At 41.0% G+C, this 57,671-nt stretch carries 47 protein-coding genes, 1 tRNA gene and 5 pseudogenes (2 of these 53 only partly in view); 23 read left to right on the forward strand and 30 right to left on the reverse strand.

Features of this window, described 5'->3' with window-relative positions:
- The 7 genes from accB to fis form a co-directional block, all read left to right on the forward strand.
- Positions 1-8 carry the final stretch of an acetyl-CoA carboxylase biotin carboxyl carrier protein gene (accB, locus tag AAC852_RS15075; RefSeq protein ID WP_340621709.1) on the forward strand. The gene continues 454 nt to the left of window position 1, outside the view, so only the last 8 of its 462 coding nucleotides appear in the window; the start codon falls outside the window, past its left edge; it ends in the stop codon at positions 6-8.
- 11 nt (positions 9-19) lie between these two features.
- The gene (accC, locus tag AAC852_RS15080; RefSeq protein WP_340621710.1) at positions 20-1,369 is read left to right on the forward strand and encodes an acetyl-CoA carboxylase biotin carboxylase subunit; all 1,350 of its coding nucleotides are present in this window, start codon (positions 20-22) and stop codon (positions 1,367-1,369) included.
- A gap of 193 nt (positions 1,370-1,562) precedes the next feature.
- The gene (locus AAC852_RS15085) at positions 1,563-1,817 is read left to right on the forward strand and encodes a YhdT family protein (protein ID WP_340621711.1); all 255 of its coding nucleotides are present in this window, start codon (positions 1,563-1,565) and stop codon (positions 1,815-1,817) included.
- Positions 1,807-3,252, forward strand: a complete 1,446-nt coding sequence (gene panF, locus AAC852_RS15090; protein ID WP_340621712.1) for a sodium/pantothenate symporter — start codon at positions 1,807-1,809, stop codon at positions 3,250-3,252. Before AAC852_RS15085 ends, panF begins: the two co-directional genes overlap by 11 nt.
- 47 nt (positions 3,253-3,299) lie before the next feature.
- Positions 3,300-4,181: a 50S ribosomal protein L11 methyltransferase gene (gene prmA, locus AAC852_RS15095; RefSeq protein WP_340621713.1), complete on the forward strand. Its 882-nt coding sequence runs from the start codon at positions 3,300-3,302 to the stop codon at positions 4,179-4,181.
- Between the two features lie 284 nt (positions 4,182-4,465).
- Complete coding sequence (dusB, locus tag AAC852_RS15100; protein ID WP_340621714.1) at positions 4,466-5,449, forward strand: tRNA dihydrouridine synthase DusB; 984 nt, start codon at positions 4,466-4,468, stop codon at positions 5,447-5,449.
- 7 nt (positions 5,450-5,456) lie between these two features.
- Entirely contained in the window at positions 5,457-5,753 is a 297-nt protein-coding gene (gene fis / locus AAC852_RS15105; RefSeq protein ID WP_010847912.1) for a DNA-binding transcriptional regulator Fis, read from the forward strand.
- A gap of 314 nt (positions 5,754-6,067) precedes the next feature.
- On the opposite strand, the gene AAC852_RS15110 is transcribed toward fis, so the two are convergent.
- A complete protein-coding gene (locus tag AAC852_RS15110; RefSeq protein WP_340621715.1) occupies positions 6,068-6,328 on the reverse strand; it encodes a helix-turn-helix domain-containing protein in 261 nt (86 codons plus the stop codon).
- A 537-nt stretch (positions 6,329-6,865) separates the two neighbouring features.
- Here AAC852_RS15110 and AAC852_RS15115 point away from each other — a divergent pair.
- A complete protein-coding gene (locus AAC852_RS15115; RefSeq protein WP_340621716.1) occupies positions 6,866-8,404 on the forward strand; it encodes an RNA-directed DNA polymerase in 1,539 nt (512 codons plus the stop codon).
- A 292-nt stretch (positions 8,405-8,696) separates the two neighbouring features.
- Here AAC852_RS15115 and AAC852_RS15120 read toward each other — a convergent pair.
- The 3 genes and pseudogenes from AAC852_RS15120 to AAC852_RS15130 form a co-directional block, all read right to left on the reverse strand.
- Positions 8,697-9,079 (reverse strand): annotated as a pseudogene (locus AAC852_RS15120) (terminase TerL endonuclease subunit); the annotation flags it as partial.
- Positions 9,080-9,093: 14 nt separating this feature from the next.
- Positions 9,094-9,690: pseudogene (locus tag AAC852_RS15125) on the reverse strand (tyrosine-type recombinase/integrase); the annotation flags it as partial.
- 162 nt (positions 9,691-9,852) lie between these two features.
- Positions 9,853-9,937, reverse strand: a tRNA-Leu gene (locus tag AAC852_RS15130).
- Between the two features lie 387 nt (positions 9,938-10,324).
- On the opposite strand from AAC852_RS15130, the gene ampH reads away from it, so the two are divergent.
- A complete protein-coding gene (gene ampH / locus AAC852_RS15135) occupies positions 10,325-11,488 on the forward strand; it encodes a D-alanyl-D-alanine-carboxypeptidase/endopeptidase AmpH (RefSeq protein ID WP_340621717.1) in 1,164 nt (387 codons plus the stop codon).
- On the opposite strand, the pseudogene lptG reads toward ampH, so the two are convergent.
- Together lptG and lptF are read right to left on the reverse strand one after the other, a co-directional pair.
- Positions 11,407-12,135 (reverse strand): annotated as a pseudogene (gene lptG, locus AAC852_RS15140) (LPS export ABC transporter permease LptG); the annotation flags it as partial. The gene ampH and the pseudogene lptG sit on opposite strands and share 82 nt — an antisense overlap.
- Positions 12,135-13,235, reverse strand: a complete 1,101-nt coding sequence (lptF, locus tag AAC852_RS15145) for an LPS export ABC transporter permease LptF (protein WP_340621718.1) — start codon at positions 13,233-13,235, stop codon at positions 12,135-12,137. The pseudogene lptG and the gene lptF, both read right to left, overlap by 1 nt.
- A 280-nt stretch (positions 13,236-13,515) precedes the next feature.
- Between lptF and pepA the strand changes: the two genes are divergently transcribed.
- The 4 genes from pepA to AAC852_RS15165 all read left to right on the forward strand — a co-directional run bounded on the left by pepA (position 13,516) and on the right by AAC852_RS15165 (position 19,220).
- Entirely contained in the window at positions 13,516-15,024 is a 1,509-nt protein-coding gene (gene pepA, locus AAC852_RS15150) for a leucyl aminopeptidase (RefSeq protein ID WP_340621719.1), read from the forward strand.
- Positions 15,025-15,189: 165 nt separating this feature from the next.
- On the forward strand, positions 15,190-15,684 hold the full coding sequence (locus tag AAC852_RS15155) for a DNA polymerase III subunit chi (protein WP_340621720.1): 495 nt from the start codon (positions 15,190-15,192) through the stop codon (positions 15,682-15,684).
- 13 nt (positions 15,685-15,697) lie between these two features.
- Positions 15,698-18,595 carry a valine--tRNA ligase gene (locus AAC852_RS15160; RefSeq protein ID WP_340621721.1) on the forward strand — a complete coding sequence of 966 codons (2,898 nt, stop codon included), beginning with the start codon at positions 15,698-15,700 and terminating at the stop codon, positions 18,593-18,595.
- Between the two features lie 382 nt (positions 18,596-18,977).
- Complete coding sequence (locus AAC852_RS15165) at positions 18,978-19,220, forward strand: hypothetical protein (RefSeq protein WP_340621722.1); 243 nt, start codon at positions 18,978-18,980, stop codon at positions 19,218-19,220.
- 153 nt (positions 19,221-19,373) lie between these two features.
- Here AAC852_RS15165 and AAC852_RS15170 read toward each other — a convergent pair.
- Positions 19,374-20,139 (reverse strand): annotated as a pseudogene (locus AAC852_RS15170) (winged helix-turn-helix domain-containing protein).
- Between the two features lie 567 nt (positions 20,140-20,706).
- Between AAC852_RS15170 and AAC852_RS15175 the strand changes: the two are divergent.
- Positions 20,707-21,480 (forward strand): amino acid ABC transporter substrate-binding protein, encoded by a 774-nt coding sequence (locus tag AAC852_RS15175; RefSeq protein WP_340621723.1) that lies wholly within the window; start codon positions 20,707-20,709, stop codon positions 21,478-21,480.
- A 155-nt stretch (positions 21,481-21,635) separates the two neighbouring features.
- Here the strand turns inward: AAC852_RS15175 and AAC852_RS15180 are convergent, their stop codons facing one another.
- The 3 genes from AAC852_RS15180 to AAC852_RS20055 all read right to left on the reverse strand — a co-directional run bounded on the left by AAC852_RS15180 (position 21,636) and on the right by AAC852_RS20055 (position 23,487).
- On the reverse strand, positions 21,636-22,397 hold the full coding sequence (locus AAC852_RS15180; RefSeq protein ID WP_340621724.1) for a scabin-related ADP-ribosyltransferase: 762 nt from the start codon (positions 22,395-22,397) through the stop codon (positions 21,636-21,638).
- A gap of 61 nt (positions 22,398-22,458) precedes the next feature.
- Positions 22,459-22,770, reverse strand: coding sequence for a hypothetical protein (locus tag AAC852_RS15185; RefSeq protein ID WP_340621725.1), 312 nt, complete (start codon positions 22,768-22,770; stop codon positions 22,459-22,461).
- 558 nt (positions 22,771-23,328) lie between these two features.
- Positions 23,329-23,487 (reverse strand): transposase family protein, encoded by a 159-nt coding sequence (locus tag AAC852_RS20055; RefSeq protein WP_422824306.1) that lies wholly within the window; start codon positions 23,485-23,487, stop codon positions 23,329-23,331.
- A gap of 393 nt (positions 23,488-23,880) precedes the next feature.
- On the opposite strand from AAC852_RS20055, the gene AAC852_RS15195 reads away from it, so the two are divergent.
- From AAC852_RS15195 to AAC852_RS15210, 4 genes are all read left to right on the forward strand, one after another.
- Positions 23,881-24,588, forward strand: a complete 708-nt coding sequence (locus AAC852_RS15195) for an amino acid ABC transporter permease (RefSeq protein ID WP_340621727.1) — start codon at positions 23,881-23,883, stop codon at positions 24,586-24,588.
- Entirely contained in the window at positions 24,572-25,336 is a 765-nt protein-coding gene (locus AAC852_RS15200; protein WP_340621728.1) for an amino acid ABC transporter ATP-binding protein, read from the forward strand. Before AAC852_RS15195 ends, AAC852_RS15200 begins: the two co-directional genes overlap by 17 nt.
- A gap of 78 nt (positions 25,337-25,414) precedes the next feature.
- Positions 25,415-26,188, forward strand: coding sequence for an amino acid ABC transporter substrate-binding protein (locus AAC852_RS15205; RefSeq protein WP_340621729.1), 774 nt, complete (start codon positions 25,415-25,417; stop codon positions 26,186-26,188).
- Between the two features lie 242 nt (positions 26,189-26,430).
- On the forward strand, positions 26,431-26,934 hold the full coding sequence (locus AAC852_RS15210) for a GNAT family N-acetyltransferase (RefSeq protein WP_340621730.1): 504 nt from the start codon (positions 26,431-26,433) through the stop codon (positions 26,932-26,934).
- 85 nt (positions 26,935-27,019) lie between these two features.
- Here AAC852_RS15210 and rraB read toward each other — a convergent pair whose 3' ends face one another.
- Positions 27,020-27,442, reverse strand: coding sequence for a ribonuclease E inhibitor RraB (rraB, locus tag AAC852_RS15215; RefSeq protein ID WP_340621731.1), 423 nt, complete (start codon positions 27,440-27,442; stop codon positions 27,020-27,022).
- Between the two features lie 231 nt (positions 27,443-27,673).
- On the opposite strand from rraB, the gene argF reads away from it, so the two are divergent.
- The gene (gene argF / locus AAC852_RS15220) at positions 27,674-28,687 is read left to right on the forward strand and encodes an ornithine carbamoyltransferase (RefSeq protein ID WP_340621732.1); all 1,014 of its coding nucleotides are present in this window, start codon (positions 27,674-27,676) and stop codon (positions 28,685-28,687) included.
- Between the two features lie 349 nt (positions 28,688-29,036).
- The gene (locus AAC852_RS15225) at positions 29,037-30,164 is read left to right on the forward strand and encodes an alpha/beta fold hydrolase (RefSeq protein ID WP_340621733.1); all 1,128 of its coding nucleotides are present in this window, start codon (positions 29,037-29,039) and stop codon (positions 30,162-30,164) included.
- Between the two features lie 90 nt (positions 30,165-30,254).
- Here the strand turns inward: AAC852_RS15225 and AAC852_RS15230 are convergent, their stop codons facing one another.
- The 3 genes and pseudogenes from AAC852_RS15230 to AAC852_RS15240 form a co-directional block, all read right to left on the reverse strand.
- A complete protein-coding gene (locus AAC852_RS15230) occupies positions 30,255-30,608 on the reverse strand; it encodes a hypothetical protein (protein ID WP_340621734.1) in 354 nt (117 codons plus the stop codon).
- 503 nt (positions 30,609-31,111) lie between these two features.
- Entirely contained in the window at positions 31,112-31,897 is a 786-nt protein-coding gene (locus AAC852_RS15235) for a nucleotidyltransferase domain-containing protein (protein WP_422824307.1), read from the reverse strand.
- Positions 31,898-31,965: 68 nt separating this feature from the next.
- Positions 31,966-32,241: pseudogene (locus AAC852_RS15240) on the reverse strand (RtcB family protein); the annotation flags it as partial.
- Between the two features lie 517 nt (positions 32,242-32,758).
- On the opposite strand from AAC852_RS15240, the gene AAC852_RS15245 reads away from it, so the two are divergent.
- Complete coding sequence (locus tag AAC852_RS15245; protein ID WP_340621735.1) at positions 32,759-32,911, forward strand: MBL fold metallo-hydrolase; 153 nt, start codon at positions 32,759-32,761, stop codon at positions 32,909-32,911.
- Positions 32,912-33,228: 317 nt separating this feature from the next.
- Here the strand turns inward: AAC852_RS15245 and AAC852_RS15250 are convergent, their stop codons facing one another.
- Both AAC852_RS15250 and AAC852_RS15255 read right to left on the reverse strand, forming a co-directional pair.
- Positions 33,229-34,221: an IS630 family transposase gene (locus AAC852_RS15250; RefSeq protein ID WP_340621845.1), complete on the reverse strand. Its 993-nt coding sequence runs from the start codon at positions 34,219-34,221 to the stop codon at positions 33,229-33,231.
- Positions 34,222-34,263: 42 nt separating this feature from the next.
- Positions 34,264-34,860 carry a hypothetical protein gene (locus tag AAC852_RS15255; protein ID WP_340621736.1) on the reverse strand — a complete coding sequence of 199 codons (597 nt, stop codon included), beginning with the start codon at positions 34,858-34,860 and terminating at the stop codon, positions 34,264-34,266.
- Between the two features lie 294 nt (positions 34,861-35,154).
- On the opposite strand from AAC852_RS15255, the gene AAC852_RS15260 reads away from it, so the two are divergent.
- Together AAC852_RS15260 and pyrB are read left to right on the forward strand one after the other, a co-directional pair.
- Positions 35,155-35,409, forward strand: coding sequence for a hypothetical protein (locus tag AAC852_RS15260; RefSeq protein ID WP_340621737.1), 255 nt, complete (start codon positions 35,155-35,157; stop codon positions 35,407-35,409).
- Between the two features lie 58 nt (positions 35,410-35,467).
- On the forward strand, positions 35,468-36,406 hold the full coding sequence (gene pyrB / locus AAC852_RS15265; protein ID WP_340621738.1) for an aspartate carbamoyltransferase: 939 nt from the start codon (positions 35,468-35,470) through the stop codon (positions 36,404-36,406).
- Positions 36,407-37,006: 600 nt separating this feature from the next.
- Here pyrB and AAC852_RS15270 read toward each other — a convergent pair.
- From AAC852_RS15270 to AAC852_RS15335, 14 genes are all read right to left on the reverse strand, one after another.
- The gene (locus AAC852_RS15270) at positions 37,007-39,574 is read right to left on the reverse strand and encodes a cytotoxic necrotizing factor Rho-activating domain-containing protein (protein ID WP_340621739.1); all 2,568 of its coding nucleotides are present in this window, start codon (positions 39,572-39,574) and stop codon (positions 37,007-37,009) included.
- Complete coding sequence (locus AAC852_RS15275; protein ID WP_340621740.1) at positions 39,538-41,823, reverse strand: ligand-binding sensor domain-containing protein; 2,286 nt, start codon at positions 41,821-41,823, stop codon at positions 39,538-39,540. Before AAC852_RS15275 ends, AAC852_RS15270 begins: the two co-directional genes overlap by 37 nt.
- 237 nt (positions 41,824-42,060) lie before the next feature.
- Positions 42,061-42,957: a YwqJ-related putative deaminase gene (locus AAC852_RS15280; RefSeq protein WP_340621741.1), complete on the reverse strand. Its 897-nt coding sequence runs from the start codon at positions 42,955-42,957 to the stop codon at positions 42,061-42,063.
- Between the two features lie 140 nt (positions 42,958-43,097).
- A complete protein-coding gene (locus AAC852_RS15285) occupies positions 43,098-43,406 on the reverse strand; it encodes a LysR family transcriptional regulator (RefSeq protein ID WP_047684528.1) in 309 nt (102 codons plus the stop codon).
- A 361-nt stretch (positions 43,407-43,767) separates the two neighbouring features.
- A complete protein-coding gene (locus tag AAC852_RS15290; RefSeq protein WP_047684525.1) occupies positions 43,768-44,622 on the reverse strand; it encodes a hypothetical protein in 855 nt (284 codons plus the stop codon).
- A 98-nt stretch (positions 44,623-44,720) separates the two neighbouring features.
- Positions 44,721-45,308, reverse strand: a complete 588-nt coding sequence (locus AAC852_RS15295; protein WP_231571536.1) for a Pvc16 family protein — start codon at positions 45,306-45,308, stop codon at positions 44,721-44,723.
- 75 nt (positions 45,309-45,383) lie between these two features.
- Positions 45,384-47,480 carry an ATP-binding protein gene (locus AAC852_RS15300; RefSeq protein WP_340621742.1) on the reverse strand — a complete coding sequence of 699 codons (2,097 nt, stop codon included), beginning with the start codon at positions 47,478-47,480 and terminating at the stop codon, positions 45,384-45,386.
- A gap of 15 nt (positions 47,481-47,495) precedes the next feature.
- The gene (locus tag AAC852_RS15305; RefSeq protein ID WP_340621743.1) at positions 47,496-49,115 is read right to left on the reverse strand and encodes a contractile injection system tape measure protein; all 1,620 of its coding nucleotides are present in this window, start codon (positions 49,113-49,115) and stop codon (positions 47,496-47,498) included.
- 70 nt (positions 49,116-49,185) lie between these two features.
- Positions 49,186-50,475, reverse strand: a complete 1,290-nt coding sequence (locus AAC852_RS15310; protein WP_340621744.1) for a tail fiber protein — start codon at positions 50,473-50,475, stop codon at positions 49,186-49,188.
- 45 nt (positions 50,476-50,520) lie between these two features.
- The gene (locus AAC852_RS15315; protein WP_340621745.1) at positions 50,521-53,403 is read right to left on the reverse strand and encodes a hypothetical protein; all 2,883 of its coding nucleotides are present in this window, start codon (positions 53,401-53,403) and stop codon (positions 50,521-50,523) included.
- A gap of 2 nt (positions 53,404-53,405) precedes the next feature.
- Positions 53,406-55,583, reverse strand: a complete 2,178-nt coding sequence (locus tag AAC852_RS15320; RefSeq protein ID WP_340621746.1) for a hypothetical protein — start codon at positions 55,581-55,583, stop codon at positions 53,406-53,408.
- 84 nt (positions 55,584-55,667) lie between these two features.
- Positions 55,668-56,093 carry a hypothetical protein gene (locus AAC852_RS15325; RefSeq protein ID WP_047684506.1) on the reverse strand — a complete coding sequence of 142 codons (426 nt, stop codon included), beginning with the start codon at positions 56,091-56,093 and terminating at the stop codon, positions 55,668-55,670.
- Positions 56,090-56,512, reverse strand: coding sequence for a GPW/gp25 family protein (locus tag AAC852_RS15330; RefSeq protein ID WP_340621747.1), 423 nt, complete (start codon positions 56,510-56,512; stop codon positions 56,090-56,092). The genes AAC852_RS15325 and AAC852_RS15330 overlap by 4 nt, the downstream gene beginning before the upstream one ends.
- A 13-nt stretch (positions 56,513-56,525) precedes the next feature.
- Positions 56,526-57,671 carry the 3' portion of a phage baseplate assembly protein V gene (locus AAC852_RS15335; RefSeq protein WP_340621748.1) on the reverse strand. Its footprint extends 468 nt past the window's final position, so only the last 1,146 of its 1,614 coding nucleotides appear in the window; the start codon falls outside the window, past its right edge; its stop codon occupies positions 56,526-56,528.

Below are 57,671 nucleotides of genomic sequence, written 5' to 3' on the forward strand. Positions count from 1 at the left end.
TCGAATAACGAGGCGCTCCATGCTTGAGAAAATTGTCATAGCTAACCGCGGTGAAATAGCACTGCGTATTCTGAGAGCCTGTAAGGAACTTGGCATCAAAACTGTTGCTGTACATTCCACGGCAGACCGTGACCTAAAGCACGTCCTGCTGGCAGATGAAACTGTCTGTATCGGCCCGGCGGCATCGGTAAAAAGTTACCTGAATATTCCGGCTATCATTTCTGCGGCTGAAATTACCTGTGCACAAGCCATCCATCCGGGTTATGGGTTCCTGTCTGAAAACGCAGACTTTGCTGAGCAGGTAGAGCGTTCCGGCTTTACTTTTATCGGCCCGAAAGCAGAAACGATCCGCCTGATGGGAGATAAAGTTTCTGCTATCAGTGCCATGAAAAAAGCAGGTGTTCCATGCGTTCCTGGCTCTGACGGCCCATTAGGAGATGATACAGAGAAGAACAAATCGATCGCACAACGTATCGGCTATCCGGTAATCATTAAAGCATCCGGAGGCGGTGGCGGTCGTGGTATGCGTGTTGTTCGTAGTGATAAAGATCTGGAACAATCCATTGCTATGACCCGTGCAGAAGCCAAAGCCGCTTTCAACAACGACATGGTTTACATGGAAAAATTCCTTGAGAACCCACGTCACGTTGAAATTCAGGTACTGGCCGATGGTCAAGGTAATGCTCTCTACCTCGCTGAGCGTGACTGCTCTATGCAGCGCCGACATCAGAAAGTTGTGGAAGAAGCGCCAGCACCAGGTATTTCGGCAGAACTGCGTCGCAGCATTGGTGAGCGCTGCGCCAACGCCTGTCTCGAAATCGGCTATCGCGGAGCAGGTACATTTGAATTCCTGTATGAAAACGGTGAATTCTACTTTATTGAGATGAATACCCGTATTCAAGTTGAGCACCCGGTTACAGAGATGATTACCGGTGTTGACCTGATTAAAGAACAGCTACGCATAGCCTCTGGTCTGCCTCTTTCCATCAAACAGGAAGATATTGTGATCGAAGGTCATGCGATCGAATGTCGTATCAATGCTGAAGATCCAAAAACTTTCCTGCCAAGTCCGGGCAAGATCACCCATTTCCACTCTCCGGGTGGTTTCGGAGTACGTTGGGAATCCCATATCTATGCGGGATATACCGTACCGCCTTATTATGATTCTATGATCGGCAAACTAATCACTTACGGAGAAACCCGTGAAGTGGCGATTGCACGTATGAAGAACGCATTGGCAGAGTTAATTATTGATGGCATCAAAACCAATATCGATCTGCAACTGTCCATCATGAATGACGAAAACTTCCAGAAAGGCGGAACCAATATCCACTATCTGGAGAAAAAACTCGGCTTACAAGATAAGTAAAGTTTCTTTCTGACATTCATTATTGTCCTGCAAATCCCATCTGTTAACAGATGGGATTTTTTTATTCTCAGGTAGCTCCACACGCTTTTGATATTGTGACGGCACATTTTCTTCTGAATAAATCTGTATGTTACCGTACAATTCCTTCCCTTGTTTTATATCAACTGTTTTATGTAAATTCCCCGGAGAACAGATGGACAGACGATTTGTTCAATCCCATAAAGAAGCTCGCTGGGCAGTATTTCTGACGTTAGCTTATCTTGTGGGTTGGTTGCTGAGTGCCTATTTACCCGGTAATACAACTGGATTTACCGGATTGCCACTCTGGTTCGAACTGGCCTGCTTAATGCTACCGATACTCTTTATTATCCTCTGCTGGATGATGGTGAAATTTGTCTTCAAGGACGTCCCATTAGAGGACAATTTGGTGGATGATAATGCAAAATGAAGTAATTCTGCCTCTGGCGGGATATCTGGCGCTGGTTTTTCTGCTATCTCTCTATGCTTACCGCCGCCGCCAAACAGGTGCATTCCTGAACGAGTATTTTCTCGGCAATCGCTCAATGGGGGGATTCGTACTGGCCATGACCATTACCGCGACTTATATTAGTGCCAGTTCATTCATTGGTGGCCCTGGAGCTGCTTACAAATACGGTATTGGCTGGGTTCTTTTGTCCCTGATCCAATTACCGGCAATATGGCTTTCCCTCGGCGTATTGGGGAAAAAATTTGCCATTCTCGCCCGCCGTTATAACGCCGTTACTCTAAACGACATGTTGTACGCCCGCTATCACAGCCGTTTTTTAGTCTGGTTTGCCAGCGTGAGCCTGTTAGTTGCTTTTGTCGGTGCAATGACTGTACAGTTCATCGGAGGTGCCCGTTTGCTGGAAACCGCGGCCGGTATTCCCTACGGCACGGGGTTGCTGATTTTTGGTGTCTCTATCGCACTCTATACCGCATTTGGCGGATTCAGAGCCAGCGTCCTCAATGATGCATTACAGGGGCTGGTTATGTTGCTAGGAACCGTGCTATTGCTGGCTGGTACTATTTATAAAGCCGGAGGACTGTCAGAAGCTGTTTCAACACTGCGCACCATTGACCCCAATCTGGTTTCACCTCATGGTGCTGGTAATATCCTTACAATGCCATTTATGGCTTCCTTCTGGGTACTGGTTTGCTTTGGTGTCATCGGGCTACCACATACCGCCGTGCGCTGTATCTCTTATCGTGACAGTAAAGCCGTCCACCGCGGTATTATCATCGGCACAATCGTTATGGCTATCCTGATGTTTGGTATGCACCTTGCAGGCGCATTAGGCCGCGCGATCATTCCTGATCTGACGATCCCTGATCAAGTGATCCCTACTTTGATGATCAATGTCCTGCCCCCTATTGCTGCCGGAATTTTTCTGGCCGCACCAATGGCAGCCATTATGTCAACGATTAATGCCCAACTACTGCAATCTTCGGCAACAATCGTCAAAGACCTCTATTTAAATTTGTTCCCGCAACAGATCAAACAGGAAAAAAAATTGGCACGCATTTCCAGTTTTTCTACCTTGTTTCTGGGAATATTGCTGCTACTGGCAGCTTGGCAACCACCTGAGATGATTATTTGGCTGAACCTGCTGGCATTCGGTGGATTACAGGCCGTTTTCCTTTGGCCACTGGTATTAGGCCTGTATTGGAAAAAAGCTAATGCACATGGTGCAATAACGTCCATGCTGACCGGGGCAGTAAGCTACACACTATTGGCGACTTTCAACATTCACCTCTTCGGATTCCATCCGATAGTGCCATCATTACTGCTGAGTTTACTGGCATTCGGGATCGGAAACGTTTTTGGGAATAAACAACCACAACAAACCGCCGTATCTCAGTGACGGCGATATAATTTTTTCATACTTATTCAGTTTAAAAGAGAATTTTTATGCCTTGGATACAACTAAGATTAAACACTACAGGACAGCAAGCTGAAGCACTTGGTGATGAACTAATAGAAAGTGGCGCAGTATCCGTCACTTTTCAAGACAGCCACGATACACCGATTTTTGAGCCTCTGCCGGGGGAAACCCGTTTATGGGGAGATACCGATGTTATCGGCCTGTATGACGCTGAAACCGATATGAAAGCGGTTGTCAGCCAGCTAGAACAGATCCCTCAGCTTGGGAAAGGATTTATCCATAAGATTGAACAACTGGAAGATAAAGACTGGGAACGTGAATGGATGGACAACTTTCACCCAATGCATTTTGGTCATCGCCTGTGGATCTGCCCAAGCTGGCGGGAAGTTCCGGATCCCGATGCCGTTAATGTCATGCTCGATCCAGGCTTAGCATTTGGAACAGGAACACACCCAACCACATCTCTTTGCCTACAATGGTTGGATGGTCTTGCTCTGGAAGGTAAAACAGTGATCGATTTTGGGTGCGGTTCAGGCATTTTGGCCATCGCAGCCCTGAAACTTGGTGCTAAACATGCTATCGGCATTGATATTGACCCTCAAGCAATTCAGGCAAGCCGGGATAACGCAGAACGCAACGGTGTTTCCGAGCAACTGACACTCTATTTATCTAAAGATCAACCAGACAACTTAGAATGTGACATTGTCATTGCCAATATACTGGCTGGCCCGCTGCGCGAGTTGGCACCGATCATTGGCTCACTATCAAAATCAGGTGGATTATTAGGCTTGTCCGGGGTATTGGCAAGTCAGGCAGAAAGTGTTGCTGAAGCCTATGGTAATGAATTTATTATCGATCCGATTGCAGAACAAGAAGAGTGGTGTCGCATTACTGGGATTAAAAAATAATCAAAAAATCCCTATTGAAAAACGAGATTATCCACTAAAATAAATTTTTAGTGGGTCAATTGGTGCTAATACGTTCTATTTATCATGAGAAATGCAGGGAACAATAAATTTCATTAAAAACACATAACTATATGTTATATAAGGATAATAAACCAAGTTTGAAAAAATCAACTGGAAAAATTCTGCTATAAATGTCGTTTCGCTCAAAGTTTGGCCTTTCATATCTCGTGAAAAATGCGTAATATACGCGCCCTTAGTCACAGTTGGCCACTCTTTCTTCGCCTATGCGTATCGGACAATACCAGTTGAAAAACTGCCTTATTGCAGCCCCTATGGCTGGCATAACGGATCGCCCATTTCGATCACTATGCTACACCATGGGTGCGGGTATGACAGTTTCAGAAATGCTTTCTTCCAACTCTCAGGTTTGGAAGACGGATAAATCCCGGCTACGTATGGTACATAGCGACGAACCCGGAGTGCGTTCTGTACAAATTGTCGGTAGTGATCCCGATGACATGGCAGCAGCGGCGAAAATCAACGTCGCCAATGGTGCTCAGATCATCGATATCAACATGGGGTGCCCAGCCAAAAAGGTAAATCGTAAATTGGCAGGCTCTGCATTACTGCGTTATCCAGAACTGGTCCAAAAAATCCTTTCTGAGGTAGTCAATGCGGTTGATGTACCTGTTACATTGAAGATCCGTACAGGTTGGTCACCGGAAGAACGAAACTGTGTAGAAATTGCCCAATTGGCTGAACGTTGTGGTATTCAAGCGCTTACAATTCATGGCAGGACTCGCGCCTGTCTATTTAATGGCGAAGCTGAGTACGACAACATTCGGACAGTTAAGCAGACTGTTGCCATTCCAATTATTGCTAATGGCGACATTACTGACCCGCTAAAAGCCAGAGCAGTGCTTGAATACACCGGGGCTGATGCCCTGATGATAGGCCGTGCTGCTCAGGGAAGACCCTGGATCTTTCGGGAAATCCAGCATTATCTGGAAACAGGAGAATTGCTGCCACCGATGCCTCTTGGCGAGGTGCAGCGTTTGATGAGCGAGCATGTACGAGAGTTGCACGACTTTTACGGTCAAGGCAAAGGAGTTCGTATTGCACGTAAACATGTATCTTGGTATCTCAAGGAACATGCTCCTGATGACCAGTTTCGGCGCTCATTCAACACCATTGAGGATGCCAGCGAACAGCTGGAGGTGTTGGAAGCATACTTCGAAAATTTTTGCGTAAATAAAGAAAAGAGCTGACAGAACTATGTTCGAACAACGCGTAAATTCTGATGTACTAACCGTTGCTACTGTTAATTCACAAGATCAGGTAACTCAAAAACCTTTGCGTGATTCAGTTAAACAAGCACTGAAGAACTATTTTGCTCAACTAAACGGTCAAGACGTTAATGACCTGTATGAGCTGGTACTGGCTGAAGTAGAGCAACCACTGTTGGACATGGTGATGCAATACACCCGTGGTAACCAAACCCGTGCAGCGCTGATGATGGGAATCAACCGCGGTACTCTGCGTAAAAAACTGAAAAAATACGGCATGAACTAATCCTAGTCTAGTAACATGTTGTTAAATCGGCACTTTTTACTATGTGGAAAGTGCCTTTTTACTTAGAATTACCCCACCGATTACCCCACCGAAAAATCCTCAGCACAAAAACTCACAGAACAACATGAGTACCAAAGAAAAATAAGAATTAGATGTGTTATAGAGGTCAGTACACCAAACGTTCCAACCTTGTGAAAAGTTACGATGTATTTCGTCTGGAAGCATTGAGATGAAAGTTACAGATGTTTCTACCAGTGAGAAGATACCCCGTTACGGCTATCTTCCCGATGATTTTCAAATGGAACTAATTATTTTTATGATTTATCCCGAACCTTGCGTTCAATCAACTCACCATAAGAATCAAAATAGCGGCTGGGCCAGATTTCAGAGGGATGTATTTCGAGATAGTTAGCAATAATCCATTCGCCTTTCGGCCACGGTCTGCTGAGCGTATTTGCCAGTGTAGATGAGCTGAGACCAGATGCACGAGAAACAGCCGCTAAGGTTGTACCACGCTTACGCAGTGCAGCAATAATATCGGCTTGATGCCAATCATTTCTGATGTTGTTATTCATTCCTGCTACCCCTTCCATTAATTAATATTGATGGTGGCGATTCAGACAGGGTTTGCAGACCGGATGTATCCAACCGGTGAGGCCGAAACCTCCCCTGCCTGAACCACCATTGAAAAGGCGATAGCAGACACACTGGTAGAAATTTCCTACCAGTGGGATACATTCAAGGCTGCAAAACCTTGACCACTGGATTTTGCCAATGGCGGGGCTACTTTAACTGATTGGTTTATCTGGTTCAATAAGCGAATCAGTATAAACGCTTAACTTTTTGTGTTATGTGCTGCCCAGATGAGATCTGATACCCTTGCTACTCTGAGTTCACGCAAATATGACAGTCGGCTCAGTGCGTGAAACGGGCATGGCAAGCACCACTGCGTTTTAATTTACAGATGACAGGTCTCGCACTCATCACCTTGTTGCCAGAATGATTGGTTTCTAGATATTTGAGCTTTAACTCGTTTTGGTAATACAAAATAAAATATAGAGACAAAGTGAGTATTAAATAGTGTTAACAAATTGATATTTGAGACTGTATTTATGACATCAATTACTCGATTAATTACTGGAATGACGGCAGCGTGTGCCAGAAATTTTTTCTTAAAGCACAATAGCTATTGCAGTTCTACGCTTCCAATTTACTTTGATTTTGCGCCTCTTCTTGAAGCTGTAAGTGATGCTCTTAATCAAAAGAAAAACGGTATCAACGATATCGGTTATAAGAAAGCATGTAATTTTGAAGGCGCAAACTATATATTGCAGACAAACAAAGATGGTCATTACTCATGGCGACCACTTGAATTGATTCACCCAGCTATTTACGTTCACCTCGTCCATAAGATAACTGAAGAAGATGAATGGAAGCTCCTGATGGACAGGTTTGATGAGTTCCAAGATAATGAGAAAATAGTCTGTGTGAGTCTACCCAGAGTGTCAAACGATGATGATACTTCTGACACCGCTGAGACAGTGACGGGGTGGTGGCGTGATGTAGAACAAGAATCTATCAATAAATCACTTGAGTTTAAGTATCTGTTCACTACGGATATAGCGAATTTTTACCCGTCGATTTATACCCATTCTATTCCTTGGGCAATTCACACAAAAGAAAAAGCTAAGGATATAAGAGACATTAATGCCAACCTTGGAAATCGAATAGACTATGCTTTACGTCAGATGAGTTGGGGGCAAACAAACGGTATACCTCAAGGCTCTGCACTTATGGACTTTATTGCAGAGATAGTCCTTGGTTATGCCGATGAGTTGCTAGGGCAGAAGCTGGAAAAAGAGTCTATTAATAACTACCATATCATTCGATACCGTGATGACTATCGAGTCTTTACCAATAGCAAGGAAGACGCAGAGGCATTAGCAAGGCATCTTACAGTTATTCTTCAGAGTCTAGGTTTACATCTCAATGCGTCTAAGACCTCGCTTTCTGAAGACATAATCTTCAACTCGATGAAACCTGACAAGCAAGAAGCCTTGATGTTATTCGGCAAAACTGTTACTGCTACTACTATTCAAAAAACGCTCTTGAAACTCGCTATTTTTTCCAGAAAACACAAGAATTCAGGCCAACTTGAAAGATACCTGTCGAAGATAAATAAGCGTCTAGAGCGAATGACTAAACTGAGAGAGGAAGTTCGACCAATCGTTAGCATCATTGCCGATATGATGATTAATAATCCAAGAACATTTGCTTCTTGTGCATTAGTCTTGAGCAATGTCCTTAAGTTCGTCAAAGACAAAGACGAGAAGATAGAGCTACTAGAGAAGATTAAATCTAAGTTTGAGCCAATCCTAGGTACGGGAATTCTAGACATCTGGCTACAACGCATTTCTTACCATATCAAACAAGACATCGAGTACCAAGAAACACTTTGCTCCATCGTGTCAGGTGTACATAAGCACGTTTGGAATTCTGAGTGGATTACAGATTGCGAATTTAAAACTGTCGTGATGGCGACAGCTTTTGTTGATGCCGATAAGCTTGCGGAGTGTGAACCTGTAATACCTGAAGATGAAGTAGTGCTGTACCCTTATAACATCGACTTTGACGACGACGAAAATGAGTAGTTTGCCTCCAACAAAATAAGTTATAGAGCTAATCTTCTATCAAGTCTAGGGTGGGTAGCCCACCCATTTTTAACTCTACTAACGATCTCAGAAAAGAACAAAATTTAATTTACTGGCTCATGACGTCCGCTTCTGCTCATAGCTGACTATCAGATTTAGTCGCTCTCTTCTACAGAACACCACCAGATAAAGTAGCGACTAATCCCCAAAAAGTGTGTGATATCTAACCTTCTGAGCATTTGATTTCATTAATTCCTATACTACACAGGCATTAAAAAAATCAATTAGTTATCTAAATCCCGTCAAAGCTATCCAGTCGCTGCTGCTGTTCTTCACTCAAGCTAAACGCAAAATCTTCATGCTCTACCTACCATGTGCCAAAACTCATCAGGAACGCAATGGCGGAATCTATTTTATTCGCTGATTTCTTTTTGTTCGGTTTGATATTGGCGTTAGCATCTGTTTCCATCACCACATTACCAGCGCCCATGCGAGCACCGGATCGCCGTTGTGACGAATCACTTTGCGGTTAACGAAGACCTCTGCGGATTTCGCTACCGGGCTAAAACGCATATAGGTTTGCGGGAACGGCTCAACATCCAGCCCAGCGCCCTGTAATTGAGTCCGTAGATGTGTGGCGTTCCATGTATCAAAGCCGATGAGCTTGATATCAAACTGCTGACTGTCTTTTTAGTAGTAGAGAGAGCGCCAGCCATATCATTAGCTGGATTGGAATCAATAATATCTTTCTGCACGGCATAGCGCATAATCGCGGTAACACGTTGCTGTAATCGCTTCGCTACGTCATTTTTCCCCGCCTTATCGACTGCTGTTATAGGGGCTAATAACTGACTGGTCTTTAACTTGCGGATATCGAGATTTCCGATATGAGGAAAAATATACAACTCTAAGTAACGTAGTACCCTTGCCCGATGATCGTCACTCCAGTTCTTTTGTTTATCGTGCCACTCACGCGCAATAGTCTCAAAAGTAAATGCCCCCACAGCTTCAAGTTGTGCCCCCTTTTGAATATCTTTAGGGTCTATCCCCTCCGCCAGTGCTTTTTTGGCTTCATCGCGTTTAGCGCGAGCTTCTGCAAGGGTTACTGTCGGCCACACACCAAAAGCAAGGCGATCTTCTTTTCTGTCTCTGGGGCGTCGATACTTCAACCGTCAATACTTACCACCGCTTGGGGTTACTTCAAGATACAAGCCGCCACCATCGGCAAGTCTATATTTCTTGTCTTTAGGCTTTGCAGTCTCTACCTGTCTAGCATTGAGCTTCATTTGGGGGCACCTCAATTAACCTAACCGAATGTTCCCCCAATTGTGCCCCCACATAGCGTAGATTGCAATGGACATTGTTAGATGAGTCTGGAGGTCGCAACGTTGATTTTATTAGGATTTTTTATTTTTTGATATGATAATAGACAACTACGGAAATGTAGATGGTGCCGAAGGCCGGACTCGAACCGGCACACCCGAAGGCGGTTGATTTTGAATCAACTGCGTCTACCGATTTCGCCACTTCGGCACTGAAGGGTTCGGAAAACGAGAGCCATTATACTTGTCAGAAGACCATTCGCAACACTTATCCTTCCAATTTTGTTCAAGTGCCGAAAAAAAAAGCAAATCTACCTGTTCCGCCACAAAAAAGCACAAATCTCAGCCTTCATTCATTCTATTTAACATCAATCAACCCGTTATAACGCCTTATCACCAATAGACAACCCATAAACACCTTATATAATTCAAAACAAAACACTGTCGTGAGGTAAATAACTATGACTCTTATCAATTGGATCTTTGCTGGTATTCTGTTGGGTTTCATTATCGGTGCCGTTATTGCGATATTTAAGAAGAACAAATAACGGTTTTGTCCCACCCACTTAATTACGCTCCCTGATTGGTTAATCCAAAAATGAACAAACGGCTCTATAAATTTTGTATAGTTTCCGCTCTTTCATTGACGCTTTCAGCTTGCGCTACCTCTGGTCATTCACACCAGAGCAAAACTCAGCGCCCAAGTTCACAGCCCACAAAATGGGAAGTGTTTGATGGCAGTGCTTCCAGCCGAAAACTAGCTTCAGCACTGGTTGAACAGTATGCCCAATCAATCTTTGATGAAGGTAATCCGTTAGGTATGGCAATGGTGGTTATTGATAATAATCAGGTCATGCATCACAGTTTTGGAGAAACTTATCCAGGGAGTGGCATTAAGCCAAGTCAGAATTCTTTAATTCGTATCGCTTCTATCACCAAATTAATGACCAGTGAGGTGATGATCAAGCTGGCAGAGAAAAAACGGATTAGAATCACCGACCCATTGCAGAAATATTCTTATTATGGCGTGCATGTACCAAACTTTAGCGCAAATCAACCCATTCGGTTGTATCATCTGGCAAGTCATACCAGTGGGTTACCACGGGAACAACCCGGCGGAAAGTGGGGTCGCCCGGTGTTTATCTGGCCAACACAATCCAATCGTTGGATTTGGCTGAAATCCGCTGAGATAAATGCCGTTCCTGGTACAACTGCTTCTTATTCCAATCTGGCCTACGATTTATTGGCAGATGCGCTTTCTAAGGCGACAGGAGAACCTTATCCCCACCTTCTGCGAGAAGAAATTACCCACCCTTATAAGATGAAAGATACCACCCTGACGCCTACCCAAACTCAATGCGCCCGATTGATGGAAGGGGTCAAATCCAGTCCCTGTACCAGTACTGCTGCCGCAGCAGGCAGTGGAGGAATTTATTCTACTCCCGCCGATATGCAGCGTTGGATGCAACAGTTTTTATCTTCTCACAATCAGTTGAGGAAGCAGACAGCCAGCCGTGAACAGGGTATCTACTTTAAACGCGCCGATCTGACGTTAATCAAAGGAATGGATGTGGCAGGCCAGGCCGATGGTATCGGGCTCGGTTGGATTTATATGAATAGCAAGAAAGATATTCCGGGTATCTATCAGAAAACTGGCGGTGGTGGCGGGTTCAATACTTATATGGCGATGATCCCTGACAGTTTTTCTGGTGTCAGCCAACTTTTCCAGTCAGCAGAGATACGCTGCGAGCCAGTGATCTGACCGAACTGACTTAAATCAGACTCTTCAACCTGAGACAACTTCCACTGCTTGTTGTCCTGATCATATACAGCAGATGCTGCATACTTCACGGATAACAGTTTTCTTTTATCATCAACATGATAAATACTTATACCATTCAGGGAGTTATCTTTACCCACATTCTGAATGTAGACAAAATCCTGACCATCCTTTGTCCAAATCCCTTTAGCAGTGGAGACTAAAGAACCGTCATACATCTTTTGGGAGCGGAAGTTACGGGCAATTTGTTCACCTTGTGGAGCCACCCATTCACCGATAACCATCGTCAGCAGAACCAAGGGGATCGCGGTTTTCATTACTGAACCAGCCACTTGTAAGCGGGTAAAACCAGCAGCCTGCATGACAACCAGCTCACTGCGGGTTGCCAACGCGCCCAAGCCCAAAAGTGCACCCAACAGTGCTGCCATCGGGAAGAAAATCTGAATATCTTTGGGAACGCTCAGTAGCGTATAAATACCGGCAGAAAGAGCAGTATATTCCCCCTGACCGACTTTACGAAGCTGATCAACGAATTTGATGATGCCGGACAGTGACACCAGAGTGAACAGTGTCATCAGAATGGTTTGTAGGATCGTCCGCCCGATATATCTATCTAATACACCAAACATCACGCTGCTCCTTGGATCTTAAAGCGTGAACGCAGTTTACGCATCGGGACGGTATCCCATACGTTAAGCACCAGTGCCAACGCAAAATACACACCATTAACCAGCCACATCCAAAACAGAGGGTTAAGTTTGCCCTTACCACCATTGGAATGGAGGGAACTTTGCAGCAGGAAGAAAATCAGATAGAGCAACATGGCTGGCAACATACTGAGCACACGTCCCTGACGCGGGTTGACTGCACTGAGCGGAACAACCATCAGTGCCATAACCAAGACAGAAACAATCAGGGTTAAACGCCAGTGGAACTCTGAGCGGGAATCCGGATCGTTGCCATGCCACAGCTCATCCATTGATTTTTGTTCAACTTTGCCGTTGTCAATTTCTGGGCTTTGGTGGCCTATGACTGCCCGATAGTTTTGAAATTCTGTGATGCGGAAATCACGTAACAATGCAGTACCTTCGTAACGTGTTCCTTCATGAAGTACCGCTACCTGATTGCCATTCGGTAACTCTTCCATATGCCCACCATCAGCGATAACCACAGAAGGCCGCTGGTTATGCACTGGACGAAGCTGAGCAAGGAATACATTCTCAAAATTATTTCCTTTGACATCACCGATATACAACACCATGTTACCATCTCTGGAAGGTTTGAACTGCCCTTCCATTATCGCCGCAAGGCTTGGGTTTGCTTTCGCATCCGCCAGCACTTGTGCCTGATATTTAGATGACCATGGCGTGAACCAGATAACATTGGCCGCTGCCAGCATTGCGGTAAGCAGAGCCAGAATGAGAGCTGATTTCACCAACACACCTTTGCCTAAACCACAGGCATGCATGACAGTGATTTCGCTTTCCGTATAGAGTTTGCTAAATGTCATTAATACCCCAAGAAACAAACTCAGAGGTAAAATTAGCTGCGCCATTTCCGGCACACCTAAGCCTAACAAGGATAAAACTAAATTTGCGGGAATATTACCTTCTACTGCCGCACCCAATACCTCAACTAATTTCTGACAGAAAAAGATCAGCAATAAGATGAAAAGTATTGCGATTTGACTTTTCAGGGTTTCCCGTACCAGATATCTAATGATGATCACGCTTATTACGCCTGTGAAAACTTGTCTTTTTGCAGGAAAGTCGCTAACTTCGTCGTATATCTACCATTTATATGAATCAGTTTGGCTTCCCCATTGCTAAAATGATACCAAAGCATTCCATATATTCGTTCTCAATTAGAGCACAGTTATCGTTAGTTAAGTATCTAAAATTAATATGCTTAGCTTAACATAACAGAGAACTTTATTTGGGAAGATCTAACGCGGAACATGGTATTTTAGCGATTGTATCTGTCTTTGTCTTTAAGATTCAGGAGAACGCATGGAGTTTAGTGTAAAAAGCGGTAGCCCGGAAAAACAACGCAGTGCGTGTATTATTGTCGGCGTATTTGAACCTCGCCGTCTGTCCCCTATCGCAGAGCAACTTGACAAAATAAGTAACGGTTATATTAGTGCCTTACTGCGCCGCGGTGAACTTGAAGGCAAAGTGGGCCAAACCCTATTGCTGCATCACGTTCCTAACGTGCTGTCTGAACGAATTCTGTTGGTTGGATGCGGAAAAGAGCGTGAACTGGACGAGCGCCAGTATAAGCAGATTATCCAGAAAACGATCAGCACCCTTAATGAAACCGGGTCAATGGAAGCGGTCTGTTTCTTGACAGAATTACACGTCAAAGGGCGCAATAACTATTGGAAAGTACGTCAGGCTGTCGAAACAGCAAAAGAATCTCTGTATGTTTTTGATCAGCTTAAGAGCAGCAAAAATGAACTGCGTCGCCCTTTGCGTAAGATGGTTTTCAATGTGCCGACTCGTCGTGAATTGACCAGCGGTGAACGCGCTATTCAGCACGGTCTTGCCATTGCATCCGGTATTAAGGCGACGAAAGATCTGGTCAATATGCCACCCAATATCTGTAATGCTGCGTACCTTGCATCACAGGCACGCCAGCTTGCTGACAGTGCTGACAATCTGATCACCAAAGTGATTGGTGAAGAACAGATGAAAGAGTTAGGCATGAATGCCTATCTGGCAGTGGGGCAAGGTTCGCAGAACGAATCTCTGATGTCAGTGATCGAATATAAAGGCAGCAAAGATCCCAATGCAAAACCGATCGTGTTAGTGGGTAAAGGGCTGACTTTCGATTCCGGCGGTATTTCTCTCAAACCAGCCGAAGGCATGGAAGAGATGAAATGCGACATGGGAGGCGCCGCTTCTGTTTATGGTGCTATGCGTGTTGTTGCAAAACTGCAATTACCTATTAACGTTATTGGGGTATTGGCAGGATGCGAAAACATGCCCGGTGGTCATGCTTATCGTCCCAGTGATATTTTAACCACCATGTCCGGTCAGACTGTTGAAGTGACGAATACGGATGCGGAAGGCCGTCTGGTATTATGTGATGCGCTAACATATGTTGAACGTTTCGAGCCAGAACTGGTTATTGATGTTGCTACTCTGACAGGCGCTTGCATGGTTGCATTGGGAAACCACTACACGGGCTTAATGTCCAACCATAACCCGCTTGCACATGAGCTACTGAACGCGTCAGAACAAGCGGGAGATCGTGCATGGCGTCTGCCACTGAGTGACGAATATTCTGAGCAGTTAGAATCCAATTTTGCGGATATGGTTAACTCGTGCGGACGTCTTGGCGGCGCAATTACTGCCGGCGCTTTCCTGTCCCGATTTACAGCTAAATACAACTGGGCACATCTGGATATCGCCGGTACAGCATGGCGTTCAGGTAAAACAAAAGGAGCAACGGGTCGTCCGGTTGCACTATTGTCACAATTCCTGTTAAATCGTGCAGGTCTAAATGCGGATGATTAATACCCAGATTAGCCATTTTTTGCATAAAGGCTAACGTAAAAGGTATTAAAAAAGTCAACGGGATTGAGGGTATTGCAACAGCAATACCCTTTTCCGTCACTTTGCCTATCATTTTTTCTGTAACTCGTTTTCTGTAATCATGAGACATTGTCAGTAAAAGAATTTATGAAAAATGCTACTTTCTATTTATTGGAAAAGCTGTCATTGGAAAAGCTGTTATTGGAAAAACCGTTACAGGAAGAATCCTCGTCTTTTGATGAATTGCAGCCGCATGAATGGCTGGCATGTCAGTTGGCTGCTGATCAATGGCGTGCAGGGAAGCGAGTTCTGATTGCTTGTGAAAGCCAACAACAGGCCGAAAAACTGGATGAAGCACTATGGCAACGAGTGCCAGGTCAATTTGTGCCACATAACCTTGCAGGAGAAGGCCCCCGTTATGGTGCTCCTGTAGAACTGTGCTGGCCACAAAAAAGAGGCAATGCTCCTCGTGATATTCTGGTAACACTGCTTCCTCATTTTGTAGACTTTGCCACAGCTTTCCATGAAGTGATAGACTTCGTCCCTATTGATGAAAATCTGAAACAGTTAGCGCGCGAACGATATAAATCTTATCGTAGCGTCGGCTTTAATTTGACCATGGCAACCCCGCCAACCTATTAAATATCAAGATACAATGGAAAAGACACCCGCTACTAAAACGCAATCTGAGCCATCTCTCGATAAAACGTACAATCCGACAGAGATAGAGCAACCTCTTTATAACCACTGGGAAAAGAGTGGTTATTTCAAGCCGAATGGCGATACCAGCCGTGAAAGTTTCTGTATCGTCATTCCGCCACCAAACGTGACCGGTAGCCTGCATATGGGGCACGCATTCCAACAAACGATCATGGATACTATGGTGCGCTATCAACGCATGCAGGGCAAAAACACGCTATGGCAAGTCGGTACTGACCACGCAGGCATCGCAACGCAAATGGTTGTCGAGCGCAAAATCGCAGCAGAAGAAAACAAAACCCGTCACGATTACGGCCGCGATGCTTTTATTGACAAGATTTGGCAGTGGAAAGCGGAATCAGGCGGCACTATCACCAACCAGATGCGTCGCCTGGGTAACTCTGTGGATTGGGAGCGTGAACGCTTCACTATGGATGAGGGTTTGTCAAAAGCCGTTAAAGAAGCCTTTGTTCGCCTGTATCAAGAAGATCTGATTTACCGTGGCAAACGTCTGGTTAACTGGGACCCTAAACTGCGCACCGCGATTTCTGATCTGGAAGTCGAAAACCGCGAAGTTAAAGGCTCTATGTGGCATCTGCGCTATCCATTAGCTGATGGTGCCAAAACTGCCGAAGGCAAAGACTATCTGATTGTTGCTACCACCCGCCCGGAAACTATGCTAGGGGATACTGGCGTTGCTGTTAACCCGGAAGATCCGCGTTATAACGATCTGATTGGCAAAGAGATCATCCTGCCACTGGTCAACCGTCGTATTCCTATCGTAGGCGATGAGCATGCAGATATGGAAAAAGGCACTGGCTGTGTGAAAATTACTCCGGCTCACGATTTCAATGACTATGAAGTCGGTAAACGCCACAGTCTGCCAATGATCAACATCCTGACCTTTGATGGTGATATCCGCGAAGCCGCAGAAGTTTTCAACACTAATGGTGAAATTTCTGACATTTACTCGACCGAGATCCCTGCCGAATACCGTGGCATGGAGCGCTTTGCTGCCCGTAAGGCGATTGTCGCTGAATTTGAAAAACTGGGCCTGCTGGTAGAAATCAAACCTCATGATTTGACCGTACCTTACGGTGACCGTGGCGGCGTGGTTATCGAGCCAATGCTGACTGACCAATGGTATGTGCGCACAGCACCACTGGCAAAAGTGGCGATTGAAGCAGTTGAAAACGGTGATATCCAGTTCGTACCAAAACAATACGAAAACATGTACTACTCCTGGATGCGTGATATTCAGGATTGGTGTATTTCCCGTCAATTGTGGTGGGGCCACCGTATTCCGGCGTGGTATGACGCACAAGGCAATGTTTATGTTGGACGCGATGAAGAAGAAGTCCGCCGCGAAAACAATCTGGGTGCAGATATGACACTGACTCAGGACGAAGACGTACTGGATACCTGGTTCTCCTCTGGTCTGTGGACGTTCTCTACCCTCGGCTGGCCTGAGCAAACTGAAGCCCTGAAAACCTTCCACCCAACGAATGTGTTGGTCAGTGGTTTTGACATCATCTTCTTCTGGATTGCCCGCATGATCATGATGACCATGCACTTCATCAAAGATGAAAACGGTAAACCACAAGTACCATTCAAAACTGTCTATATGACTGGTCTGATCCGCGATGAAGAAGGCCAGAAGATGTCAAAATCCAAAGGGAATGTTATCGACCCATTGGATATGATTGACGGTATCCCGCTGGAAACTCTGCTGGAAAAACGCACTGGTAATATGATGCAGCCACAAATGGCTGAGAAAATCCGCAAGCGTACTGAAAAACAGTTCCCGGAAGGCATTGAAGCCCACGGCACTGACGCCCTGCGTTTCACTCTGGCAGCACTGGCTTCTACTGGCCGTGATATCAACTGGGATATGAAACGCCTGCAAGGTTATCGCAATTTCTGTAACAAGCTATGGAACGCCAGCCGTTTTGTGCTGATGAACACCGAAGGACAGGATTGTGGCCAAAACGGTGGTGAAATGTCACTGTCACTGGCAGATCGTTGGATTTTGGCTGAGTTCAACCAGACAGTAAAAGCCTATCGCGAAGCATTGGATACTTACCGTTTCGATATCGCCGCCAATATTCTTTACGAATTCACATGGAACCAATTCTGTGACTGGTATCTGGAACTGTCCAAACCTGCCATCAACAAAGGTGCTGAAGCAGAAGTTCGCGCAGCGCGTCATACTCTGATCGAAGTGTTGGAAGGTTTGCTGCGTCTGGCACATCCAATCATTCCATTCATCACTGAGACTATCTGGCAACGTGTGAAAGTGGTTAAAGGTATTGATGCGGATACCATTATGCTGCAACCTTTCCCTGAATTCGATCAGGCGAAAGTTGATGAACTGGCACTGAACGATCTGGAATGGATCAAGGAAGCGATCACTGCGGTACGTAACATTCGTGCAGAAATGAACATTGCACCAAGCAAGCCGCTGGAAGTTCTGCTACGTGATGCAAATCCTGATGCACAACGTCGTGTAGCTGAAAACCTTAACTTTATTCAGGCAATGGGCCGTCTCTCTTCTGTTACTGTATTGGCAGCAGGAGAAGAAGCACCAGTTTCTGTGACCAAACTGATCACCGGTGCAGAAATACTGATCCCAATGGCGGGTTTGATCGATAAAAACGCAGAACTCGCTCGTCTGGATAAAGAAATCGAGAAGCTGGATAAAGAAATCAACAGCATCGAAGTCAAACTGGCTAACGAAGGTTTTGTCAGCCGCGCACCAGAAGCCGTTGTTACCAAAGAGCGTGAGCGTCTGGCAACAAACAATGCTGCTAAAGAAAAATTATTGGCACAAAAAGAGACCATTGCTGCTTTGTAATATTTTTCACTTATATTAAGATTAAGCCACCGAATTTTTGACGGTGGCTTTTATTTTTAACTTACAATATATAAATAATTTATTATTTGTTTGTAAAAGTTCACACTTAAGCCTTCTATAATAAATAGACATTCATGATATCATCCTATGCTCTTACCCTGAGATGCGGAATGACCGTTTTATCTTTGTATCTTAAAATATAAACTATTTTAATTCGTGATATCTTCTTATAAAAGAAGAATCATTTAAACTATATTTTAAATGGCTATTCCTGAACTTAGGTGGTTTTTTTTAATGAGTTTTTCTGCTATAACGAAAAAATTAATACGATAATTATAACAATATTATCCAAATCAACTTATATATTAAGTATAGCAATATTATGAAAATTAAAGATTTTATTTTTAATACGGAATTTAAAAAGCTCTTAAAGGAAACTAAGAGTTTAGAGGCAAAGTTAAAGGATTCCGATCCAGAATTGGAAAATGTAGCTTTAGATGATCAAAGTTATAAAGAATATTTTGATTTTCCTGCTAGGCTTAAAATAGTACTTGTCTTTCTTTTTATCATATTTGTTCATCTCTCTTTTTCTTCGGTATTGCCAAAGTTATACCTAATTTTTTAACAGATAATCCAGATAATGAAATAAAATCAATTGTTTTTATTTTTTTATTAATTTCCGGAATGACTATTACCTTTTTCAATGTTAGTTTTACTTTGAATGGAATTTATTATGGAATTATTATCCAAAAGTATTTAAATACAATTATATACCAATCTAACTTGAAGATGCCGGTTTCAAAATCTGGAAATTATCATTCAATCGACAAGCGAGTCCACCCGCTTTTTCCCGGAGTGTGACACGAAAAAAGGAGTGAATTGCCTCGCGAAACACTTTCGGTGTGGCGAAGTAGACATTGTCGCGTTAATGCTCGGATATTCACGAATAATAGTCTCTTCAATACACTGTAAATTAAGGGCGCCCATGATGTTGAGTCGGGTACGGCTGCCTGTAGTTTCAATCATTTTGACGTGCTTTACCCCTGATTTTATCCAGCCATAGCTTAATTTTGTAGACTGTGAGGGATGCACAGCATCAATAAACAGAATCGGCTCATTCTAGGAACCCCTTTCGGCTTCTTGTAACTGAACCCTTGACGGTGAAGCCATTTGGTCATCCCGGCCACGGTGAACGAAACCTGCCAGCGTGCCTGGACATAGGCCACAATGTGTGCGGTAGTATGCATCAGATTCACCGTCAAATAATCCACCAGTTCAGCGGTTTGCCGGGCAGACAGATGGCTTTCAGAACCGCCATTTTCAGGGGCGAGTTTTTCCTGACTGAAATAATCTTTCAGATGACGACTGACAGTGCTTTCATGAATACGTAAGGCCTGAGCAATCATCTGAGCAGTCCAGCCCTCGGAAGCCAAAAGAACCGCTTTGATGCGGTCGCGAACGCGTCCATCACGCGTTGTATCATGCATCAGTTCGAGGGCGTGTTTTTGGTCTGGTGTCAGATGAATTTTCATGGTTGCAAGCATGATCTGATTCGGATAAGAAATCAAGCATCTTCAATGATGATTGGTATATTATTTTCCAGTTTGTTTGTTTATTTTTCAAAAGAAATTAATAACAATAATTATCTTTATTTTTTATTTATAACACTATGTTGCATATTAATTAAATTTATATTAAATGGCCAATATTACGCTGGATTCATATTAGCCAGAATGTGTATTAGGATTGATAATGTGATTCTCAAAAATGAATTAAATAAAATAAAAGGGTTTAATAAACGGGAATTAAAACAGTACTCAAGGGAATTAAAATTAAAAAAACGCAAAAAGATAAGAAACCAAAAAAGAAACAATTGAATGGTGAGATTTAACTTACTAATTTTTCTAAATAATCGCAGAGGTGAGTTTGCATTCCTACAAATAATAAATGCAATGTTATTTATAGTAACAAACATCAATTATTAGCTTTTTATAAAATTTTCATATAAAAATTAAAACACATCATATAATTTCATATTATATAAACTATTTGGAAGTAAAAACTGATTATGTATTATATTTGACAATAAATCTCATTATCAGGAAGGTGCAATGAAAATTGTAAGCAAAGTATTATTAGCAAGTATTCTCCAATTAAGCTTTACACATTTGGCTTATGCAAAATCGACACTTGATAACATTCAATCCACAGGGGTATTCAGAATCGCAACGGAAGGGGCTTATGCTCCGTTCAGTTATCATGATGCTTCTGGAAAATTAACCGGATTTGATGTGGAAATCGGTCGTGAAATTGCTCAGCGCATGCAAGTCAGACCTGAATTTATTGAAGGTAAATGGGATGGATTAATCGCGGGCCTTGATGCCGGACGCTCAGATGCCGTTATGAACCAAATTGCGATTACACCTGAACGCGAGAAAAAATATATTTTCTCTCTGCCTTATGTCATTTCTGAAGCCGTGCTAATTACCCGAACAGATAACAACACAATTAAAACATTCAGTGACTTGAAAGATCGGACTTCTGCCCATACCCTGACCAATAACTTCGCCCAAATTGCCCGTCAACACGGCGCCGAAATTATCGGTACAAATGGTTTCAATCAAGAGGTGGAACTTGTCAGTACAGGTCGTGCTGATGCCACCATCAATGACAAACTTTCCTATCTCGACTACAAAAAACATCGACCAGAAGCACCAGTAAAAATAGTGGCAACTGATACCAACGCAGCGCAAACCGCCGTACTCCTGCGCAAGAACGACACTGCATTAAAAACCGCGGTTGATAAAGCCATTAATGAGATCAATGCTGACGGTACTTATAAACGTATTTGGGACAAATATTTTGGTGAGGAAATAACAAAATAATCAAACAGGGCCTGATGGACAGGGCAAACGGGCCTAACTGATACAGATGAAAATCCCACTGTGAAGGGATTTCATCATAAACCATTATCCCACCCTGCCTTCTGACGCTTAGTTCTCACTCCACCGATTCAAAGGTGGAGTGAAGTTAAACACTATTATAGAAAACTGGCACTTAAAAAAGCGGTTACCGATAAGCCACCATGGCATTGCTTCCATTTTCTTAAAAATGGATATGTATGAGTACTGGCTGCCAGGCGATCATAACGACGTGAAAAGGTCGACAAATTGAGAGCACAATAAGTTTCAGTCGTGACTACTTCTCTTGGTAATTGAGTGCTCGATATATAAGGACTGACATTTGCTGTTGTTTCAAGATCCTGATACACCCTGTTAGAGATATAATCACCTTCAACGTAAGCATTGCTACCCCAATCATACAGAAACTCCTGAGCTCCACGAATTTGTGTAACAGCAATACCTCTGATTGCCACATATTCTTCCTGATCTTCATAAACATTAATCAGTCTCAGATAATTTGTATTTCCTGTCTGAGCATAAAGGTTCTGTAATGATAAAATCACACTATAAAAATTAGTGGTTGGCCTTATGTCATAAATGTAGAAGGTCTGTCTATTCTCAAAATTGACGCCCCAATCAATAGCGACTTCTTCATTGGCAGTTGTTGAGACAAATGCTGAAGCGGCAGCTTCATGCTCTATATCACTGTACTCCTGAATATGCTCCACAATATTATTATTCGTTCCCCAGGGAGAAAATCCGCCCCCTGCTGTGCGGAAGATTCTCTCTGGAGGGCGGGTATCCATTCTATAAACTCTATTAACTTGTTGCTGAGCATAGGACTGCGATATATATAAAAATAAAACACATAATAAAGAAAAGAGTTTTAAAATTCTCATTAAATGCCTCTCCCTTAGAAATTCTCTAAATCTTCAGAGAAACCAGAAAAATAATTCACAATTATGGGAACCAGGCTTGTACTGAATTGAATTGTGCGCCTTCATATGTGCCAGAACCCCATGTGTTACATCGAGCTCCAAATTCATCATCCAATAGTACTACCTTCTGTCCACTGGCTTGGGCTGCCAGAATAGTGGCATAAGCGTTCTTTCCACTATCCTTATTAGTGCTTAACTTACCGTAAGCCCAAAAAATTTTGGTATCCCTATTATTCCAACTCCGTCCTGTTTCTGATAACCAAACCGCCCACTCATTCCAGCTATTAGCATTTGACCATACCCCAACAACATAACCTCTTCCACATTCTTTCATATAGTTGACTCCGGAGACCATGAAGAGCGGTGTCTGAGCAGCAGGGTCAGGCTTTAGAGAATGTACTGCCTTTGTTATTTTCATATCATTTGAGCAAGCCGAACAACTCAGCACTATAATTATAGATATGAGTAACTTATATGTTTTCATAATTTTTATTTCTCCAAAAGAAAGATAACAATTTGCAAAGCAAATCCCTACCGTTTGAAAATAAGGGTTCGCTTAGGAAAAGAAGTAATACTACATTAAGGCTGTTTTTATTCAGCCCGGAAAAGATATTATTACACTCTTCATTAAAATCTATTTTTAAAAAATAACCTGGCAGAGGTAGTTAACCATTAGCGAATATAAAGGTTGAAAAACCACATGTTTATATATCTTTTAATTATAGCAGAAATTAATAAAAATCAAGCCGTGAATAAAATCTCTCTCCGTTATTTACATTGATGAAAAATGACATTATTTATTATTTATTTGAGTTTAAATTATATTTAAAATTCATAATAAACAATATATTATGGTGCATTTAAATATATAAAAATATTATTACACTGAAATTTAATTTATTAGTAGATTCTCATAGACAAGAGCATGGCTGGGAATTCCATTGAACAGAAGAAATTGACTGAACCAATCCTCTTTAGGTTTCCCGCATTCTTCAATGGCATTGAAACTCTCACAACCACAGATAACCGAACAAATCGCTATGGTGAGCATGTCGATAAAAGAATACTATTTAGTACGGTTAAGCCAGTGGATCAGTGAGATTATGTACTGAAAGCACACTGTTGATCCAAGTGTTCAAGTTAGCCCATTTGCTCTGGTCTGATGAAACAGACTCTTGATCTTTCCATATCAAGTGACGCCATATTTCCCTTATATTCCAAATTATCCATTAGTTCTAAGCTATAACTTTATTTTATATAACTATGATCTCTTATTGCCATATCATCAATAAAACAATCACATAAAAAATAAATACTTTTTGAAGTTAGGCTATATACCCAATGGATTTCAAATTGCATCGCAACGGCAAGGGAACGAATTTGCCCGGCCAACAAAGAGATAAATAACTTGAAAGACGAAAAGTATAAAATATAGGAACAATATATGACTCCATCCTGGCTCAGCTTAGCGCTGGATTCCTTTTGGCCGATGCTTTACGCAGGCCTGACATTCACTATTCCCCTTACCCTGATTACGTTTGCTCTTGGGCTTACACTTGGGTTTATTGTTGCCCTGATCAGGCTTTACGGCCCTAAGCCACTGGTTGCAGTTGTACGTTTTTATGTTTGGTTGATCCGTGGAACCCCGTTACTGGTTCAGCTATTCCTGATATTTTACGCCTTGCCTAGTATCGGCATTACATTGGAAGCATTCACCTCTGCCGTGATTGGCTTTACCCTGAATGTTGGTGCCTATACCTCGGAAGTGATCCGCGCAGCTCTGAATTCCGTTCCCAAAGGACAATGGGAGGCTTCCCATTCCATCGGCATGAGTTGGTGGCAATCCTTACGTCGGATTGTGTTGCCACAAGCGGCAAGAGTTTCGATTCCTCCGTTGTCCAATACCTTTATTTCACTGGTAAAAGATACCTCATTGGCTTCTGTGATTACCGTGCCAGAGATGTTCCTGGCTGCACAACGCATCGCAGCCGTGACTTACCAACCCATGATCCTATACACCGAAGCAGCTATTCTTTATCTGATCCTGAGTTCATTGCTATCGGCACTGCAAGTTCGTCTGGAAAAGAAATTCTCCCGGCAATACTCTCAAAATAGCAATCATAAGGAAGTCAAAGATGATTCAGCTCTCTAACATTGAAAAAAGTTTTGACAGACAAAAAGTGCTGAAAAACATTAACCTGACGATTCAGGAAGGCAGTCTGACAGCGCTTATCGGGCCTTCCGGCAGTGGAAAAAGTACTCTGTTGCGTTGCATTAATCTGTTAGAAATTCCGCAAGCGGGTCAACTGGTGATCGGCAAGGAAAAAATCACATTTACGGGTAAAGAACGACTGCCTCATAAAGAAATCCAGCGCTTTAGCCTGCAAACTGGTATGGTATTTCAGAATTTCCAGCTTTTTCCTCATCTCACTGTAATTGAAAACATCATGGAAGGGCTGATTTGGGTACAGAAATGGCCACGTGAACGGGCCAGGGAACGAGCAATCGAATTACTGGAAAAAGTGGATATGTCCCATAAGGCTGATGCCTGGCCAACCACATTATCAGGAGGTCAGCAGCAGCGCGTTGCCATTGCCAGAGCGATGGCGCCATCTCCCAAAGTATTATTATGTGATGAACCCACTTCAGCCCTTGATCCTGAGTTATCGAAAGAAGTCGTCTCAGTATTGAAACAACTTGCGGACGAAGGAACAACCATGTTAATGGCAACACACGATCTGCGCCTGGCTGCGAATCTGGCTCATGATGTTGTCTTTTTGGAATTCGGTGAAATTATTGAATCAGGAAGTGCCAAGCACATGTTTACCCGCCCAAATCAACAGCGTACCGTCGAGTTTATTTCAACCCTGACAGAAACCTTACCGGATTGGGAAATATAGAGCACCGTGCCACCATTAGTCTGAAAAAAATTTAGTTTGAATAAATTGATTTGAAGAAAACTGCTTCGGAGAAAAACAATGAAAGTATTCTTGAAATTATTACTGGCTAGTACCGCTACCCTTGCTATTTCTGCTACCAGCTATGCCGGTAAAGATTTTGATGCCATAAAATCTTCTGGCGTCTTTAAGATTGGAACAGAAGGCACATATCCTCCTTTTACCTACCATGATGCCACTAACAAGCTCACGGGTTTTGACGTGGATATCGCCAGAGAAATTGCGCATCGCCTGAATGTCAAACCAGAGTTTATGGAAGTGAAATGGGATGGACTGATTGCGGGGCTGGATGCCAAACGTTTTGATGCCGTGATTAACCAAGTGGGCGTCACCCCAGAGCGGAAAACCAAGTACAGCTTTTCGATTCCTTACTCAACATCTCAGGTTGCTTTAATCACCAAGGATAACAACAACAATATTAAATCATTCGCAGATCTCAAAGGAAAGCGCTCAGCGCAGTCTCTGACCAGTAACTATGGTCAGTTAGCAACATCTTATGGGGCTAATTTAGTCAGTACGGATGGCTTTAACCAATCCATTGACTTAGTTGTCACCGGACGAGCAGATGCAACCTTAAATGACCGTCTGTCATTTTTAGATTTCAAAAAACATCGACCTAACGCACCAGTTAAAATTGTTGCACAGCAAACTGATGCAAGTAAATCTGCCGTTTTGCTGCGCAAAGGTGACCCGGAATTGGTAGAAGCCATTAATAAAGTACTGCAAGACATGAAAAATGATGGAACCTATGCCCGCATTTCTGAGAAATATTTCGGCACTGATATTGCGAAATAATTTATCACCTCAATTCGTAACACTACGGCATCGCTATGATGCCGTCTTCTTTATCATTTTAGTGAATTCTTTTTATTTACTTATTTTTCACTGAGTATCAATCTAATCATCATACCTCAACAACATCATGATAATCTGAAGCATGATTCCAATATCCACGCTCCTTATCGCGTACTTTCCGAAACACACCTACTGTCTCGGATTATCCTTAATCAGAAAATAAAAATACAAAGAGTAAGAAAATGACCAAAAGCACAACACACGATTACATCATCCGTCCCATCACCCAACAAGATAATGCAGACATCGCTGCTGTTATTCGTGAAGTATCTGCCGAACATGGTTTAACCGCTGACAAAGGTTTTGCTGTCGCCGATCCTATTCTGGATACCCTCTACGAAGTTTACAGCCAGCCACGTAGTGCTTACTGGGTTGTTGAAATGGAGGGTAAAGTCGTTGGTGGTGGAGGGATTGCTCCACTGGCAGGTGGTGACAATGATACCTGTGAACTACAAAAAATGTATCTTTCATCGGTGTTGCGGGGAAAAGGCGTTGCCAAACAAATCGTGCAACAATCTCTGGCGTTCGGCACAGAACAAGGTTTTACACGCTGTTATCTAGAAACTACGGCAGAGCTGAAAGCAGCCATTGCGCTATATAAAAAACTGGGCTTCAGCTATCTTGACCAACCATTGGGCAATACCGGGCACAGTGATTGCGAAGTCAGAATGATCAAGGCACTATAACAAGCTCTATAGCTTATGGATTTCAATAAATAAGCCCCACGGTTTATGCGGGGCATAGATTAGTCAGCCAATTCTTGAAAAGAAGTTAGTGAAGTCTGGGTTCATCTTCATCCGGGAAGAGAGCACCATCATCATCTTCATCATCCGGCGCATTCGGATCTTCAAAATAGGTACCCCAACCATCGTAATTCACGCCGATTTTTTCAGCCAGATCCAACAGTTGCTCAACCTGTACATTGATCAGTTCAGCATCCAGACGGCTTTCACTGATCACATCGCAACACATCAAAACTACGCTATCTTCTGTTTCTAGCTCTTCCGCATCTGTCACTTCATAACCCAGTTTAAATGCTTCAACAGCAGCTTTTTCCAGACGATCAAAATCCTCTGCCGAAAAATGATGTTCAATAATATAAAGCGCATCAGGATCACTACCATCTTCCAATAATTCTTCGATGATCAAGCGAGTTTCTTCACGCTGTTCTTCTAATGCATGTGGGTCTGCCATGCCAATCCCCCTGTCAGTTGGCTATCCTGTTTCGCATTCTCCCATCTTTTCCCTACAAAGGATATAGCTATCCAATTTTGTTAAACAGAAAATACAGGCCGTAACTGAATGAATCCTAATTATCCTAATGATCTTCAAATTACCGATTCATATTATAGGGGTTGCAATTAGATTTTTTATCGATATATAGTGAATAATAATTCAATATTTTGCCCATGGAGAAAATGCTGTATGAATCCATTTTTCCAACGTCACTTTCTGAGATTACTTGATCATAATCCCTCAGAAATTGATACACTTTTAACACTGGCAGTTAAATTAAAAGCGAATAAAAAATCAGGAAAAGAATCTCCCTTACTGACAGGAAAAAATATCGCCCTGATTTTTGAGAAAGATTCTACCCGAACACGCTGTGCGTTTGAAATTGCAGCCCATGACCAGGGAGCAAATGTCACTTACTTAGGCCCCAATGGCAGCCAAATCGGTCACAAAGAGTCTATCAAAGATACTGCAAGGGTACTTGGGCGTTTGTATGATGGTATTCAGTATCGTGGCTATGGACAGCAAATTGTCGAAACATTAGCGAAGTATGCTGGTGTTCCTGTCTGGAATGGACTGACAAATGAATTTCATCCGACTCAACTGCTGGCAGATCTCATGACCATGCAGGAACATAGTCAAAAACCACTCACAGAACTAAAACTGGCCTATCTGGGTGATGCACGTAATAACATGGGTAATACAATGTTAGAAGCAGCCGCATTAACAGGTTTGGATCTGCGTTTAGTCGCCCCGAAAGCCTGCTGGCCAGATCCTAAGCTGGTGGCAGAATGTCAACAACAAGCCGAAAAAACGGCGAGTAAGATCACACTGACAGAAGATATTACAATGGGCGTTAAAGATGTGGATTTTCTCTATACCGATGTTTGGGTTTCAATGGGAGAGCCTAAAAACGTCTGGCAAGAGCGGATTGCCTTATTAAAGCCTTATCAGGTCAATATGGATGTTGTGAAATTGACGGAGAATCCGAATGTGAAATTCCTGCATTGTCTGCCAGCTTTCCACGATGAAGAAACGATACTTGGTAAACAATTAGCGGAAGAGTTCAATCTGTATGGTGGGTTGGAAGTCACTAATGAACTGTTTGAATCAGAACACAGCATTGTGTTTGATCAGGCAGAAAACCGTATGCATACCATTAAAGCTGTCATGGTAGCAACGTTGGTACAAGATCTGAATTTGTGATTTGATGTGACAGCCATCAGCAATCCACCACTACTTAAATGACCATTTCACTGTTTTTGAAACATATTATCAGGCAGCCATGGGGATAACGCATCTATAATCTCTCCCCCATGATTTTTGAATTCAACTTACCGTGTAAGGCTGCCTTATTAATCCTCCGGCATTATCAATGCTATCCGATAATATCATTTAATGATAATTTTATTACGTTATTTTTTAGTAGAAAAATAGTTCATTTTCTGTATTCTGAAACCTGACTCTATTCAAAAAATCATCTAATCTTAAGTTACCCATTTCACAAAACGACAATCAATATATAAGATTAATTAAATGATGATAGGAGCTCGATATGGCAACATCATTACCAAATCGCAAACCAAATAGCACTGAAAATGAATTGCTGAAAATATGTCAGGAAGTGCTACTCGTAGAATCGATGAATATTAAAGATGATTTTTTCAGTCTTGGGGCAGATTCCATCTCATTAGTTGAAATACAAACTTCTATTGAGGAAAACTTAGGAAAGAAAATAGATTGGAGTGACGTACTTAGATTTAGAAATGTTGAATCCCTCGCTGCTTTTATTGATTCCAGTTACCGCCTTCCACCTCAAGACAGAAGGGAAATTGAGTGGCATGGAGTAAAATATGCCTTTCGTGTTATTGGTGATATAAATACCTCGACAGTAGTCCCCAAATTAGTTATAGCTGGTGGTTTCCAGGATATGTACTCCTTACCTCATCTTGAATATCTTCTCAAAGATGACAGCCCTTTAATTATGGTTGACTTACCGGGAATAGGATCTGCGGACAATATTCCAGACAATAAAAGCTTTGCGTTTCTTGCCGAATGTACACGGCATATTTTAGATGTCCTTTCCTTGCAGACAATAAACCTCATTGGTATTTCATACGGTGGAGCTATCGCCCTGGCGTTTACGTATCAATGGCCTGACAGGATTAATAAAGCCGCATTAGTTGGCACAGCACTTACTCAGCCACTTCACATTCAAAACAGACTAAATACAGCGTTACAATTACTGATTGAGGGAAAATATGAGGAGTCTGTTGAGAAGATAATTTCAAGCCTTCTCTGTCTCGAACCAGGCATTGAGATATTAGGAAAAGAAACGACCTATAAACTTTTGAAAAAAACACTATTAGAATCAACACAACATCAAGGAGAAAGATATAAGCATCTCCAAATGCGTCTTTTGAACCAAAAGAAATATGAGAGAGCAGTCAATTTTGACAAGCCCGTTTTATTTACAACCGGTGAATACGATATCATCACACCGCCTGAAAATGTTAAAATTTGCGCATCTATTTTTCCAAACTCACTATTTACCACCATAAAAAAATCAGATCATCTTGTCATGGTAGAACGCCCAGATGTACTGGCCAATCTGCTTATTCACTTTTTCAATGGGGAAGATTTAATCAAAAATAACTTAAACGATATTGAATTCATCAATTAATAATGACTAAAAATAGGGAACCATCCTACATAACTGCCATCTTTCAAGTTACCGCTTTATTGACTGCATCCATTTACCTTGGACACAAAGTTAGCGCCGACTTAACGCCAAATTAAACGCAAAAAATAAAAACAATCCGCCAGTCGTACGATTCATCCATTTAATAACGTTTCCACGACGTAAGATATGGGAAAAAGGCCGGGTAGCATAAATCAGGGCCAATGACCATAGCGTGCCGAGTATGACGTGAATTGCCACTAAACCAAATGCCACCATCGCTCCCCATATCAAACATCCGGTATCGATCCCAAGTGCAGCCTGAAAAGCTTTTTTTCCGCCTTTTGCCGCGGCTGTTCTTAAAATCAAAGCGGTATCTAAACCAGGAGTGAGAGTTAACAGTGTAGCCGCAACTGTAAAGGCAAGTAAGGAATCCAAAACTGTCATTTTTATCTCCGAAAATAAGAGCACGAAAGAATGCTTAATTATGATGTTATTTCATACTCATATATTTGACAGGAACAGTTTTTGTCAACTAAATTCCGTTACGAACCGGAAGCTGACACGTTTGATATCCTCCCCCGTCCTAAAGCTGCTTGAATATAGTAAGGGACAGAGAATATATCAGAGCGTGTTTATCTTACAGGTACATTAATTCCAAGTATATTAACTCCAAATAGTACTGAATAGTGCTGAAAAAATAGTGCTGAAAGGCGTCTCCCTCTGCCGTTACAAGTTTTCAAACCCAACGCGACACTCAATCAGGATTAATACCCGTGAATTAGACAACCATAAACGCCAGCAGGGAGTCCATAACTATTATTTTTTATCCTTAAGGATAAAGGATAAGACAACATTTACTAATGAAGTTAAATCACACTCATATATCGATTTGATCCATATTTCCCCTCAGTAATCGGCATTCTTTTATTTATTTTTTTGTTTTAGCATCATCTCATTACCCAACATTTCAAATAGTTATCAAGTAATTCCTGATTATGTTCACAGTTATCATTCAGCTCACAACGCGCCAATGTTTCATCAAGTTCAGATTCAATAAATGTGTGAATTTTCGGCTTACGCAAACCATATTTTACCTCACTTGCAGATCGTTTAATTCGCAGCAGATCGGCAATTTCTGCTTTTAATTGAGGATCATGTACTGTTCCTTCCACCAGCGTTTCAAAATCTATCGGCGGTACACCTTTGCCCATTTCAATCCAATGGGCAGCCAATAACGGGCGCAATACGTAGAAATATTTTTTTAGCCGGACTTCTTCACCTTGCAGATAACTTTGGAAATTTTTCTTCGCCATTGAGAGATAATGGTAACGCGCTTTAATGTCCGAAAAGAAATGTGGCACCAGCGTTTTCAATCCATTGGTTGCTGCCGCATTTGCCTGGTAGATGATGGGGGAATCCAACCATTCCATTAATGTTGGATTTGCCTGTTTCAGTAATTTTAAGGTCTTGCGTAGCTCCCAACCGCTGATATCCAACTTATCGTTAATTGACTGTTCAATAACATCCCGTCCTGCTTCTACTCTCAAATACCAATCCATAGGATGGACATAAATAAACCGCACATCGTAATCACTATCGGGTGAAGCAAAACCCCACCCACGGCTACCCGATTCACACGCGTACAATATGTGCACGTCATATTTTTTCTCTATCTTATCCAGTTCCCTCTTGATACGCTTTTTCATTACTAGACTGACTATTTCCCTTTCCATTTTTTCTTACCTATTTCTATTTACTATCCTTTTACACAAACGACCTGACGCAAAGTATGTACAACTTCCACCAGCAAAGTACGGACTGCTATCATTCCACAGCCGATATCCACCCCAACCGCCGCCGGGATAATGGCACCACGAGTCGGGATCACACTACCGATGGCAGAACCTTTACCGACATGAACATTCAGCATTACCGCCAGATGTTTAAATACAAAAGGTATCTTGGCGGTATTCTGCAATTGAGTAATGGCTTCTGGTTCAACAGGGACGCCATGCATCCACATTTTTACCGGGGCACCATTTTCTTGCGTCAATGAGTTATAACCGTTGGTTTTCATTTCAGTTGTTTTCATTTCAATTGTTTTCATTTTTGCTCTCCTTTAATTGCTTAGAACTCCATGCGACTTCATCAGTGCGTTAACACTTATCGTTATTGCCAATCTTGTTATTACCAATCCTGTGCTAACTTTGGAAAAACATAAAAACATTTTTTATTATTTTGAAAAATAATCGTTTTTATTTTTATCCATTTTCGACAATAGATTTTGCTATTTGATTTTCTTATCTTTTTGTCTCGTTATTTGTAAATTAAGATAATCTAATGATAGGGAAAGGGATGAAACACAGAGTTGCTATTGACGTTTTGGGTACAACATTAGACAAACGCAAACCAGATTGAGCATGTCGCCCTGCGCTTTTCCGTACCGTTTTTGTCAACAGAGCCAACTTGCAAGATAGAGCGTATAGGAAAAAATGATATAGAATTGAAATTCTTGGGCACCAGAACAGGATTCCCGCTAATGAGCGCAATGTCACCTGCTTTATTATGGATTTACAAACGATCCACAGTGCATCGTGAATGATCCCCAAACTAGAAAGGTTTTTATCACCCATTTACACGGTGATCATATCTTTGGTTTGCCGGGCTTACGGTATAGCCGCTTAAATGGGAGATCCTACCTCTCCTTTAACATTATATGGCCCCAAAAGGAATACGCCCGTTTGTAGAAGAGCATAATAAGCGCTGCATTTGATGCCCAAAAACTGAATCAGGATCGTGTTCCCCGTGGCCCGTGAATCCATTGGGTATAACTGCTAATTACATCATATTAAATAACTTAGAAAACTCCCCGGATAGATCGTGGTTAAGTATATTGCGCCGATAATAATTCTCCCATAATGTTTCATCTGAAACCCAGGGCGGATAAATGGGTTCTTGATTCAACCAAAATTGTATTTTGCCAGCAACGTTTCTATTATTTCTGTGTCTGTATACCAATCTAACTTGAAGATGCCGGTTTCAAAATCTGGAAATTATCATTCAATCAACAAGCGAGTCCACCCGCTTTTTCCCGGAGTGTGACACGAAAAAAGGAGTGAATTGCCTCGCGAAACACTTTCGGTGTGGCGAAGTAGACATTGTTACGCACCTGCTCGTTCATATATTTCCATAATCGCTCTATGGGATTGAGATTAGGACTGTAAGGTGGCAAGTAATGCAACTCAATGTTGAGGATCTCGGCGATATCTTTCACCAAATCGGTACGGTGATAACCCGCCCCATCCAAGATGAGATGAATTTTCTGCGAAAGCGGATAGGTTTCTCGAATGGCACCGAAAAAATACGCCACATTTTCCGCGTTAATGCTCGGATATTCACGAATAATAGTCTCTTCAATACACTGTAAATTAAGGGCGCCCATGATGTTGAGTCGGGTACGGCTGCCTGTAGTTTCAATCATTTTGACGTGCTTTACCCCTGATTTTATCCAGCCATAGCTTAATTTTGTAGACTGTGAGGGATGCACAGCATCAATAAACAGAATCGGCTCATTCTGACCGAATTCGTCTTTCAGGGCGTGGTAGGCCTCAATAAATTGTTGCTGTTTATCCGCATCAAATTTATGAGGAACCCCTTTCGGCTTCTTGTAACTGAACCCTTGACGGTGAAGCCATTTGGTCATCCCGGCCACGGTGAACGAAACCTGCCAGCGTGCCTGGACATAGGCCACAATGTGTGCGGTAGTATGCATCAGATTCACCGTCAAATAATCCACCAGTTCAGCGGTTTGCCGGGCAGACAGATGGCTTTCAGAACCGCCATTTTCAGGGGCGAGTTTTTCCTGACTGAAATAATCTTTCAGATGACGACTGACAGTGCTTTCATGAATACGTAAGGCCTGAGCAATCATCTGAGCAGTCCAGCCCTCGGAAGCCAAAAGAACCGCTTTGATGCGGTCGCGAACGCGTCCATCACGCGTTGTATCATGCATCAGTTCGAGGGCGTGTTTTTGGTCTGGTGTCAGATGAATTTTCATGGTTGCAAGCATGATCTGATTCGGATAAGAAATCAAGCATCTTCAATGATGATTGGTATAAATCCACCTCAATTCTTTTGCAGTTATAGAATCTCTTGTTTTATCTACGACTTCTCTTACATTTATTTCATCAAGGATAAAGTGTATATGCATATCCCCAGTAAGTTGGCAATCGCTCATTGTTACCCATGATAATCCCCCTTTACTTTTCCTTCCTATAGTGACATTATTCTTACTTATATTTTCATCCAACACGGTATAATATTTATTGTGTTTTTTAAGATGAGAATAGAAACTTTCTTTATATTTTCCATATTCCTCAAATGCAACAACATTAAGATAACGTTTATATTCATTTGCCTTATTAATAAGACTTTGAGTCGGGGTTCTTTGCCTATTTCCCATTGAACGTTTAAAATTGTCTAAAAAAGACACCATTTCTCTCTCTTCAACCGGAATTAAATAATAATTAATCATTGCCGGTTTAGAGAATTCTTGTCCAGAAGTGGATTTAGTAAGATTATGTTTAACGATTTTAAATTTATCAAAGCGACTGATATAACGCTCTCTTTCATCAGTTAAACCATATATCAGATCACCTTCAAAAAACTCATTTCTAAAAGGAGGAGAAAATGGCATATACCACCCCTTTATTTGATGAAAAAAATATAAACTAACGCATTATAATCCCGATTATTAAAATAAATGTCATGTTTTATATAGTTATCAAAAACACAAAAATCCAATAAACAAAATGGCAATCGGTTTGAGTGACAAAGGCGAATATAGCCAATAGATTTCAAATTGCACCGCGGCGGCAAAGGAACGACAAACTGGAGCATAGATAACTATATGGTCATAACTATGTGGTCATAACTATGTGGTCATAACTATTTGGCCGGGATGAGCGAGTGCAGCCAACAAAGAGATAACTTGACAGACGAAGGGTATAATATCCTCCTTGGCCTCGCTCATGAACCACTGGTTGAAACAAAAATTTCTTCCACAAACCTTGCGATGAATACAATCGTGAGTATAATGCGCGACGATTTGCTGGGAGAAAACATGAAATACTGCGCCACAGATAACGTTGCAAAATATCAATCCAACAAAGCACTGCCAACTGGCAGCCTGGACGTATTGTTTTTCCCATTGCTAAACCGATCATTTATAAAGCCCCTCAATTGAGGGGCTTTTTTTCGTCTGCCCAGTCAAAGGCTAAAAGTCATAAAAGAGGAATGTAAACATGGCTAACCCGTTATATCGCAAGCATATCATTTCAATTAATGATTTGAGCCGCACAGATCTTGAATTGGTATTGCAGACGGCAGCAGCACTGAAAGCCAATCCACAGACTGACTTACTGAAACATAAGGTTATCGCTAGCTGCTTTTTTGAAGCCTCTACGCGTACCCGTCTCTCTTTTGAAACAGCGATTCAACGGCTTGGAGCATCTGTAGTCGGCTTCGCAGACAGCAGTAATACGTCTCTAGGCAAAAAAGGAGAAACACTGGCCGATACTATCTCTATTATCAGCCAGTATGTTGATGCGATTGTGATGCGTCACCCACAGGAAGGAGCCGCTCGTCTTGCTTCTGAATTTTCCGGTCATATACCGGTCATTAACGCGGGTGATGGTGCGAATCAGCACCCAACCCAAACTTTGCTCGACCTGTTTACTATTCAGGAAACCCAAAACAAGCTGGATAAACTGAAAATCGCTATGGTAGGCGACTTGAAGTACGGGCGTACCGTACATTCATTGACACAGGCACTGGCAAAATTTGAAGGTAACCATTTCTGCTTTATCGCACCAGATGCCCTTTCCATGCCGAATTACATTCTGCATATGCTGGCTGAAAAACAGGTGAATTACAGCATTCACAATAACTTTGAAGATGTATTGCCAGAGCTAGACATTCTATATATGACCCGTGTACAGAAAGAGCGTCTTGATCCTTCTGAATACGCCAATATCAAAGCCCAGTTTGTACTGCGCGCAGCGGATTTGGTTAATGTCAAAGATAACCTGAAAGTATTGCATCCATTGCCACGTATTGATGAAATTACTGTTGATGTGGATAAAACGCCTTATGCCTACTATTTCCAACAGGCAGGTAATGGTATTTACGCCCGTCAGGCACTGCTGTCACTGGTATTAAATGAGAATGCCGTTATCGCGTAATAATGCAATAGCTTATTTACAAAAATAAGCAGCCGTTAATATTATGACCAAGAGAATTATATTTTGGTCATAATCTTATTTTTTGAAAAATGCTTTACTCCATTCTCTGTTGTTGATGTAACTAAATTATTATTGCTCACTGTAATAATAATATCTTTTTCAGAAGGGATATTATGCATAGTTAAGGCTTGGATACGTTACTTCTTTTTCATTCTGCACTGGATGAAAAAATATTATGTATGCCTGGATTACTTTGTTCGGTAAATCAATCATTTAATAATTGTCTACGTTTGGCAGTCTGTTTGAACTTGATGCAAGACATCTTGACGGCATAGCGAGGTTGGGAAAGCTTGCCTGCAAACAACTAGAACAATAACCTAGACAGAACAATAACCTACACAGAACAATAGAATTCGGATTCGCACACAAACTTTATTAATTCCCCTTAAGCAATGAGATACATCTCCTGCGGGTATAGCAGAGAAAAGATCACCATAAATAAAGGTAATATCCTCTAATTTCTTACTGGGATTGGATAAGCGGATAACGAAAAAATAAATCATGTAAATGAACAAAAAAGCAAATGAGTTTATCAAAAAACTATTCTTTCAGAATAAACTCCTCACCGGATAATTTCTTAAGCTTCACATTTTTACTCGCACCTTCACCTATATCGATTAATAAGTCCTCGCTGTATACCTTAATTTTTATTTTACCTCCATCCTTAGCCAATAACGCATAGGAAAGACCAAATCTTGGGTTACCAGCATCAGCTAATACCTGGTTATAATCAAACATACTGACATGGGGATTTTGTTTCATGATTCTTGTTGTTTTACCTGCTGAAATACTCTTACCAAAATAGGTAATAACACTTTTTTCATATTGAGAAAATATATCAACAAGATCGTCATTAGACATATCTTCTCTTCCCATCTTATTGTCAGGTAACGGTTTATTAGTTAATTTAAGATGACTTTCATATAAACTTGATACGCCATCACGACTCGTTAACCAGCCTTTATCCCCGACACGCTGCCCTGCATGATAAGCATAGAAGTAGCCACCCTCAACGGCATAAACCATTGTACATCCACATAATCTACCCGCATTAATAATCAACGGCTTACCTTCTTTTATTTCACTTAGTGGCATTTTAATGGCCACCGTACCAGAATGGCCATTAACCACATTGATAAAGTTAACGTTATCACTCAGTGTAAATTTATCTCCCCATATTCCAGGCCTCGTACCATCGGTAGCTTTCGACGTTATGGCACTGCCTTTCCAGGTATTCATTACACCACGTAACTGGCCATTGTCATTCATCATGTCATCCATGCTGAAAAGTTTACTGGCTGACATAGAAATGATTTTATCATTCCTGATATAGTCAAACTTAAGATTAATATTATCAGTGCGGCTTCCGGTTGCGAGCCCTCTTCCTTCTAAAGGGCTAACATCACCATGTCTTAACTTTCCAATATCGGTATTTTCAAATTCTATCGCTTTACCAGCACTTCCGCCGTTAAAGTCCCACAATAATGGCTTATTGGGTTCAAGTTTCCAGATATCATATTTCTTAACAAATGCATGGTAAAGAGCAGGATTAGTATCAATTAAACTGATTAATACTGTCATATAAGAAGAATTATCAGGATTTTTCCATACCCGCTCATTGGAAATCGCCAGTCTGTCTTTAGCCAATTGTTTTATGGCAGTTTTATTCAGCTCAGGTGCATTTAGTAATGTGTTAAAAATATCCGTCCCCCAACCATGTGCAAATACTTTATGCATCATATCCATATCACTAATTTTGAAATTTCTAAGTAATGGATCAGTTAGAGAAACCAATGTAGAAATATCCAGAGAATCACCCTGCATTCTTGGGTAATTAAAATCAGGAGAATCCTTATTAATGATATGGTAGCTTTCATGAATCAATGCCGTAGAAACAAAATCTTCAAACTTTTCTTTTGGATATTTCAGTCGATGATTAGCATCTATAATACCATCGATAAACGCAGTAATAGGTGTCTGTGTATGATTGCTACTAGCAACATGATTAACATATTGGGTCTCAAAAAGGACAAAAGGATTTTCCATTTTATAGCCTCCCTGATAGACCATATCTGCGGAAACCTTAAACTTATCCAGAACTTCACTTTGCTTTTTGATATTAGCCAAATACCTGGTTTTAAAAGCATCAGAAGAAGCGCCAATAAAAATCTCAAAAGCCTTATTCACCTTTTGTACGTCATCGGGCTTAGTACTTTTAACTCGATTACTCGCTTTTCTTAATGTATTAACTGCTTTATCTTTTGCTGTCCAAACAAGTGAACGTATTTTTCGTGCTTGTTCCTCAGAGAGATGGGAAAGGTGATTTATTTTTTTAGATGGATATCTGAGTCCACCTCCCTTTAACCCCACATCTGCATGTGTTTCCCATAAATTATCACTATTCAATCTGACTGGCGTTGCATAACTAAACTGACCAGGATGTTTAGGATCAATCACTCGCCATGTGTTATCCCAATTATCCCATTTTACCTGATAAACATCATCGTTCTGTTTAATATAATAATTAAACTCCTGCATTGTTTGTGCATTATCTGGCCTTATTTTATATATGCCATTTTCAGGTGATATGTTATCCAATGATACATCCATTTGCCGCCATTCTGCCTTAAGACCAGGCGTGCTTTTTGTGAGTTTATCACCCAGAAAATAGGATTGAAAAATATTTATTTTTTTCTTTTTATTATATTTTGATCTGTACTTTCTATCTAAGAACCATCTATCTCTCCTTATGATATTTTCTAATATCCACGGATTAGTCCCTGAACCAGGAATATTTTTTATATTCGCTTTAATTACTTGAGGATGACTCCTATAGTCTAAATTAATACTCTTAAATTTAAATCTATTAGTGATATACCCTCTGTTACCTTTGATTATTTTTCCGCCTTGAACTATCTTCCGACAAATCTCTTTGTTATTGAACACAGAATCCATGACGGTTGAAACAGCAAAATTAATCAAAGCTTCTTTTTGTAATGCCTGACTTTCCTCACTGGTATTTGCTATTGCAGACTGTATAAGAGGAATAATCGTATTAGCCGTTATAGAGGTTAAATAGCCCGCCATCGGACTGAGAGGAAGTACCATGAACCCGCATCAAAAATCTCCCTCAAAGCAACAAGAAAATAATCAGAAATAATTTCACTATTTGAATAACTTATTTCATCCATGTATTTGGTATATTGTTCAAGAAACTCTTCTAATGTTGTTCCAGATGAACCTGGCAGTTTATTAATACCCTCATTGATGTAATATTTTACATCTTCATTATTTCTAAAACTGCTAATATAGTTTTCATAATCCACTGAAATATCATCTAATTCCTTTACAACATACTCAACATCACTACTCATTAAATATTTTATATTTTTATTTCCATATTCTGTCTTATTAAATTCTTTTTGATCTATTTTAAGAATTAATTCATAAACCGAGAATTTTTTAATTATAGTATCAGAAATATTCTGGCATGATCCAAAATAACTATTTATTTTTAGTTTACATTTATCAGGTATAACAGGTTCAATTTTAAGCTCAACTTGTTGTTCTAAATTAACCCGACCACCAGATAATGCGTTAACTCTAGATTGAATATATTCATAAGGTGTTAAAATCTTTCTCACCGCTTCCTCTGCGGTAAACAGCCTCTTAATTTTTTCAATAACAGTATAATTAAACGCATTTATTTTATTATTTAGATCATCAACCAGTAAATCCTGTTTCATTTCATCTGTAATTCCATCAGGAAAAATGATCTTTTGTTTAATACTTTCTGGTATATTTCCTTTTAATAATCCCATAATTGGAACTTGAATATTACTCCCTTCCACTGCCAACGGAGTTTCTATATCAATTTTTGAAATAAGGTTATTTTTATGGCGCCATCCTTCAAAATAATTAATGAGTATAAAATCATTTAATCCTTGATTATGAGAAACAGATTTATGATGCTGGTTTGACTCATAGCCATATTCACTTTTTAAATATCGCAAAGTAGAAAGATGGTATTTAGCAATGTTTAATATCTGCAAGTTACGGCGTTCTTCATCACTATATCTTTCACGTACTCTGTCTTTTATCTTTATTTCTTCCTGTACCAGAGTCAGGAAAGCTTTTTGATATTCAAATTCTGGTTTACTCTGGTCATATAATTTTTTATGATTTCTTTCATTTTCTACGCCAACGGAAGATAATATCTTTTTTGTTTTATCAATGCCTGCTTTATATATATCTAATATTTTTTCAAATTCCTTCAGTTTTTCCTCAATAGTTTTTAAATCATTTTCTTCCACTCTTTCTTTTTCTCTTAATCCATCAAGTTTGATATTCAGCTTTTCAATATCGTTAGCCAAATTATTACGGGTATTTTCAATCTCAGATTTACTCTTCCCTATAACAGAAAAATCATATTCATCAAGTAAAAAATTAAGATGTTTAATTTTTTCACAATAATTCTCCTTTGACTTTTTAGTTTTCGATAAAACTTCTTTAGCATTTTCAAAACGTCTATTTAACCTGGATCTTTCCGCTCTTATCTCATTGTCATCTCCTGAGATCTCAATTTGGAGAAGGCTTTTATACAGGTCTTGCTTTATTTCCTCGGAAGAAAATGCCACAAAATAAGTATCTAAAAGAGATTGATTAAGCGGTTGTTTAACAATATCTAAAATTTTTTGCTCATCTGTACGTTTATGTTTACGCTTATTGTATATTTCTTGCTTTGCCAATAACATATAAAGCGCTTTTTCCAGATCATTACCTTCATGTGCCTGGAAAAACTTTATTGTAAGCACATGATCAAGTCTATTCATAAGAGCAATAAATTTTATTTTTTTTCTTACAGAAAGAATATTATGTAATTCTTTCTTCAATAATCCTCCTATATTATCTGAGTATTGAGTATATTTGAACATTGACTCTACAATATAATTATTAATATCTATTCTATTTTTTAACCTCCAAGACTTCTCTCCCCTTTTTGATTTACTGCTTAAATATGAAATACGTAATTTATCACCTCTAGAATTTAAGATATAACCACTGGTCAGATTTTCATTAATTGGCTTAAAACGCCAGTAAAGTCCATTAACTGAAATAAAATAATGTATTTTCCTGCCATTATCCGTTTTTTCAGAGGTAAAACTTAAACCTGGAGGGGTTATAGGAGGTAACTTTCCGTCACCAGGCTGTATCATTTCACAGTTCTTCCATTTATTTTTCGTCCACCATATGATCGAATGCGAGACATTATTTCCACCTTTACCAGAGATATTATTCTGATTAACTGATTGAGGTTTTTTCCCCGGTTTTAAAATAATAGATTCATTAAATGGCATAATAACTTCCTCCCTTTAATTCATTATGCAAGTATAGATACTAACTAATTTTTGTATTTTATGATGAGTAGTTTATTCTCTGATGATTTCGTCAACTCAGTTGCTAGCGTATGACGAAAACGATACGGCGAAATTGCAAAACCATACTCTCAGGAAAGGCGGTGGCAGAAAGAACACTTGATGAAAAATGGTCACTTTTCGGTAATAAACATTTTCCAGATTCACAAAAGGAATCATTTAATGGCTTAATGACTGGGAACGATGGCGTTTTGCGACCTGATTAGAAAAATTGCTGCCCGCACTGCTAACCACCCCCGTAATCACATTAGCCGGTGATTGGATAATCCCCGAACAGTTATGACAGGCCGGGAAGTCTTGTCCAGCATTTGCAGTGGTTAACCGTTTGGTGAAAATTGATGATTGAAGCATGGCCTTGTCATAACGGGCTGGATTGAGAGGTTCATTCTGATCTGCGGCAATAAATATCAGGTTCAACGCTTGTACTTCAGCATGCAGGCCGGCAATACCTGCCATTGTTGGCAAGATGCCCCCGTTATGTGCGATATGTTCTTCAACCAGACGTTGAGTCATCGGGTGTAGCGTTTGCCCATTTTTTTTATACATATCCTTCAATCCTGTAATAAAGTCAGAAGTCTTTGTTACCCGATATTCATTTGCCATATTATTTCTAAATATATCTTCGATATCATAGGCAAGTTTATTTCTCCGTGGTCCTATCGGTCTGTTTATTTCAATCGCTTTTTGGGGAATGAGTTCCACTCCCTGAAACAATTTTCCGGGGGCTAAGTTATGATTATTGTCTTTAAAATTAACAAAACTATCTTGATAAGTGTTGTTATGTAAATAGCCGGCATGGGCAGCAAAGTTTTGTAATGCCTTTTTGGTATATTTCTTTTTCTCTGATGGTTTTTGCTTGGGCGGCGAAGGTTGTTTGGATTCTTCAAGAATTGAATCTGTTTTATTCTGGAATTTTATCATGACAGAAGACAGGTCGCGCTGATAGGCAGCAGAGACTCCCGCTGTATCGGGTATATCCAGATGCAAAGCTTCCAAAGTTCTATTTAATTCTGATTTCTTTTTATAAATCATTTTGTTGTCATAACTGTATGTCATTGTTCCCTCCGATTCTTAATTAAAGTTTGTTGATATTTAAAATAAATAAAAACCACTATGAATTAATTATTCATTTCTATTTTATTTTTTCACCATTTTATCTAAAGTTAATTAGAAGAGATTGCTTATATATCTAATGATTACATTAAATCATTATGTTGGTTCCTATAAACAGGATAATAAAAAGATTTATGTTCCTTATAATCATTTTCGATATTTTTAAGTTGTTCATAAATTGATAACACTTTATTGTATAGGCACTCTCCTTCTTCCGTTAACACTAATCCCTGGCCTTTTCTGACAAAAAGTTTTACACCTAATGAGAACTCCAGTTTTTTTAAGCTTCGGCTAATTGGCGACTGGGTGATAAAAAGCTCCTTTGTTGCCTTATTTATTGATTTATTTTTGGCTACAACAATAAAGTTTGCTAATTCTTTTGAAAGAAACACCTGAACTCCTTTTTAAATGCAATAGGGTTTATTCCTGACATTATAAAATATTAGTGAATTGTTACATTGTTATTTTAATTAAATAATCTGATGTAGTAACTCATCAAAATAAAAATCATTAATTATGTAATAATCATATATATACATTAATATTTGTCAATAATTTGCTATACAATTTATTGTATTTATCAATATAAATCTTAATTAAAAATTTCTTATTTAAGATCAATAGAATGTTTATTATACATAATAGATCAACCTTATTATTCATAAGTTTTATTTAAATATCTTTATCACAAAGTGTGACTTATAGACGATATTATTATGTTAAAATCAGGTGAATTATTAATTGATTAACTAATTATTTTTTATAAGGTTTTAAACTACTCATTGGAATAGTCGTTAAAAATGACATTTCAGCATCATTTACTGGCCCATGATTCAGAGCAATGACTGTTGCATCTTCCAAATTTTGCGTATCAAGAAGAATGGAGGGTTTCATATTGCCCGTTCTTCCATTTGGCAATGGAATCAATTTTCCTTTATCTACCCCAAACTCATAGAGTTCCATTGATATTTCATAAAGTGGCGCCCCTGAACTTTGTCCACCAGCCTCAGTATTGACTGCGGTAGAAACCCAAACCGTCGAGCGATCTTTGGTATATTTTATAAAGGTGGAAAGATCACTCAACTTAGGTGTTCCCGCTTTCTTCCATTTATTAATTTCATCGATAATATGTTTAGGCAAACTTTCTACATTGTCACTACCCAAGAATACGCTGGCAAATTTTCTCGCTTTTTCACTATCAAGATGTACCCAAGCCTTAAATCCCTCTGGACTACTTTTTTGTAACTCTGCAAAACTCCGGTTATCAGCGCGATATAGTGTAAATGGTTTTTTTACACCGTTTGCGGGCACCGGGGTTGATGTTGGTATCGCTTTTGGCGTTTGTGTATTACTGACAGATGTTTTGGTCGTCGTGCTGGCGGGGATGTTCACCTCAGAGGCTACAGGTGTTTTTGTTGCCTGTTGAAAGGGGACTGCTCTCAAAGGACGTGAGGCAATACGTGGACGCACAGCTTGCGCGTCAGTCTGCTGAAAGTTTTTCCTCAGCTCCGCTATTTTTGATGTTATGACATGTTCACCATTGACAGTATCTTGGTCAGGACGGGGGGATTGATTTTTCTTTTCTTCTTTCTGTTTTAAACTATACATAATAATACTCCGATTTAAATAAACGGTTATTTAAAGATTCATCAAAATAAAAATAAATTTCGAAACTTCATTAATATCTTTCAGATCATTCTGTTGGGTCATATTTGAGTTTTTATCACTTGTTCCACTGTAGAAGAAATATCCTTCACTGGAGTCACATTATCTTGCCCATCGGTGAGGCTAATCGGTATTGTCACTGAATAATTCAGGGAAAGCCGCGGGCGATTCCCCAGTGACTGCCAAAAATTGCCTAAACTGTTTAAACTTTCTTTCGGCGGTACAACCTGAGTGTAAGCGCCGGGAATGCCCGTCAATTGGCGGTTATTAATTAATGCCTTTAAAACTTGTGACATAACTTGTGTTGCCTGATTATCAGGTTGGCTCTCAGAATGGTTGGGATCCGTTGCAGGTTGGGTCGATTCCCAATAGGTAATCAGGTAATTACATTTAATATTGACCCAACCCGGTAATAATTTCCCCGAAGCAGCATTAAACACCCTGGATTCTGCTGAGCGAAGTTGTAGATCTTCATGGATATCATAAAGAAAAACACTCACCATCGCATCAGACTGCACGGTATCCAGTTCAGGCAGATCAAAACGGATCGCAACTTCTTTATCCAGATATTTTTTCAGAATTGCCTTCATTGCCTTATTGACATCGATAATGGTTTGCGTTTTTAACATAAAAATTTTTCCTCAATTTATTATTGTGATAACTATTCATCCATCAATGTATTTCATTTTTAGCTATTTTTATTTCTATGATTTTTGGAAATTCAATCGCCCCACTTTGGCTAATTCGCGTGATAATGCGATTTCAATATTTTTATTATTGACTTCGTTATGGTTATTCTCTGCGGCAAAAAGTGAAGACAATAAAGCAATATTGCGAATATTCGCCCCTGTTACACTTGTTTTTTGCGCTAATTTATCGAAATCCACATCTTGGGCGACTTTTATATTTTCAGGCCAAATTGTCTGCCACATTTTCTTACGGATAGTCTCATCCGGGTAAGTAAAGCGGGTAATAAAAGTAAAACGTCGATTAAATGCATTATCTAAATGATTGCGGTTATTCGTCGATAAAATCACTAAGCCCGGAAAATGTTCCATACGTTGCAGTAAATAAGAGACTTCAATATTGGCATGTCGGTCTTGTGCATCTTTAGTTTCGCTGCGCTTGCCAAACAGAGCATCTGCCTCATCAAAAAATAAAATACCAGTATCGTGTTCTGCCAAATCGAAAATACGAGATAGATTTTTCTCTGTTTCACCGATGTATTTATTTACGACGGTAGATAAATCCACTTTGATTAAGTCAACACCAATGTCATTGGCAATCACTTCTGCCGCCATCGTTTTCCCTGTACCGGAATCACCATAAAACAGGGCACTGATACCGGTGCCATAACCCACCTTATCTTTAAAACCCCCCGCCAGAACTTTTTCCCGATGCTTAATTGCCGTCAGTATTTCTTGTATCTGTTGAGCAATGTCGTCGGAGACTAACAAGTCTTTTAATGAACGTTTAGGGATAATGCGCTGCGCTAATTGGCCGAAATTCTGTTGAGCGCGTAAATTGAGTGCCTTGCGAATATCACATTGCTGCAAGATACCCGAAGGATCTCGCTGTTGTTGGTAAAGTTTCGCCTCTTGTAAAATGAATGGCAGGGTTACGGGATTAAATGCGTAACGTTGGCTTAAGGTTATTGCGTCAATATCATTGGCACAGTGATTGGGTAAATGAGCCGTCAATAATCTCGCTTTTTCCACCGAAGTGAAAACGGGCATTTCAATCAGCAATGTCGATATCTTTTTCAACCACACTAGCGGCGAATACGGTTCGACCAGGCAGATCACTCTTAATTTAGGCTGGCTTAATAAGGCTGACAGAGGTTCCAGCAAGTGTTTATTCTGTTCTGCAAATAAGCAAAAGTTTCGTAGCAATAAGCAGGCACCACGCATACGAATTTCCCGCAAAATGGCTTTTATATGGCAAAACAGGGTGTTGTCATCGTTATCCGTCAATCTGGCGATATCCACAAGCAGCGTTTGTCGTTGTTCCGATGCCATCATATTAGCAACGGCATGGGATCTGGCACTATCAGCCATGCCCCGCAGTAAAATAACGGGCCGGCTATCATCATGATCAGATAACAGAACATTAGCCAATGCTTGTTTTAAGCCTGCTGGATAATTGCTGATTTCTGTGGGCGTTATCCACGCAACATAATGTTCCAGAGCAGGTGCAATATAATGATGCCCAAGTAAAAAATGATAGACGCCGCTGTCTGTGATAAAGGGTGTCTGGAGCCAGGACAATGTTTTTTGACGGCTATCAATAGATAACAGTTGGCAGCCAATCAGGGGAGCCTGGTGTAAAAAACTGGCCTGCTGTGCCTGTTTTTCCAGCATTGATTGGCAAAACAGTTCCAAAGCCAAAGCAAAGGTGGGCAACCGGGATTGTGGTTCTCCCTGAACCAGCGCAAACAGGTGATAATAACGGTTATCGAAATGGGGCAGTAAACCTAACAACAAAACATCCCTTTCAAAATCAGTCAGTTCAAAATGTGTCATCAGGTCAGTTAATCGGGAAGCGACAGGAGTGATGGTGTACGGTATTGTCAGACATTCATCGTTGAGCCAATGCGGTTTACCCAGTGGATTATCCAGCCTGTTTATCACATCTTCTTCGCTTAACAGAAATTCATCAAGGAGGTCACCTTTCTGGCCTGATATGCAATGGAAATGGTATTGAAGAATGAGATCGATACGTTCCAGTTGGCTATATAAGAATGCTAAATGAGGGTCATTGTGTTGTTGAAATAAATCAGGGAAAACAGGCGCTGTATTCATAAATTGTTGCTCAGACTAATTGACGGTATTTGATGGTGATAACCACGTTATGGTGATAGGGTGTTGCAACCAACTAAAGCTTGCTATATTCATCGGCCACGGCCATTCGCTTATCAGTGCATCATAAACTTCGGGTTTAATATGAATATTCGTCATACCGTTTAATTCACTTAATTCCCCACAACGTTGCAGAAATAAGTGCCGCACATCATTTGCACCCATTTTTTTCCAGGCCGGAAGTTGCACGATGGTTTTTTCCAGCCATTGGTTGATGGCAATTTGTTGTTCTGGTTTTGGGGTATGCCATAGCGCGTTATCACGAATGGGTAATCCACAAAGCACCTTATTGAGCGTCAGCCGCCATGTGGGTATTTCCTCTTCCGCCCAAATCAGCCAGTCAAGTAAACAAACGGCCTCTCTTTGTGCTTCAAGGCTGATAAATTGATTCTTTTCCAGTAAATCAAAGGCACGGAAAAATGCGGGCAATAACGGCCATAAAATCATGCAACCAGCGTTGTTGATGGGTAAGACTGACTTTGCCGATGGTTTTTGAATGCTATTACTCGGTTGCACAGAAGGTATTTGTGTTGATAAAACCGATTTTAGTGATTTCCTGTGTTGTTCTCTATTTTGTAAGGTTGCAGCACTTTGTTTTACCGTCTCCTTTATCAGACCATAATGCTGTTGTGTGGCCGCTGGCTGATGGTGTGTTTGCCTGTGCCGGAGTGCAAGTGGGGAGATTGCATCTGCCTGTATATCGGCTTTATTGTGAGTTTGTTTTAATAGATTGCTCTCATTCTGGGTAACATTTACCGTGGGTGTTTGCTTGATTTTAGTTTGTAATGTAATTGCTTGTTGTGTGGCATGGGGATATTTCATCTGATGTTGCAGATAATATTCCGCCGCTAAACTTAATTTTTCTGATGTCACCTTTTTATCTGTAATTACCTGCGCTTGCGAATTAATAAATTCAGAAGTTGTTGTTTCAGTAAATAACTGACAAAGCATAGCAAGAATATCTGGCTGGCACAGTTGCATTAAGCGACTTAGCCCCGCAGGCTGTAAGCAGTGTTTGGCTAACATAGGTAGCCATTGTTGTGGTTGAAGATTAATATTTTTTATTAACCAAGAGCTGAATTCAATGTTTTTTACCTGCTGCCATAAAATAGATGATTCCCAATCACCATGATTTAAATAGTTATCAATACTCTTTAATATAAACTGTTCTGAATGTAAATTATCATGTGTAATAAAATTACTTTTAGATATTGATGAGATATTACTTGCAGATTTAATTTTCTCTGAAATAGAGAATTCATTATTAATGTTCTTTTTTATATTTTGTTTTAACTCACTGGTTTTATTTTTTAATTCTCTTTCTAATCGCCAGATAAACTGCTGTTCAAAATCTTCGAAAATTATCTTTCCAAGATCTAAGATTACTTTTTTTAATGAAAAACCATTATTCTGGACTGACCATGTTTCCACTTCTTCATTAATTAAATGACGTAGTTTTAATTTAAATAAATTAGAACATTTTTCAATTACTTTATCACTATGATATTTCTCTATTTCAAGTGCAATTGATAATTTATCAATTACACTATTGAAATTTATTTTGTGATTTTTTTTCACAATAGTAGTCACTTTATATTCTATTATTGGAGTTAATGGGCGAACAATGTTAACGCCCATTATAAAAGAGTTATAATTTCATGATAAATGCTAAAATATAGTAAGGTGGAGTAACATCTGTTATATGATTATGCGATTTAACTATCGCATTAGCACCATGAGAATGGCCGGCACCATCACCTTCAGAGGAAGTATAAGGATAACATGGAGAACTTCTTGCTGAAGCAAATAAATCTCTAGTACCACCATTTGACAATGATTTGAAATCATAGACTTGATCCTGATTATCAAGTTGCCTACTTTCCCCTCCCGGATTATAAGAATCATATTTAAATCCTGTTGATCCATAGTATGCCATTCCACCAACATGCTTATGGCTAGGAATTTGAGATAAAGTTAATTTTGTATCATTTACTTTAATATCGACAGAAACTACTTTATCATCACTAGATTTATTACACTTCTTATTGCTACCTGAACCTGATAATGTAGCATTATTTTTAGAGTTTATATCATTGAGCTTGCCACCCAAAATAAATCGATCAATTAAGTTTGGTGTGCCATTATTTCCATCACACAATGCCCACCCTACTGGAATATCTTTTCCAGAAAACATCATAATCATACCTCTTGGCAATACAGTATTAGGATCGATAACCACTTGATCATTATCTAACTTAATACCATTACCAGTTTTCACATAGATATTTGAGTTTTCATCAAATTCAAGAGCCCCACTTTTACGAAGACTTACATACAAGTAATTATCACCACGTTTAAGACCTGAACCAATATTAACTTTTATGCCAGAGCTATCAACTGTGATGGTTGAATCTGCGGGTTTTGCTTCTAATGCACCATCTGAACTAAACTTCATCCCATTACCAGGTTTTATGGCAATACCATTGCTATCAACAACCAAACCTTTATTATCAGCCAGTTTCACTGCAACCTTATCACCATCTATCTTAAGACCATCTCCTGGAGCAACACCTATTTCATGTGCCCCTTGATAAGTCATTAAACCATTGCCTACACCTACAACCAATACATCTTTATACAATATTAAAGGGCTATGACGTCCATCGACATAACTTTCATCATTCTCACTTAATTTTAACTGTAAAAGCCCATCTTCGCCCAAACGCATTCCTTTTGCCGGGCCATTTTGATTGGGAGCCTGTCCAGTCGCTTTACGCCCAATATCGGCAATATCAATTAATTGATTGAAATCGGTTTGTAAGGGAATACTGCCTTCTTTAAACTTATCTTTTAATTTATCAATATCAGGTCCAACACCTTTTGCGTCAGACAATGTTTGTTGTTCTTGTATTTTTGCAGAATAACGAATTTCTTTCATGGTTAACTCCATAAAATATTTTTAATTTAAAATTTTGATTAATCGCTAATTGTTTTTTTGTTCTTTCTCTTTCGGAATATAGAATAATTCGTTTTGTTTTATTCTATTGGTATTCCATTGTTTACCATTCTTACCAACAACTTCCTCTCTCTGATGTGGTGTGGCAATGCGCATTGATCCTATTCCTTTGAAAGGGGAAGGTAATTTACCCAGTGTCAAACTTTCCAGAATCGAATAAGCGGCATCCCCTAATGGTGCGCCATTATTTTGCCAACGTTGATACGTATTGCCGAAGTTTAAAAATGGCTCCCGATCCATCCAGTGAATAATCATGGAAATATGAGCAGGGAATTCGGTGAGAATCGTTTCCTTAACCCACTCTTCCAATTGATATGGATCAACTTTGAGCTCACGTGATTTAATTAAATCACTATTTACCACAACACTAATCACAAATGAGAAACGATCCGTACTTTCATATTCTTTACCCGAAAAATGCCAACTGTACCGCCAGGCTTCTTCTGCGGCAGGGAATGCCAATGTAGAATGTTTCTGACGCTCAATAACCAAAGTTCCCTTGATACGATCAAAGCTGATAACTTTTGCATACAATTTTTCTGATTCGTCAGAAGATTCTTGCTCCAAACCCACTCCCCCCAACTGTTTGCTCAGGGTAATTTCATTACCTACAGCAATCAGGGCCGGGAAAGGGGTTTGTGCTGTGCGGGTCAGGCGCCGCTGGTTTTCAGGCAATGAGGATTGATCACGATCATAGGTCAGACGGTAGTTCATATCTTCCATCCATACCGGGCTATTTTGCCAGACGAGTTTTTTCCCTTTGGCAGCGGTCATTACTCGTTCCAGATTGTATTCCAGTTGAGTACTGTTGCCCACGTCCAGCCAAAACTGATCCCCTGCGATTTTAGTGATCATTTGACCACGCACGGTAAATCGGTTTTCGTTCTGTGCGCCTTCATAGAGAATTAAATCAATCACCTGACCCTGTATCAGTTTTCCATCAATACCGGCTTGTTTAATCACCAAGTAATATTGATCAGTTTGCTTTTCCCTTTCTTCTGTCACCGAATCTGGCTTCTGCTCTTCATCAAACTGGCTGTTGGGTTTGACTGGCAACAATGCCCGATGTTCTATCAGATAAAAAGGCAGTTTGCTCAGGTCAGGCTTTGGTTTAAATAATTCATCCCCTAACCCCATACGGGCAGCAATGCGCTTTTGTAGTGACGAAACTTGATCAATCCTAATATTGGCTCGGTGATAAGTTAATGTCGGTTGTTGAGCCAGATAACCTTGTTGTACGGCGAGAAAATCACCAATAGGGCTGGTAAAGGTACGTGGTGCCCGCTGAGTGCCAAAGTATCCGAGCAGATAATTGACGATATCCAGTTCGTGATCGCTATTGTGTGCAATCTTTTTTAGTACTTTCTTTAATTCGTGAGCGTAATTTTGGTGGGCATCATCATTGACAGAACCTGGCTTAAACGGCCATTGATCGCCCCAAACTTGGTATCCTTCACGCTTAAAAGCCAATAATTTGGGCAACATGGCAATTTGCTGACAGCCGCAAGCCAGCAATTGTTCAAATGGCAGCATAAATTGATGAAGTGACAACAAGCGTTGCGTATGTTCACTTTCAGATAAAGGCTGCTGTAATTCGTAGCAAGCGGGCAACGTATCGCTGACGGGATAATAGCGCCCCACATCGCGATGCTGCCCATAAGGTAATACCACGGGTTTATTCTGAATCAAGGGAGGCTTGGGTAAACTGCCCCGAATTTGTTGTTCATTCACCGTGACGCTGATCCCACCTTTGGCAATCACCCTCAGTGGGCCATCATGTTGCGCCAATTGATGAATCGGATCTTTACCCCACAAACGAGGGTAGTAGCCTTCTTTTATTGACCATGACCAGCTATCTCCTGCAACTGGTTCAATCAGGGTCTTATCGAAATTTTCATGCAGTCGAAGACGATTGACACTCTGAATCCCCTTAATCTTAAGCAGATTATTCACCAGCCGGCTAAGATTGAGCGTGAGCCGCTTGGTATAATCACGGGCTGTCGGCAATTCAGGTATCCAGCCGTGTTCTAATCGTGGCCCTTCAAAGATTTCACCACTACTCATTCCCGCATCTTGTAATGTTTCGGTACTGAAACGCTGTGCCTCAGGCATCAGATACTGTTCTGCTGTAGTATAGACGTCAGCAAAAATACCCGCGACGTCTTGCACATCGTCATCCAGTTCAATATCCAGTAATAGCGGAAAATCAACCGGATTTGTCCAGATAATCTGACTAACCCATTCACCAATATTGCGGTTCTTGGTCAAAAAATCGGTTAATTGTTGGGTGGCAGTCGCCAAATTCTCCTGACTATAGCGAGTCGGTTCCAGATAGAGCCAGTAATTTCCCCGCAACGTAAATTTTTTCGCCTCTTTACGCTCGACAAAGCTATATTCCCTTTTGCTGGCATCATACCAATAGGTATAACGTTGCGTTGTAGGTTCACGGACTAATTGCACGTTACGGAATAAAAAATCCCCTTCCTGTTCTGATTTTGTCCAGCCACAGCTATGCAGATCCAGCAACGCCTTGCGGTAATCATCAGTGGTGATGGGTCCGCAAGTCAGTGTATTGTGGGGGCCAAATTCAGCGGGAAAAATCCCGTCTTGCTGTTTCTGCTCATTGAGGAGCGGGGTCAATAAGTCTGTTAAAGGAAGAGTATGACGGTAAGACAAATCTGACACACCGTAGCTGAGTCCTTCCAAAAAAGTGATGCCGGGATCGTGTTCTTCTGTGTCACTCCACAGTTTTCCGGCCTGTTGCTCAACCACCTGATGAGCCTGTTCCAGCAAGGTATCAAAGTGAATAGCGTCTTTCACTTTGTGAAACAGTACATCTTTATCACTCATAGTTAATTTCCTCGGCATTGCCGCTTGTCTTCGGCTTCCCAGACTAAAATCAGCACTTCATTGTCTTTGGCTTCCACGGATGCGGTGATATCACTGTCTTTGGCCGCCTCTGACCAACACAGCGTCAGACAAGTGACCCGCTCAACCAGTGGCTGTTGCTGAATGGTCGCCAGTAACTGGTAATAATTAATGCTGTTATTCAACATAACAGGACGTTGCTCATAGACGCTCCAGGGCATATATATCTCACGGAGTTGCTGTCGTAGCTGGCGATAACCAAAATCTTCGTTAACGTCTGGCTTAAAAATCACCTGATAATTGATGTTCACATCAATGTATTGAGGATTGCTGATCTCAATCTCAGCCCAGGGAGAGCCTTTTTGCTGTAACCACTCTGCCATTCCTTGCAGGCGTGCCGGGTTTAGCACCGGACGCAAAGGGTCATCACTGTCGTTATATCGATTGGCCGGAATAATCGTCAGTTGCTGTTTTTTCAGTGCGGGGACTCGCGTGAGTTCATCATGGCCGGGATACTTAACATCAAAAATGCTGACATAATGCTCTTTTAACAGTGTCGCCATATTGCCCCAGGTTAAGGCCCGGTTACGGTGGGACAGGTGTTGGGCTCCCCGTGCAAAAAAGGCACTGTTGGATTCTAGCACACGTCCGTTCCATGATGCCCAGGGCTGGTTAATCGACGCCACCACCATGATGGGTTCAACGGGACGCTGAATAGTACCTGCCGGTAATGGCGTTAAGAAATGGCTGTTACTGATGCTATTGGCATTCGTCAATGTCGCTGTCATGGCGTTATAGATCAGGCCACATAACCAGGGCGTCTTCCCCCATGAACCTTTGTGTGTGGGGATAACCATGACGGCCTTTAACCAGTAGCGCCCGGTTGGCATTCTGGAGGCTTGAGCGGAAGCATCCGCAGGCAATACAACTTGCCAGATGCCATCTTGATACAGGGACTTGGTTTCATCTTTAACCCACGCATCTAATGCAACCCATTGATTCTTACTATTCAGGTAATACCAGGAAATGTTTTCGGGTTGCTGTGGCGATTTTAATTTCCAATACAGCGATAAGGTTTGTCCCGGTTTGACGTCAGTGATACCAAGGTATAACGTGGGGTTCTCTTCCAATGGTTCAATTTCAGGGCTATAACCAAAGGGAGTTAAGTGAAATGTCTTGAATGACGCTTTATCTATAGTTGTTTCTTGCACCTTTAGTGCGGTTACTGTAGGCAGTGGTTGGCTATTTTTTCCCTGTAGCCTGAGCACTGGCTCACTGAAAACAAAATCATCCAGATCCTCTGGCGCACTGATTGCTGGCTCTTTATCTGAAAGCGTTAGTGTAACCTCTTTTCCCTTTCCCTCAGCAGTCAAGATTAGCCACTGGTTTCCACTACTGATTTGAGCCACCAGATTTTGGCTATTAATATCTTTATCAAAAGTAACCGCTATCTTTCTCGTTCCTTCTTCCATCGCCAGTTGTGCAGAAGTCACTAATACGCCACCCAACACAGATTTATCCGTATCCGTTTCACTGAATAACCGAATTCCATCAGATGGCAATGATAACTGTGCTTGTGAATCCCAGGGTGTCGCAGTAACCCAATGCTGTTTATCTTTATTGCGTAACCAGTACAGGTCACTGATATAGCCACGGTTTGCCAGTAAACTGGCGTCCAGCGCATATTGCAGGGCATTGCCTTGTTCATCTTGCCCTGCTTCAAATAAAGTGCCTTTAGTGAGCAGCTGTTCTGTGACTGTGGTATTCAACTCTACAGATAAGGCAACTTGATCCGGTTGGGCCGGACGGGGAGATAACCCTAAAAGTTCCCGGTAATAAAGATTGCGATGCGCCGCCGGTAAGGTATTCAATAAGGATATTGGCGTTTCCAGTAATCGTAATACCGCTAACAGAAACGCTTGATGAGGTAATAACTCCCCATTGGCTTCGATTTTCCCCTGATATAATTCGGCAAGTTTCTCCGGCGTATTATTTGCCATAAAGAAAAAGTCATTCCAATGGTTATTGCCCTGATTGAAGGGAATTTTTTTCGTGTACTTTTCAATATCTTCGAGTAATTTCAGACTGGTTCGATTATCTAATTTAAAATCGCTCATTGGCACCAAGTCTGACAATTTTTTATTTAACTCAGTTAATTCCATAATATCACCTGTATGGCACAGCGATTCCTCTGTGAATAAAGGTTTATTCACTCTGTTTAATTTCTTTTTAATTCAGCCAATGTCTTAATTGACGGTGGCAAAGTTTTGTTGCGTGATAAAACTGCCTTTGCCTGATGAGGGCGTGGTAACATCCGGTTGAGGTGGATTTACATTATTATTTATGGCGGGTGATTGAGGCGTAAATATGGCCGTAAATTTTTGTCCTTTGATAATTAAGGCGGCCCCACTGGTACAGTGAAGAGCTTGCTGACTGCTGTCTAACGCCGTGATAGTAATGGTGCCAGTTCCCGGTGTCATATGGGTTGTTGTGGTATAAGTTGCAGAAACAGTAACCCGTTTCTCGTCTCCCAAAATGCAAACTTTTTTGCTGTTTACCTGTGCATGACCTGTTCCACTGATTCTGCCTGGGTTGGGAATTTTTACCTGTCGATTCCCAAAGTTGGGTTCAAACTGGAGTATGTCACCATCTGTTACAATAGCTTCACTCATACCACCTCCATTCCCCGGCCTTCACTCAACGCCAGTGTCCCTTGAATTTGCTGATTGATATCGCTGCCCCGCAGGCGATACATGACCTGAATTTGCAAGGTATTCTTATTCTTTGGTGACTGGCGAACCTGAATATCGGTAATATTTGCCCGTGATTCATAACGTAATACGCTGTCATGAATATGGGACTCAATTTCAGCAAACAGTTCGTTACGGATATTTTCAAATGCAAAATTATTTAATCCGCAGCCATAATTTTCACGCATCAGGCGTTCCCCCGGCTCAGTTTTGAACAGAATGTGCAAACTTTGGCGCACATCTGCTGCTCCTTCCGCCATTTCCACCCCCTTTTCAAGGGAAAAAGCGGGAGGAAAAGCCCAACCTCGACCATAGAGTTGTGTCAGTATTTGGTTTTCCATTGTTCACCTTTCACTAGGTAAGATTAATTTTGCCACCCTTGATCTCAACACTGTTTTTGCCAGACAGATTGAGCGATTTATCCATTTGGGCATTCATGGTTTGTGCTTTCAGTGTTAATTCTTTTTTCGTTGACAGAGAAATATCTTTATCCTGCTGGAGGGCTATTTGATTTTCTCCCGCATTCATTTGGATTATTTTCTTTTTGCTATTAATCCTGATTTGTTGTTGAGTTTCTCCTTTTTTCACTACCAGCATTTTTTCTTGATTATCTTGGGTAGGCTCTAAAGGTGCTTTATTTTTCGGGTTGTGCATTGCCCCCAGAATGACCGGATAACGTGGATCATTTTCAAAAAAGCCGACAATCACTTCATCCCCTGGTTCCGGGTAGAAACAGAAACCGCTTTCGTGGCTGGCGTAAGGTTTCCCCAATCGGGCCCATAAGAATTCATTCGGACGATTCAATACCGGCAGAATAATCGGAATGCGGTTCAGGGCGGCTTTGTCTTGCTGATACTTTGCGACTGTCGCAATATGTAATTCAGTGGCATCGGGCAACATCGGCAGATATTCCTGTTGTAAACCAATGCTCAACGTCGTTTCCCAATCAATTCGTCGGTTAAAACGATGGCGAACCGCAGTAATGCTTGCCGTTCCATCCAATTGTGCACCGAATCCGGTCAATTGAATGTTATCCCCTAACTGATAACGTCCATGACCTTTAAGCAAGAATTCACCTGTAACACCAGAGATACGCTGATTCAACAATAGCCCCTGTGCCAAATAGCCACTTTCCTGAGTCGTTAACGGGCTGCTGTAACGAATGTCCCAACTTGTTTTATTTAAAGATGCCAGCTTGTCAGGGGAAAGGGCTGCTTTACCCACGGCAACACTGCCGTGGCGACCACCCGATAATTCCTGTTGTTTGCTGATATCCCAACCACTGACTTCCAGCGAAGCAGGGTTAAGATGGTTATCAAACTGCCAACTGGCATCTTTGACGATGATATCTTTTTTCTCATCCCCGCGGCTTTTCAGAGTATGGATTGGGTTGGATTTCAGGGAGTCAGGTTCGACAAGCTGAACGCCTTCTGTCGTTGGCAACAACCACACACCGGTTGCCGATAGACGACACAACAGAAAACGCCAGTCTGAACAACG

Source organism: Xenorhabdus siamensis, assembly GCF_037996745.1.
In the GTDB taxonomy this organism is placed as follows: domain Bacteria; phylum Pseudomonadota; class Gammaproteobacteria; order Enterobacterales; family Enterobacteriaceae; genus Xenorhabdus; species Xenorhabdus indica.

Excerpts from the sequence above, each read along its gene's own strand:
- accC (WP_340621710.1), top strand. The coding sequence starts at position 20 with ATGCTTGAGAAAATTGTCATAGCTAACCGCGGTGAAATAGCACTGCGT.
- AAC852_RS15085 (WP_340621711.1), top strand. The coding sequence starts at position 1,563 with ATGGACAGACGATTTGTTCAATCCCATAAAGAAGCTCGCTGGGCAGTA.
- panF (WP_340621712.1), top strand. The coding sequence starts at position 1,807 with ATGCAAAATGAAGTAATTCTGCCTCTGGCGGGATATCTGGCGCTGGTT.
- prmA (WP_340621713.1), top strand. The coding sequence starts at position 3,300 with ATGCCTTGGATACAACTAAGATTAAACACTACAGGACAGCAAGCTGAA.
- dusB (WP_340621714.1), top strand. The coding sequence starts at position 4,466 with ATGCGTATCGGACAATACCAGTTGAAAAACTGCCTTATTGCAGCCCCT.
- fis (WP_010847912.1), top strand. The coding sequence starts at position 5,457 with ATGTTCGAACAACGCGTAAATTCTGATGTACTAACCGTTGCTACTGTT.
- AAC852_RS15110 (WP_340621715.1), bottom strand. The coding sequence starts at position 6,328 with ATGAATAACAACATCAGAAATGATTGGCATCAAGCCGATATTATTGCT.
- AAC852_RS15115 (WP_340621716.1), top strand. The coding sequence starts at position 6,866 with ATGACATCAATTACTCGATTAATTACTGGAATGACGGCAGCGTGTGCC.
- ampH (WP_340621717.1), top strand. The coding sequence starts at position 10,325 with ATGAACAAACGGCTCTATAAATTTTGTATAGTTTCCGCTCTTTCATTG.
- pepA (WP_340621719.1), top strand. The coding sequence starts at position 13,516 with ATGGAGTTTAGTGTAAAAAGCGGTAGCCCGGAAAAACAACGCAGTGCG.
- AAC852_RS15155 (WP_340621720.1), top strand. The coding sequence starts at position 15,190 with ATGAAAAATGCTACTTTCTATTTATTGGAAAAGCTGTCATTGGAAAAG.
- AAC852_RS15160 (WP_340621721.1), top strand. The coding sequence starts at position 15,698 with ATGGAAAAGACACCCGCTACTAAAACGCAATCTGAGCCATCTCTCGAT.
- AAC852_RS15165 (WP_340621722.1), top strand. The coding sequence starts at position 18,978 with ATGAAAATTAAAGATTTTATTTTTAATACGGAATTTAAAAAGCTCTTA.
- AAC852_RS15175 (WP_340621723.1), top strand. The coding sequence starts at position 20,707 with ATGAAAATTGTAAGCAAAGTATTATTAGCAAGTATTCTCCAATTAAGC.
- AAC852_RS15180 (WP_340621724.1), bottom strand. The coding sequence starts at position 22,397 with ATGAGAATTTTAAAACTCTTTTCTTTATTATGTGTTTTATTTTTATAT.
- AAC852_RS15185 (WP_340621725.1), bottom strand. The coding sequence starts at position 22,770 with ATGAAAGAATGTGGAAGAGGTTATGTTGTTGGGGTATGGTCAAATGCT.
- AAC852_RS20055 (WP_422824306.1), bottom strand. The coding sequence starts at position 23,487 with ATGCTCACCATAGCGATTTGTTCGGTTATCTGTGGTTGTGAGAGTTTC.
- AAC852_RS15195 (WP_340621727.1), top strand. The coding sequence starts at position 23,881 with ATGACTCCATCCTGGCTCAGCTTAGCGCTGGATTCCTTTTGGCCGATG.
- AAC852_RS15200 (WP_340621728.1), top strand. The coding sequence starts at position 24,572 with ATGATTCAGCTCTCTAACATTGAAAAAAGTTTTGACAGACAAAAAGTG.
- AAC852_RS15205 (WP_340621729.1), top strand. The coding sequence starts at position 25,415 with ATGAAAGTATTCTTGAAATTATTACTGGCTAGTACCGCTACCCTTGCT.
- AAC852_RS15210 (WP_340621730.1), top strand. The coding sequence starts at position 26,431 with ATGACCAAAAGCACAACACACGATTACATCATCCGTCCCATCACCCAA.
- rraB (WP_340621731.1), bottom strand. The coding sequence starts at position 27,442 with ATGGCAGACCCACATGCATTAGAAGAACAGCGTGAAGAAACTCGCTTG.
- argF (WP_340621732.1), top strand. The coding sequence starts at position 27,674 with ATGAATCCATTTTTCCAACGTCACTTTCTGAGATTACTTGATCATAAT.
- AAC852_RS15225 (WP_340621733.1), top strand. The coding sequence starts at position 29,037 with ATGGCAACATCATTACCAAATCGCAAACCAAATAGCACTGAAAATGAA.
- AAC852_RS15230 (WP_340621734.1), bottom strand. The coding sequence starts at position 30,608 with ATGACAGTTTTGGATTCCTTACTTGCCTTTACAGTTGCGGCTACACTG.
- AAC852_RS15235 (WP_422824307.1), bottom strand. The coding sequence starts at position 31,897 with ATGGAAAGGGAAATAGTCAGTCTAGTAATGAAAAAGCGTATCAAGAGG.
- AAC852_RS15250 (WP_340621845.1), bottom strand. The coding sequence starts at position 34,221 with ATGAAAATTCATCTGACACCAGACCAAAAACACGCCCTCGAACTGATG.
- AAC852_RS15255 (WP_340621736.1), bottom strand. The coding sequence starts at position 34,860 with ATGCCATTTTCTCCTCCTTTTAGAAATGAGTTTTTTGAAGGTGATCTG.
- pyrB (WP_340621738.1), top strand. The coding sequence starts at position 35,468 with ATGGCTAACCCGTTATATCGCAAGCATATCATTTCAATTAATGATTTG.
- AAC852_RS15270 (WP_340621739.1), bottom strand. The coding sequence starts at position 39,574 with ATGGTACTTCCTCTCAGTCCGATGGCGGGCTATTTAACCTCTATAACG.
- AAC852_RS15275 (WP_340621740.1), bottom strand. The coding sequence starts at position 41,823 with ATGCCATTTAATGAATCTATTATTTTAAAACCGGGGAAAAAACCTCAA.
- AAC852_RS15280 (WP_340621741.1), bottom strand. The coding sequence starts at position 42,957 with ATGACATACAGTTATGACAACAAAATGATTTATAAAAAGAAATCAGAA.
- AAC852_RS15290 (WP_047684525.1), bottom strand. The coding sequence starts at position 44,622 with ATGTATAGTTTAAAACAGAAAGAAGAAAAGAAAAATCAATCCCCCCGT.
- AAC852_RS15295 (WP_231571536.1), bottom strand. The coding sequence starts at position 45,308 with ATGTTAAAAACGCAAACCATTATCGATGTCAATAAGGCAATGAAGGCA.
- AAC852_RS15300 (WP_340621742.1), bottom strand. The coding sequence starts at position 47,480 with ATGAATACAGCGCCTGTTTTCCCTGATTTATTTCAACAACACAATGAC.
- AAC852_RS15310 (WP_340621744.1), bottom strand. The coding sequence starts at position 50,475 with ATGAAAGAAATTCGTTATTCTGCAAAAATACAAGAACAACAAACATTG.
- AAC852_RS15315 (WP_340621745.1), bottom strand. The coding sequence starts at position 53,403 with ATGAGTGATAAAGATGTACTGTTTCACAAAGTGAAAGACGCTATTCAC.
- AAC852_RS15320 (WP_340621746.1), bottom strand. The coding sequence starts at position 55,583 with ATGGAATTAACTGAGTTAAATAAAAAATTGTCAGACTTGGTGCCAATG.
- AAC852_RS15325 (WP_047684506.1), bottom strand. The coding sequence starts at position 56,093 with ATGAGTGAAGCTATTGTAACAGATGGTGACATACTCCAGTTTGAACCC.
- AAC852_RS15330 (WP_340621747.1), bottom strand. The coding sequence starts at position 56,512 with ATGGAAAACCAAATACTGACACAACTCTATGGTCGAGGTTGGGCTTTT.